The 40544-nt window shown below is 63.9% G+C and carries 42 protein-coding genes; 30 read left to right on the forward strand and 12 right to left on the reverse strand.

Annotated elements, in window-relative coordinates; all coding sequences use genetic code 11:
• The first annotated feature begins 197 nt into the window (after nucleotides 1–197).
• The 18 genes from ABN482_RS06725 (at nucleotide 198) to ABN482_RS06810 (ending at nucleotide 18208) form a co-directional block, all read left to right on the forward strand.
• The gene (locus ABN482_RS06725; RefSeq protein ID WP_349503264.1) at nucleotides 198–1013 is read left to right on the forward strand and encodes a substrate-binding periplasmic protein; all 816 of its coding nucleotides are present in this window, start codon (nucleotides 198–200) and stop codon (nucleotides 1011–1013) included.
• A gap of 31 nt (nucleotides 1014–1044) precedes the next feature.
• Entirely contained in the window at nucleotides 1045–2166 is a 1122-nt protein-coding gene (locus ABN482_RS06730; protein WP_349503265.1) for a cytochrome-c peroxidase, read from the forward strand.
• Between the two features lie 234 nt (nucleotides 2167–2400).
• Entirely contained in the window at nucleotides 2401–3207 is an 807-nt protein-coding gene (locus ABN482_RS06735; protein ID WP_109062737.1) for a MetQ/NlpA family ABC transporter substrate-binding protein, read from the forward strand.
• A gap of 62 nt (nucleotides 3208–3269) precedes the next feature.
• Complete coding sequence (locus ABN482_RS06740) at nucleotides 3270–4091, forward strand: MetQ/NlpA family ABC transporter substrate-binding protein (protein WP_109062736.1); 822 nt, start codon at nucleotides 3270–3272, stop codon at nucleotides 4089–4091.
• A gap of 22 nt (nucleotides 4092–4113) precedes the next feature.
• Nucleotides 4114–5283: a methionine ABC transporter ATP-binding protein gene (locus ABN482_RS06745; RefSeq protein WP_349503266.1), complete on the forward strand. Its 1170-nt coding sequence runs from the start codon at nucleotides 4114–4116 to the stop codon at nucleotides 5281–5283.
• On the forward strand, nucleotides 5267–5917 hold the full coding sequence (locus tag ABN482_RS06750; RefSeq protein WP_349503267.1) for a methionine ABC transporter permease: 651 nt from the start codon (nucleotides 5267–5269) through the stop codon (nucleotides 5915–5917). Before ABN482_RS06745 ends, ABN482_RS06750 begins: the two co-directional genes overlap by 17 nt.
• A gap of 42 nt (nucleotides 5918–5959) precedes the next feature.
• Nucleotides 5960–7219, forward strand: coding sequence for an SfnB family sulfur acquisition oxidoreductase (locus ABN482_RS06755; RefSeq protein WP_349503268.1), 1260 nt, complete (start codon nucleotides 5960–5962; stop codon nucleotides 7217–7219).
• Between the two features lie 5 nt (nucleotides 7220–7224).
• Nucleotides 7225–8472 carry an SfnB family sulfur acquisition oxidoreductase gene (locus ABN482_RS06760; protein ID WP_349503269.1) on the forward strand — a complete coding sequence of 416 codons (1248 nt, stop codon included), beginning with the start codon at nucleotides 7225–7227 and terminating at the stop codon, nucleotides 8470–8472.
• A 111-nt stretch (nucleotides 8473–8583) separates the two neighbouring features.
• Nucleotides 8584–9396 (forward strand): MetQ/NlpA family ABC transporter substrate-binding protein, encoded by an 813-nt coding sequence (locus ABN482_RS06765; RefSeq protein WP_349503300.1) that lies wholly within the window; start codon nucleotides 8584–8586, stop codon nucleotides 9394–9396.
• Nucleotide 9397: 1 nt separating this feature from the next.
• The gene (locus ABN482_RS06770) at nucleotides 9398–10768 is read left to right on the forward strand and encodes an LLM class flavin-dependent oxidoreductase (RefSeq protein WP_349503270.1); all 1371 of its coding nucleotides are present in this window, start codon (nucleotides 9398–9400) and stop codon (nucleotides 10766–10768) included.
• Entirely contained in the window at nucleotides 10765–11616 is an 852-nt protein-coding gene (locus ABN482_RS06775; protein WP_502877255.1) for a MetQ/NlpA family ABC transporter substrate-binding protein, read from the forward strand. Before ABN482_RS06770 ends, ABN482_RS06775 begins: the two co-directional genes overlap by 4 nt.
• 14 nt (nucleotides 11617–11630) lie before the next feature.
• The gene (gene msuE / locus ABN482_RS06780) at nucleotides 11631–12236 is read left to right on the forward strand and encodes an FMN reductase (protein WP_349503271.1); all 606 of its coding nucleotides are present in this window, start codon (nucleotides 11631–11633) and stop codon (nucleotides 12234–12236) included.
• Nucleotides 12237–12241: 5 nt separating this feature from the next.
• A complete protein-coding gene (locus tag ABN482_RS06785) occupies nucleotides 12242–13456 on the forward strand; it encodes an acyl-CoA dehydrogenase family protein (RefSeq protein ID WP_349503272.1) in 1215 nt (404 codons plus the stop codon).
• 6 nt (nucleotides 13457–13462) lie between these two features.
• Nucleotides 13463–14671 carry a sigma 54-interacting transcriptional regulator gene (locus ABN482_RS06790; RefSeq protein WP_349503273.1) on the forward strand — a complete coding sequence of 403 codons (1209 nt, stop codon included), beginning with the start codon at nucleotides 13463–13465 and terminating at the stop codon, nucleotides 14669–14671.
• A gap of 15 nt (nucleotides 14672–14686) precedes the next feature.
• Nucleotides 14687–15826 (forward strand): FMNH2-dependent alkanesulfonate monooxygenase, encoded by a 1140-nt coding sequence (gene ssuD, locus ABN482_RS06795; RefSeq protein WP_349503274.1) that lies wholly within the window; start codon nucleotides 14687–14689, stop codon nucleotides 15824–15826.
• A 7-nt stretch (nucleotides 15827–15833) separates the two neighbouring features.
• A complete protein-coding gene (locus tag ABN482_RS06800) occupies nucleotides 15834–16682 on the forward strand; it encodes an amidohydrolase family protein (RefSeq protein WP_349503275.1) in 849 nt (282 codons plus the stop codon).
• 63 nt (nucleotides 16683–16745) lie between these two features.
• Nucleotides 16746–17939 carry an L-2-hydroxyglutarate dehydrogenase gene (gene lhgD, locus ABN482_RS06805; RefSeq protein WP_349503276.1) on the forward strand — a complete coding sequence of 398 codons (1194 nt, stop codon included), beginning with the start codon at nucleotides 16746–16748 and terminating at the stop codon, nucleotides 17937–17939.
• Between the two features lie 41 nt (nucleotides 17940–17980).
• Nucleotides 17981–18208, forward strand: a complete 228-nt coding sequence (locus ABN482_RS06810; protein WP_349503277.1) for a hypothetical protein — start codon at nucleotides 17981–17983, stop codon at nucleotides 18206–18208.
• Between the two features lie 38 nt (nucleotides 18209–18246).
• Here ABN482_RS06810 and ABN482_RS06815 read toward each other — a convergent pair whose 3' ends face one another.
• Both ABN482_RS06815 and metK read right to left on the reverse strand, forming a co-directional pair.
• Entirely contained in the window at nucleotides 18247–18594 is a 348-nt protein-coding gene (locus tag ABN482_RS06815) for a DUF7716 domain-containing protein (protein ID WP_349503278.1), read from the reverse strand.
• A 98-nt stretch (nucleotides 18595–18692) separates the two neighbouring features.
• Nucleotides 18693–19850: a methionine adenosyltransferase gene (gene metK, locus ABN482_RS06820; protein WP_349503279.1), complete on the reverse strand. Its 1158-nt coding sequence runs from the start codon at nucleotides 19848–19850 to the stop codon at nucleotides 18693–18695.
• 303 nt (nucleotides 19851–20153) lie between these two features.
• Here metK and ABN482_RS06825 point away from each other — a divergent pair, with 303 nt between their 5' ends.
• The 5 genes from ABN482_RS06825 (at nucleotide 20154) to xerC (ending at nucleotide 24698) form a co-directional block, all read left to right on the forward strand.
• Nucleotides 20154–21086, forward strand: a complete 933-nt coding sequence (locus ABN482_RS06825) for a lysophospholipid acyltransferase family protein (protein WP_349503280.1) — start codon at nucleotides 20154–20156, stop codon at nucleotides 21084–21086.
• Complete coding sequence (locus ABN482_RS06830; protein WP_349503281.1) at nucleotides 21079–21987, forward strand: lysophospholipid acyltransferase family protein; 909 nt, start codon at nucleotides 21079–21081, stop codon at nucleotides 21985–21987. The genes ABN482_RS06825 and ABN482_RS06830 overlap by 8 nt, the downstream gene beginning before the upstream one ends.
• A 16-nt stretch (nucleotides 21988–22003) precedes the next feature.
• Entirely contained in the window at nucleotides 22004–22876 is an 873-nt protein-coding gene (gene dapF / locus ABN482_RS06835) for a diaminopimelate epimerase (protein ID WP_349503282.1), read from the forward strand.
• A 12-nt stretch (nucleotides 22877–22888) separates the two neighbouring features.
• Nucleotides 22889–23605 (forward strand): DUF484 family protein, encoded by a 717-nt coding sequence (locus ABN482_RS06840; RefSeq protein WP_349503283.1) that lies wholly within the window; start codon nucleotides 22889–22891, stop codon nucleotides 23603–23605.
• Nucleotides 23606–23678: 73 nt separating this feature from the next.
• On the forward strand, nucleotides 23679–24698 hold the full coding sequence (gene xerC / locus ABN482_RS06845) for a tyrosine recombinase XerC (protein ID WP_349503302.1): 1020 nt from the start codon (nucleotides 23679–23681) through the stop codon (nucleotides 24696–24698).
• Between the two features lie 69 nt (nucleotides 24699–24767).
• Here the strand turns inward: xerC and ABN482_RS06850 are convergent, their stop codons facing one another.
• On the reverse strand, nucleotides 24768–25385 hold the full coding sequence (locus ABN482_RS06850; RefSeq protein WP_349503284.1) for a DUF3885 domain-containing protein: 618 nt from the start codon (nucleotides 25383–25385) through the stop codon (nucleotides 24768–24770).
• Between the two features lie 115 nt (nucleotides 25386–25500).
• Here ABN482_RS06850 and ABN482_RS06855 point away from each other — a divergent pair, with 115 nt between their 5' ends.
• Genes ABN482_RS06855 through ABN482_RS06865 form a run of 3 tightly spaced genes read left to right on the forward strand, consistent with a single transcriptional unit; the run spans nucleotide 25501 to nucleotide 28326 of the window.
• Nucleotides 25501–26223, forward strand: a complete 723-nt coding sequence (locus ABN482_RS06855; protein ID WP_349503285.1) for a hypothetical protein — start codon at nucleotides 25501–25503, stop codon at nucleotides 26221–26223.
• Between the two features lie 40 nt (nucleotides 26224–26263).
• Entirely contained in the window at nucleotides 26264–26974 is a 711-nt protein-coding gene (locus ABN482_RS06860; RefSeq protein WP_349503286.1) for a response regulator transcription factor, read from the forward strand.
• A gap of 5 nt (nucleotides 26975–26979) precedes the next feature.
• Nucleotides 26980–28326 carry a sensor histidine kinase gene (locus tag ABN482_RS06865; RefSeq protein WP_349503287.1) on the forward strand — a complete coding sequence of 449 codons (1347 nt, stop codon included), beginning with the start codon at nucleotides 26980–26982 and terminating at the stop codon, nucleotides 28324–28326.
• Here ABN482_RS06865 and ABN482_RS06870 read toward each other — a convergent pair.
• The 8 genes from ABN482_RS06870 to ABN482_RS06905 form a co-directional block, all read right to left on the reverse strand.
• Nucleotides 28284–29072 carry a class I SAM-dependent methyltransferase gene (locus ABN482_RS06870; RefSeq protein WP_349503288.1) on the reverse strand — a complete coding sequence of 263 codons (789 nt, stop codon included), beginning with the start codon at nucleotides 29070–29072 and terminating at the stop codon, nucleotides 28284–28286. The genes ABN482_RS06865 and ABN482_RS06870 overlap by 43 nt on opposite strands.
• 9 nt (nucleotides 29073–29081) lie before the next feature.
• A complete protein-coding gene (locus ABN482_RS06875; RefSeq protein ID WP_502877256.1) occupies nucleotides 29082–31193 on the reverse strand; it encodes a TonB-dependent receptor domain-containing protein in 2112 nt (703 codons plus the stop codon).
• A gap of 78 nt (nucleotides 31194–31271) precedes the next feature.
• On the reverse strand, nucleotides 31272–32276 hold the full coding sequence (locus tag ABN482_RS06880; RefSeq protein WP_502877257.1) for a nickel/cobalt transporter: 1005 nt from the start codon (nucleotides 32274–32276) through the stop codon (nucleotides 31272–31274).
• A gap of 59 nt (nucleotides 32277–32335) precedes the next feature.
• On the reverse strand, nucleotides 32336–33076 hold the full coding sequence (locus ABN482_RS06885) for a DUF1007 family protein (RefSeq protein ID WP_349503291.1): 741 nt from the start codon (nucleotides 33074–33076) through the stop codon (nucleotides 32336–32338).
• Nucleotides 33037–34221, reverse strand: coding sequence for a metal ABC transporter substrate-binding protein (locus ABN482_RS06890; RefSeq protein ID WP_349503292.1), 1185 nt, complete (start codon nucleotides 34219–34221; stop codon nucleotides 33037–33039). The genes ABN482_RS06885 and ABN482_RS06890 overlap by 40 nt, the downstream gene beginning before the upstream one ends.
• Nucleotides 34222–34258: 37 nt before the next feature.
• Entirely contained in the window at nucleotides 34259–35155 is an 897-nt protein-coding gene (locus tag ABN482_RS06895; protein ID WP_349503293.1) for a metal ABC transporter permease, read from the reverse strand.
• Between the two features lie 2 nt (nucleotides 35156–35157).
• Complete coding sequence (locus ABN482_RS06900) at nucleotides 35158–35907, reverse strand: metal ABC transporter ATP-binding protein (RefSeq protein ID WP_349503294.1); 750 nt, start codon at nucleotides 35905–35907, stop codon at nucleotides 35158–35160.
• Nucleotides 35908–35911: 4 nt separating this feature from the next.
• Nucleotides 35912–36091 carry a hypothetical protein gene (locus ABN482_RS06905; protein WP_109062706.1) on the reverse strand — a complete coding sequence of 60 codons (180 nt, stop codon included), beginning with the start codon at nucleotides 36089–36091 and terminating at the stop codon, nucleotides 35912–35914.
• A 187-nt stretch (nucleotides 36092–36278) separates the two neighbouring features.
• Here ABN482_RS06905 and ABN482_RS06910 point away from each other — a divergent pair, with 187 nt between their 5' ends.
• The 3 genes from ABN482_RS06910 (at nucleotide 36279) to dksA (ending at nucleotide 38540) form a co-directional block, all read left to right on the forward strand.
• The gene (locus ABN482_RS06910; RefSeq protein WP_349503295.1) at nucleotides 36279–36788 is read left to right on the forward strand and encodes a Fur family transcriptional regulator; all 510 of its coding nucleotides are present in this window, start codon (nucleotides 36279–36281) and stop codon (nucleotides 36786–36788) included.
• A gap of 123 nt (nucleotides 36789–36911) precedes the next feature.
• Nucleotides 36912–38039, forward strand: coding sequence for a CobW family GTP-binding protein (locus tag ABN482_RS06915; protein WP_349503296.1), 1128 nt, complete (start codon nucleotides 36912–36914; stop codon nucleotides 38037–38039).
• A gap of 39 nt (nucleotides 38040–38078) precedes the next feature.
• The gene (gene dksA, locus ABN482_RS06920; RefSeq protein WP_349503297.1) at nucleotides 38079–38540 is read left to right on the forward strand and encodes an RNA polymerase-binding protein DksA; all 462 of its coding nucleotides are present in this window, start codon (nucleotides 38079–38081) and stop codon (nucleotides 38538–38540) included.
• A gap of 72 nt (nucleotides 38541–38612) precedes the next feature.
• On the opposite strand, the gene glyA is transcribed toward dksA, so the two are convergent.
• Nucleotides 38613–39860, reverse strand: coding sequence for a serine hydroxymethyltransferase (glyA, locus tag ABN482_RS06925; protein ID WP_349503298.1), 1248 nt, complete (start codon nucleotides 39858–39860; stop codon nucleotides 38613–38615).
• A 189-nt stretch (nucleotides 39861–40049) separates the two neighbouring features.
• On the opposite strand from glyA, the gene ABN482_RS06930 reads away from it, so the two are divergent.
• On the forward strand, nucleotides 40050–40544 hold a 495-nt coding region (locus tag ABN482_RS06930), incomplete at its 3' end, for a GntR family transcriptional regulator (RefSeq protein WP_349503299.1).

The following is a 40544-nucleotide window of genomic DNA, read 5'->3' on the forward strand; positions in this document are numbered from 1 at the left end:
GCATGGCCGCATAAAAATACAGAATATATATAGAACCCCTGACCCTGGATATATATTAATCACCCAGAATAATGCCCGACATAAAATACTCGCGCGCTGATCTCCGCCTGCCAGCGACGGACTCGAGCAGCCGACCTGCCGTATCGAAACAGTCCAGCCGCATTGGACGACGTATACGCCGGATTGCGTGCCTGCTTATGCTGGTGGTCGTTGTCTTGTGCCTGGCCACAGCCTGGCGCAGTGGCGCGTTGGCTGGCGTCGATGCACAGGCTGCCGTCGTCCTGCCATCCGGTGCCGATCGCGCCATGCGCCCGCTGCGAATCGGCCTGCTGCCTTCGGCCATGCCACTGGATGATGGCACCCGGCGTTATACGGAAGAAGGTTTCGAAGCCCTGCTGGCGCAGGCCCTGGCGAATACGCTGGCGCGCCCGCTTGAACTGGTGCCGCTGCCCATCGACACCCAGGCCACCGCCCTGCTGGGTACCCAGGTCGATGCCGTGCTGTCCCGACCGGAGGCCGACCATCGCGACACGCGCCTGTTGTGGCTCGACACCCGCTTCGAATCGGGCCTGAGCGTCGCCATGCGTTCGGATACCGATATCCGGACCTGGCAGGATCTGGCTGGCCGCACCCTCTGCCTATCGGCCGCCGACCCGCGCAGCCTGGCACTGGCACAATCACTGAATGCCCATATCCGCGTGCTGCGCGCGCCCGGACAGGCACTGGCGCTGGTCCGCTCCGGCGACTGCGACGCCTCGCTGCACGCCCAGGCGCAACTGGCGGCGCTCTTCGACCGCAAGGACTGGCAGAAATTTTCGGCCACACTGCCGCCCCAGGGCACGACGCGCCTGGCACTGGCCGTCTCGCCGGCAGCGCCCGCCATGGCAGCCGCGCTCCAGCAGGCCCTGGCGGCACTGGACCGCCCCGCAGCATGGCAGGATCGCACCCGCCAATGGGCGACCGATGTCGCTTTTGACGCCTACCTCGACCAGGTCGGCACAGACTGCCACTGACCCCGACAGCCACAATGGCACAGTCCCTGCCATGCGCCGCACCCTGTGCTGCCTGACAGCCCTCGCGGGGCTGCTGCTGATCGTCGGTCTATGCCAGAACACGCCTGCGCAACGACACACAGCATCCAGCCTGGCCGACGCAGACAGTGCCACCCTGCGAGCCCGCTACGAGAAGCCTGCCACGCATTGGCCGCCAGCCTGGCTGGATCCCGGTGTCCCCTTGCGTGAGCTGGCCATCCTGCCTGCCCGCGCAAGGCCCACCCCGCACCGACAGGCACAGGCCGCGCTGGGAGAACGCCTGTTCTCGGACACCGTGCTGGCTGCGCCTGGATACCCATCCTGCGCAGCCTGCCACCAGCCCGCGCAGGGCTGGAGCGCGCCCCCGCGACGCTTCGAGGCCCCGCTGGGCAGCACCGCCGGCCGCAAGCCGCCTTCCCTTTATCATGTCGCCCGACGTACGCACTGGGGCTGGGATGGCCGGCGTGACTCGCTGGTGGCACAGACGCTGGCACCGCTGACCGATCCGGATGAAATGGGCAACACCGACCTGGCCGTTGTCCTGCAGCGCCTAGCCCGCGATCCACGCCATGCGCAGGATTTCCAGTCCCTGTATGGCCCCGGCCCGGTCACGGCAGCCATGCTGGGGGATGCGCTGGTGGCCTATCTGGCAGGTATCGAGAAACCCAGCCGCCTCGATCGCTTCCTGGCAGGCGACCATGCCCAGTTGTCCGACCAGGCCATTCTGGGATTGCACCTGTTCCGCACCAAGGCCCGTTGCCTCAATTGCCACTCCGGTCCCTTGCTGACCGATGAAGGCTTCCACAACCTGCGCATCTCGGCCTTTGGCGAACCGGCCGAGGATCTGGGCCGCTACCGGGTCAGCGGCCAGCCTGAAGATGCCGGAGCCTTTCGTACCGCCAGCCTGCGCCATGTCGGCGAACATCCGCCCTATATGCACAATGGCTTGTTCCCGACCCTGGCGGGTGTCATCAACCTGTATGACCGGGGTGGCGGCGAGGTCTGGGCACGCAATGCCCAGGAGGCTGCCCATCCGCTCTATCGACATGCCGCACGCCGATCCACCCGGCTGCAGCCACTGCATCTGGATGAGGCCGAAAAAGCCGCCCTGCTCGCCTTTCTGGAAGCACTGTAGAAATATGCGCAGATTGCGCATATTTCAGCATGCACGCCATGCCAGCTTATTAAAAATAAAAATAAGAAAATAATATTGACAGAGACAAACTCCCTATTTCTCAAGCGACACAGCCGATTTCTGATTCCTAATAAACAAATAAAAAAACAATGCATTCGATCCCCCCTGATCAGGGATTAAATAGTCTGCCTGACCCTCTGGTCTGTTCACATTGGCCCAACCGGACTATTCACCATGATCAAATCGCTGCAAACCCTGGCTGCCGCCCTGGCACTGTCCATCCTGCCCCAGACCCATGCCGCCCCGATCAAGATCGGCGTCGTGCCCGGTGCCTATGCCGACTCGATCACCGTCGCCGCGCAGGAAGCCAAGGCCCAGGGCCTGGATATCGAAGTCGTCGAGTTCACCGACTGGACCACACCCAACGTCGCGCTCAACGCCGGCGACATCGACCTGAACTATTTCCAGCACGAACCGTTCCTGCAGGACGCCATCCAGAAGCAGGGCTTCAAGCTGACCGGCATCGACACCGGCATCCTGGCCAATATCGGTCTGTACTCGCTCAAGCACACCTCTGTCGATCAGGTGCCGGAAGGCGGCAAGGCCGCCATCGCCAACGATCCCGTCAACCAGGGCCGTGGCCTGCTGCTGCTCGAAAAGGTCGGCTTGATCAAGCTGCGCGATGGCGTCGGTTTTCTCGGCACGGTGGACGACATCATCGAGAACCCCAAAAAGCTGACGTTCGTCGAGGTCGAAGGCCCGCAACTGGCGCGCATCACCGGCGACGTCGACGTGGCGCAGGGCTATCCGCACTTCATCGTCGCCTCCAAGGCCTTTGATCCGTCCAGCGGGCTGGCCTACTCCGGCATCGAGGACGCCCGCTTCGCCATCCGCTTCGTCGCCAACGAAAACAGCCTCAACAATCCCGACATCAAGAAGTTCATCGAGATCTACCAGAACTCGGACGCCGTGAAAGCCGACATCCATCGCGCCTTCTCCAACGACAACCGCCTCTACACCCTGGCCTGGCTGCGCAAGTAAAGCCGGCGCTGCTGCGCCCCTCGCCTGATCATCGCCACGCACAGAAAGACACGGAGTTTTCCATGCCGAATCTCACTACCCTGGCCCGCTGGCTGGGCCTCCTGACACTGGCAACCGCCGCCACGGCGCATGCGGCCGATGTCGTCAAGGTCGGCTCCACGCCCGGTGCTACCGCTGATGCCGTCGCCGCCCTGGCTGAAGAGGTCAAGGCCAGCGGACAGGCCCTGGATATTCAACTGATCGAATTCACCGACTGGACATTGCCCAACGAGGCCGTGGACAACGGCGACATCGACCTGAACTTTTTCCAGCACCAGGCCTTCCTTGAAAACGCGGTCAAGGAACGCGGCTACAAGCTCGAACTGATCGGCCTGGGGCTGCTGCAGAACATCGGCCTGTACTCGGACCGCATCAAGCGCCTGGAAGACATCCCGGACGGTGCCCGCATTGCCGTCGCCAACGACCCGGTCAACCAGGGCCGTGGCCTGCTGCTGTTGCAGAAGGCCGGACTGATCAAGCTGCGCGAGGGCGACGCGGTCGGTGCCTCGGTACACGATGTCATCGACAACCCGAAGCAACTGAAATTCGTCGAAATCGAAGGCCCGCAATTGATCCGTTCACTGCAGGACGTGGATCTGGCCGTGGTCTGGCCCAGCTATTTCGTCAACGCCGGGCGCAAGGAGCAGGCCGGCCAGGCGCTGATCTACTCGGGCATCGACGACACTTTCTATGCCATGGGCTTTGCCGCCCGCAGCGACCGGGCCGACGAACCGAAGCTGCGCAAGTTCGTCGAGCTGTTCCAGTCCTCGCCCGCCGTGCGCCAGGTCATCAGCGACCGTTTCGACGGCAATCCCAACCTGTACACGCTGCCCTGGCAGCGCTGAGCACTGAGCAAGGAGCCTGCCCATGACTACCAGCCAGAGTGCTGCCATCGCCCTCGAGCACGGCCTTGAACGGCACGGCGATGCGACGTCGGCAAGCCGTGCATCCGCGCTCGATGCCGCCACCGTTGCCGGTTCGGTCGTTTTCGAACGCATCGGCAAGACCTACCACTCATCGGCCGGCCCGGTCCATGCGCTGCAGGATATCGACCTGTCGATCCCATCGGGCAGCATTTTCGGCATCATCGGTCGCAGCGGCGCCGGCAAGTCCAGCCTGCTGCGCACGATCAACCGGCTGGAATCGCCCACCTCGGGACGCGTGCTGGTCGATGGCATCGACATCAGCCAGCTCAGCGAACGCGAACTGGTCCAGCTACGCCGCCGCATCGGCATGATCTTCCAGCATTTCAACCTGCTGTCGGCCAAGACCGTCTACGAAAACATCGCGCTGCCGCTGCTGGTCGCCGGTGCCACAGCCGCCGAGATCGAGCCACGCGTGCTCGAATTGCTGAACCTGGTGGGCCTGCAGGACAAGCGCAACACCTATCCCACTCGCCTGTCAGGGGGCCAGAAGCAGCGCGTCGGCATTGCGCGGGCCCTGGCCACAGGCCCGGAGATCCTGCTGTGCGACGAGGCCACCTCGGCACTCGACCCCGAAACGACGCACTCCATTCTGCAATTGCTGCGCGACATCAACGGGCGGCTCGGCATCACCATCATCCTGATCACGCACGAGATGAGCGTCATCCGCGAGATCGCCGACCAGGTACTGGTACTCGAGCAGGGGCGCATCGCCGAGACCGGCCCGGTCTGGAAGATTTTCGGCGAACCCCGCCACGAAGCCACCCGGGCCCTGCTGGCACCGCTGCAGCACGACCTGCCCGACGATCTGCGCCGGGTGCTGCGCCAGACGCCCCCCGAAGGCGCGGCACAGTCCGGCTTCGAACGCATCCTGCAACTATCCTACACCGGGGCGGGCGGCCTGGAGCCCGACTTCATCCGCATCAGCCAGGCACTGGCCGCCCCCGTGCGGCTGGTCCATGGCGGCGTCGATCGCATCCAGGGCCATGCCAACGGCCGCCTGCTGGTCGCAGTGCCGGCCAGCCACGCCTTGCCCGAACTGGCCCCGCTGGCGCACGGCGCAGCCGCCATCGCCCATCACATCGAGGAAATCGGCTATGTCCCTGTCCTTTGAGCGCTACTGGAATGCCTTCCTGGATACCCTGATGATGGTCGGCGTCTCCGGCGGCATCGCTTTTCTGGCCGGCATTCCGCTGGCGGTCCTGCTGATCGTGACCGCCCCCGGCGGGTTTCTCGCCTCGCCCCGCATCAACCGCGCGGTGGGCAGCGTGGTCAACGGCTTTCGCGCCACGCCGTTCATCGTCCTGCTGGTGGCACTGATTCCGTTCACCCGCATCGTGGCCGGCACCACCATCGGTGTCTGGGCTGCCATCGTACCGCTGGCGATCAGTGCCACCCCCTTCTTTGCGCGCATCGCCGAAGTCAGCCTGCGCGAAGTCGATCCCGGACTGATCGAAGCCGCACAGGCCATGGGCTGCCGCAAGTGGCACATCGTGCGCCATGTGCTGCTGCCCGAGGCACTGCCCGGCATCATCGGCGGTTTCACCATCACCCTGGTCGCACTGATCAGTTCGTCCGCCATGGCGGGTGCCGTGGGCGCGGGTGGCCTGGGCGACCTGGCTATCCGCTATGGCTACCAGCGCTTCGATACCGAAGTCATGCTGATCGTGATCGCCATCCTGATCGCCCTGGTCACCGCGGTGCAACTGAGCGGCGACCGCTATGTCCACTGGCTCAGGAGCCGCTGAGCAGGCCTGCCGTCGATCCGTCCATATTTCACAGGAATCCTCATGTCTGCTGTTTCTCCTGCCGGCACCACGCCGGACACCCCTCAGGCCGAACGCCTGCCCCTGCCGCCGCGCACACCGGACCGCATCCGCGATGACGCGCACGCCATCACCGTGGCACAGGCACTGGCCGAAGAATTTCGCCAGGAAGCCGCCACACGCGACCGCGAGCGTCGCCTGCCCTGGAACGAGCTGGACCGCTATACCGCCAGTGGCCTGGGCACGATCACCATCCCCCGCGAATACGGCGGCACCGGCGTGTCCTACGAAACCCTGGCAACGGTCTTCGCCACGATCTGCGCAGCAGATCCGTCGTTGGGTCAGATCCCGCAGAACCATTTCGCCGTCCTGCAGAACCTGCGCGACACCGGTACCGAGGCACAGAAACGCCGCTGGTTCGGCGATGTCCTGGCCGGACATCGCCTGGGCAACGCCGGACCGGAGCGCAAGGCCCGCGCCGGCAAGATGACCGACGCCACCGCCCGGCTGACGCGTACCGCCGATGGCCTGCGCGTGAGCGGCACGCGCTTTTACTCGACCGGGGCACTCTATGCGCACTGGATTCCATTCCGCGCCGCCGATGAGGAAAACCGACCATTGCAGGTCTGGGTACGACGCGACGCCCCAGGCGTCAGGGTCATCGACGACTGGGATGCCTTCGGCCAGAAAACCACCGCCAGCGGCACGGTCCTGCTCGACAATGTGGCCGTGGGCGAGGAAGACTTCATTCCACTGTACCTGCATCTCGATACGCCGACCCTGTCCGGCCCGGTCTCGCAACTGATCCAGGCATCCATCGACGCAGGCATCGCGCAAGGCGCATTGCGCGATGCGCTCGACTATGTCCGCACCCGTACCCGTCCCTGGGTGGACTCGGGCGTGGAGCTGGCCGTGCAGGATCCCTACATCATCCAGGAAGCGGGCCAACTGCAGATCGAAGTCGATGCGGCCCATGAGGTGCTGCTGTCGGCAGCACGCACCCTCGATGCACTGTCACGCCAGCCCGTGACCGACGACACCAGCGCCCAGGCCTCCATTGCCGTGGCCGAGGCCAAGATCCTGACCACCGAGGCCGCGCTGGCTACCAGCGAAAAACTGTTCGAGCTGGCCGGCTCGTCAGCCACCCGTGCCGCACACAACCTCGACCGCCACTGGCGCAACGCCCGCGTGCACACCCTGCACGATCCGGTGCGCTGGAAGTATCACCTGTTGGGCAACTACCTGCTCAATGGCGTGCGCCCGCGCCGCCATCAATGGAACTGAACGCCATGAGTACCGATACCCTGATCGCCCCTCCCGACGCGGTGACTGCTGCCGCCGAACCTGCCACCCCGGCGGCCCGCCTGACCAGCACCGAGCAGGCCCTGGAGACTGCACGCGACTTTGCCGCCACGCTCGAAACGGATGCCGTCGCCCGTGATCGCGACCGCATCCTGCCCTGGCAGGAAATCGAACGCTACAGCGCCAGCGGCCTGTGGGGCATTACCGTCCCGCAGGAGTATGGCGGCCTCGGTGCTTCGAGCGGCACCCTGACCCAGGTCATCGCGACCATTGCCGCGGCTGACGGCAACTTCGGCCATATCCCGCAGAACCATTTCTATGCGCTGGAAGTCCTGCGTGTCGGTGCCAGCCATGCGCAGAAGACATTCTTCTACGACCGCGTGCTGCGCGGCGAACGCTTTGGCAACGCCCTCGCCGAAATAGGTCACAACGACTACAAGCGCCGTACCCACCTGAGCCGCGAGGCAGACGGCTGGTTCGTGCAGGGCCGCAAGTTCTACTGCACCGGCGCGATCTTCGCGCACTGGATCCCCACCCTGGCCACGGCCCTCGAGAACGGCCTTGAGGTCACCTATCTGATATTCATCCCCCGCAGCGCACCCGGCGTCAGCATCACCGACGACTGGGATGGTTTTGGACAGCGCGTCACCGGCAGCGGCTCGGTCGCGTTCGAGCGGGTCCGGGTCGAACCGGAATGGGTCGTGCCGTTCAAGGCATCATTCGACCGGCCCACGACCATCGGCCCCTTTGCGCAGATCATCCATGCTGCGCTGGACGCGGGCATCGGTCATGGTGCCCTCAAGGCAACCCTGCCCTACCTGCGCGAACACACCCGGCCCTGGGTCGATGCCGGCGTCGACCACGCCACCCAGGACCCCTTGCTGCTGCACCAGCTCGGCCATGTCCATCTGCGCCTGCGTGCCGCCGATGCGCTGATCGCCCGGGCGGCACGCTTTGTCGATGCAGCGCAGGCCGACCCCACCGACGCATCCGTGGCGGCAGCTTCGGTCGCCGTCGCCGAGGCCAAGGCGCTCAGCACCCAGGCCAGCCTGCTGGCGGGCACCAAACTGTTCGAACTGGCAGGCACGTCGGCCACCGTAGGCGGCCTGGGGCTGGACCGTTTCTGGCGCAATGCGCGTACCCACACACTGCACGATCCCGTGCGCTGGAAATACCACGCCATCGGCAATTACGTCCTCAATGGCCGTCATCCGCCCCGGCACGGCGCGCTGTAAGCCTCCCCGCAACACACCAGGAAACCGAGCATCATGAGCAGGACAAACGATTTGACCGCCCGCCCCTCCCCGGACCAGCCACGCACTGGCCGGACACAGCGCCGACGCACCATGACACGCCTGGGTGCCTGGCTGGTCACCTTTTTCGGTGCCACCGCACTGCTGGCCGGCAACGCGCTGGCCGCGCCCCTGAAGATCGGCGTCGTGCCAGGCATCTTTGCCGACTCGGTCGAGGTGGCTGCGCAGGAAGCCGGCAAGCAGGGGCTGGACGTCGAGGTCGTGGAATTCACCGACTGGGCCACGCCCAACGTGGCGCTGGATGCCGGCGACATCGACCTGAATTATTACCAGAACAGCAACTACCTGGCCAACGCCATCCGCGACAAGGGATTCAGCCTGACCAGCGTGCAGCCGGGCATCCTGTCCTACCTGGGCCTGTATTCGCTCCGGCACAAGAGCCTGGACGATCTGCCGCAGGGAGCCAAGGTGGCGATTGCCAGCGATCCCGTCAACATCGGCCGTGCGCTGCGCCTGTTGCAGCATGCCGGACTGGTCACGCTGCGACCGGGCACCGGGCTGCTGGCCGAACTCAAGGATATCCAGGACAACCCGAAGCAGTTGCAGTTCGTCGAGGTCGAAGGCCCGCAACTGGTCCGGGTCACACCCGACGTCGACCTGGCCCAGGGCTTTCCCTATTTCATCATCGCCTCCGGTGCCTTCGATGCCACCCAGGGCCTGTCCTACACCCGCTACGAAGATGACTCGTGGGCCATCCATTTCGTGGCCCGCACTGACCGCGCCGATGATCCTCGCATCCGGCAATTCCTGGATATCTACCAGAACTCCGATGCCGTACGCGACACCATCCACGCGTTCTACCTCAACGACCCAAGGCTCTACCGCCTGGCCTGGATCAAGGACTGACATGAGCCAGAAAAAGCAGATCCACGTCAACGCATTCAACATGAATTGCGTCGGCCATATCCACCACGGTCTCTGGACGCATCCGCGCGATCAATCGACACGCTACAACACGCTGGAATACTGGACGAACATTGCCCGCGTACTCGAGAAGGGCCTGTTCGACGGCATTTTCATTGCCGATGTCATCGGCTACTACGATGTCTACCAGGGCGGCACCGACCTGACCCTGCGCGAGTCCATCCAGTTGCCGGTCAACAACCCCTGGCTGCTGATCTCGGCCATGGCGGCCGTCACCGAGCACATCGGCTTCGGCGTGACGGCCACCGTGGGTGCCGAGCACCCCTATACCTTCGCCCGCAACGTGTCGACCCTGGACCAGGCCACCCGTGGCCGGCTGGGCTGGAACATCGTCACCGGCTATGTAGACAGCGGCGCACGCGGGCTGGGGCAGGACGGGCTGGCCGCGCACGATGCGCGCTACGACCGCGCCGATGACTTCCTGACCCTGTCCTACAAACTGTGGGAAGGCAGTTGGGAGGACGACGCCGTCATCGCCGACCGCATCAACCGGGTCTATGCCCGGCCCGACAAGGTACATCCGGTGCAGCACGAAGGACCCTACTACCGGGCCAACGCCATTCACATGAGCGAGCCCTCGCCGCAGCGCACGCCGGTCCTGTTCCAGGCCGGCACCTCCGAGCGCGGCATCCGCTTTGCCGGCCAGCATGCAGAAGGCATTTTCATCGGCGCGCCCAATCCCGCCGCCGCCCGCACCGCCTCGCGCCACCTGCGCCAGGCGGCTGCCGACGCCGGCCGCGATCCGTCCGACCTCAAGATCTATGTCGGGCTGGCCGTCATCCCAGGCCATACCGAAAAGGAGGCCCGCGACAAGTACGCCGAATATCTGCAGCATGCCAACCCGGAAGCCGGACTGGCGCACTTCTCGGCCAGTACCGGCATCGATTTCTCGCAATACGGGCTGAATGATCCGATCAGCTACGGCCCGTCCAATGCCATTCAGTCGGCAACACAGACTGCACGCCAGCAAGGCTGGACCCGTCGCCAATTGCTGGAGCAGCACAAGCTGGGCAGCCGCTATACCACCGTGGTAGGCGACCCGTCACAGGTCGCGGACCAACTGGAGGAGTGGATAGACGAAGGCGAAATCGACGGCTTCAATCTGACGCGCATCGTCGTCCCCGAAACTTACGCAGATTTCGCCGAGCTGATCGTGCCGGAATTGCAGAACCGGGGCCGCTACCGCACCGCCTATGCCGAAGGCACCCTGCGCCAGAAACTCTTTGGCCGGGGCGACCGACTGCCGGACAGCCACCCTGCCGCGCAATGGCGTCATGCAGGAGTGACCGCATGAAGGCGCGCCGCTCCGCTTGCAATCGCCTGTTGCGCCCATTGCAGATGATTCTGTGCGCCGGCAGCCTGCTGCTGTCCGGCACACTGGCGGCAGCGCCCTTGCGGGTCGGCGTCACCCCCGGCTCTCTGGCCGACTCGGTGGCCGTGGCCGCCGCCGAAGCCCGCCAGCAGGGGCTGGACGTCGAACTCATCGAATTCACCGACTGGACGGCTCCCAACACCGCACTGGATGCCGGCGACATCGACCTCAACTATTTCCAGCACCAGGCTTTTCTGGACAACGCCATCCGGGAACGCGGCTATCGCATCCAGAGCGTGGCGGTCGGCCTGCTGCCCAATATCGGCCTGTACTCGAAAAAGCATGCCCGCCTGGCCGACCTGCCCAAAGGTGCCACCATCGGTGTCGCCAACGACCCGGTCAACCAGGGCCGTGGGCTGCAACTGCTCGACCAGGCTGGCCTGATCACTCTGCGCGACGACGTCGGACCGCGCGGCACCGTCGATGACATCGTCGCCAACCCCGCCGGCTTCCGGCTGGTCGAGGTCGAAGGCCCGCAACTGGTCCGCGCCATCGACGACCTCGACCTGGCCCAGGGCTATCCGGCCCACTTCGTCAATGCCGGGCAGCCTGAACTGGCCAGCCGGGCGCTGCAGTACTCCAGCATCGACGACATCTACTACGCCATCCGTTTCGTCGTCCGCACCGAAGGGGCCGACGACCCACGCATTGCCCGCTTCATTGCCATCTACCAGGGATCGGATGCCGTGCGCCGCACCATCCATGAAGCCTTCGCCAGCGACCCGCAGCTCTACGCCCTGCCGTGGCTGAATGCCACGCCTTCCCGCTAAAGGACATTTTCGCCATGACCACTTACGCCCCGCCTGATTCCGACACACCGCTGCGTGCCGTCGTGCTCAACGGCAGCCCCAGCGCCTCCTCGCGTACCCGCGTCCTGCTGGATGCCTTGCAGGCCCGCCTGGCACAGGCCCTGCCGCTCGATACCCGCTTCATCGATCTGCCGGACCTGGTGCCGCACATCGGCACCGCGCTGTCCGCCCAGCACCTGCCCGCCCCGGCACAGGACACCTTGCGCCAGATCGGCAACGCCGACCTGCTGATCGTCGGCTCGCCGGTCTTCAAGGGCAGCCTGCCGGGCCTGTTCAAGCATCTGTTTGACCTGATCGACCAGGATGCGCTCATCGGCACGCCGGTTCTGCTGGCCGCCACAGGTGGCAGTCCACGTCATTCGCTGTTCATCGACCACCAGTTGCGTCCGCTGTTCAGCTTTTTCCAGGCCCTGACCCTGCCCATCGGGGTCTATGGCACGCCCGACGAAATCATCGGCGGCCGGATCGCCAGCCCCTTGCTGGAGGAACGCATCGAGCTGGCCGCGTCCCAGGCACTGCCGGTACTCAAGGCGCTGCAACGGGCGCGCCAGCCCCAGGCATCCGAACTGCTGGAGGCCTGAGCGCCATGGCACCGACCTCTGTACACCTGGCACCGGCATCGAGCGATTACGATGTGCCGGGCGGTACGCCGGAATTCATCAGCCAGGAACTGGCACGCCAGTTTGCCGCGACCGCAGCCGCACGCGACGAAGCCGGCGGCACCCCCCAGGCCGAGCGCGACGCACTGCGCCGCAGCGGTCTGCTGGCACTGAGCATTCCTCGCCAGTACGGTGGCCTGGGCGCAGACTGGGCGCAGGTCCTGGACAGCGTGCGGCAGATCGCCACCGCCGACAGTTCGGTCGCACACGTCTATGGTTTTCAGCATCTGCTGCTGGCCACGGTGCGGCTGTTCGGCCAGCCCGAACAATGGGAACCCTGGTGGGAACAGACTGCCCGCAACCACTGGTTCTGGGGCAATACGCTGAACCCGCTCGATACCCGGACAGTCGCCATCCGGCATGACGGCTGGTGGAGTTTTTCCGGCAAGAAAAGCTTCTGCTCCGGTGCCACCGATTCGCAGATGCTGGTCGCCTCGGCACTCGACAGCGAATCCGGCCGCCTGCTGATCGCCGCGCTGCCGACCGGACGTGCCGGCATCACCCTGAACCAGGACTGGCACAACATCGGCCAGCGCCAGACCGACAGCGGCAGCGCCCTGTTCGAAAAAGTCAGGGTCGAACAGGCCGAACTGCTGCTGAATCCCGGCCCGCTGTCCACGCCGTTCTCGTCGCTGCGACCACTGCTGGCGCAACTGGTATTCGTGCACATGTTCCTGGGCATCTCCGAAGGCGCACTGGCCCAGGCGCGCGAATACACCCTCAACGAGGCGCACCCCTGGTTCAAGTCGGGCGTCGAGCGCGCCAGCCAGGATCCGCATGTGCTGACCCGCTACGGCGAATTTTGGGCCGCCCGCGAAAGCGTGCGCGCACTGGCCGCCGAGGCGGCCCAGCGCTTTGACGAGGCCTGGCGGCAGGGCGAGACGCTGACGGCAGAAGCACGGGGACGGCTGGCTATCGCCGTCAGCACCGCCAAGGTCGTGGCCGTACGCGCCGGACTGGACATCACCAGCGGCCTGTTCGAGGTCACCGGTGCCCGGGCGACCCATGGCGCGCTGCGCCTGGACCGGTTCTGGCGCAACCTGCGTACCCAGTCGCTGCACGATCCGCTGCACTACAAGGTCCAGGAACTGGGCGAGTGGGCACTGAACGACAGCGCCCCCACCCCGTCGTTCTATTCCTGAGGCATCATGACTTCGACGCTGCCGACCTGGCCCATTCCGACACCCGAGCCCCCGCCCGAGGCACCCGGCTGGCTGTTCGAGGACCCGGCCTCACGGGCACTGCACGAGATCATCGAGCAGATCGCCCCCAGCGACGCAGGCGTCCTGATCGAGGGCGACAGCGGCACCGAGAAGGAACTGGTCGCCCGCCATATCCACACCACCAGCCTGCGCCGCGCCTATCCTTTCGTGGCCGTCAATTGCGGGGCCTTCTCGGAGTCGCTGGTCGATGCCGAGCTGTATGGTCACGAAAACGGGGCCTTTGCCGGAGCCTTCGGCAGCCAGCCCGGCTGGCTGGAGACAGCGCATCGGGGCACCCTGTTCCTGGATGAAATCGAAGCCCTGCCGCTGCAGGCCCAAGCCAAGCTGATCCGCACGCTGCAGGAGGGCACGGTATCCCGGCTGGGATCGCGCCAGCGGCTGCCGGCCGACGTGCGAATCCTGGCCGCCACCCATGACGACCTGGCGCAACGCGTGCAGCAGGGCCTGTTCCGCAAGGATCTCTATTACCACGTCAATGTCGTCAGCCTGGCCATGCTGCCGCTGCAATCTCGCCCCGGCGACATCCTGCCGCTGGCACGTCACTTCATCCGCCAGTACTGCAAGCGGCTGCACTATGCGCCTGTCGAGCTGAGTGCAGGGGCCGAGCGCCGGCTGCTGGCACACCCCTGGCCCGGCCATGTTCGCGAACTGGAAAACGTGATCTACCGCACCCTGCTGCTGAGCCGTGGCCTACGCATCCAGGCCGACGACCTGCGACTGCCTGCTGCGTCCGACACACCGGCCACACCTCCCGTCAGCCCGGTATCTTCTCCTGACATCAAGGCGACGTACCGCGCACAGGAAAAACCGGATGCTGAAATATCCCTTGCTCGGGACACAGCGACTTTCCCAGGCAATGACATTGATCCTGCCGGATCCCCAATCTCTCTTGAACAGGTCCTGGAACAACTCTGCCAGACCTGCCCGCACGACCTTGAACAGCGCGTGCTCGATACCCTGCTGCTCAAGGCCTGGCATCACAACCACTACAGCCAGGTCCAGACCGCACAGCAACTGGGCATCAGTCGCCATGTCGTCCGTGCCCGGCTGGTCCGCCTGCAACAACTGGCCCCTGGCCGCAACAGGCTGACCGACACCGGCCCGGATGCACCACCCCCTTCATCTTCCACCTGATAGGACCGTCACATCATGAGTCTCGACATTTTCTGGTTCCTGCCCACCTCCGGCGATACCCGCTACCTCGGTGCCTCCGAGTTTGGCCGACCGGCCACCAACGAATACCTGCGCCAGATCGCCGTCACCAGCGAATACCTGGGCTACGACGGTCTGCTGATTCCGACCGGCAGTTCATGCCTGGACCCCTGGGTCGTCGCCTCCAGCCTGGTGCCGGTAACCCAGCGCATCAAGCTGCTGGTGGCCTTGCGCACCTCGCTCGGCAACCCTGTCTCGACCGCACGTCAGGCCGCCACGCTCGACCAGGCGCTGCACGGACGACTGCTGCTCAACGTGGTGCCCGGCGGCGATGCCGTCGAACTGGCCGCCGATGGCATTTTCCTCGAACACGACGCGCGCTACGAGGCTGCCGACGAGTTCCTGACCATCTGGCGCAAGATACTGGCCGGCGAGACCGTGGACTTCGATGGCAAGCACTACAAGACCCGCCAGAGCCGCAATTTCTTCGAGCCCGTACAGAAACCCTATCCGCCGCTGTATTTCGGCGGCTCGTCCGACGCGGCGCACGAACTGGCCGCCAAACATGTCGATGCCTACCTGAGCTGGGGCGAGCCGCCGGCCCAGGTCGCGGAAAAGATCGCCGATGTCCGCGCCCGCGCCGCACGCCACGGCCGCACCGTGCGCTTCGGCGTACGCCTGCATGTGATCGTGCGCGAAACCAGCGAAGAGGCCTGGGCCGATGCCGACCGGCTGATCAGCAAGTTGAGTGACGACGACATCGCCCGCGCCCAGGCCAACTTCTCCCGCATGGACTCGGTCGGCCAGCAACGCATGGCACAGCTCCACGGTGGCCGTCGCGACAAGCTGGAAGTCAGCCCCAACCTGTGGGCCGGCGTCGGACTGGTGCGCGGAGGTGCCGGCACGGCCCTGGTCGGCGATGCCGAAACAGTCGCTGCACGCCTGCAGGAATATGCCGACCTCGGCGTGGACACGTTTGTCCTGTCGGGCTACCCCCACCTGGAAGAATCGATCCGTTTCGCGGAACTGGTCTTCCCCCTGCTCGGCAAGCAGGCCGTAACGTCAGGCCAGGCACAGACCGGTGGTGCCTTCGATATCCGTGCCGCCGCGCCCCAGGCCGTGCGCTCCGCATCGTGAGGCAGGCATGACCCGTATCATCGACATGCGTTGCAGGCCCGCCTACCTGCATGACTTCTTCGGTGCCACGCCGGGCTCTGCGGAGCACGCGACGGCGCTCTGGCTCAATGGCCGCGTGGGCACGCGCGGCAATCCTGCTCACTTCGAGCGCTCGCTGACGCAGGAGGGTTTCCTGGCCGAGATCCACGACGCCGGCCTGAGCCACGCCGTCGTGGTGGGCCGGCACACGCCCGGCCAACACCTGCCCAACGACACCATTCACGGTATCGTGCAGGGACATCCGGAACTGATCGGCATCGGTGCCGTCGATCCAGCCCTGCAGGGCGAGGCGGCCGCCGTCGCCGAAGCCGAACGCGCACTGCGCGAGCTGGGCCTGGCCGGCATCGACCTGGAGCCCGGCTTCGGCGCACCGGCTCGCCATCCGGACGATCCCATCTACTGGCCGATCTACGAGCTGTGCCTGCAGCACGACGTGCCGGTCTTCCTGATGAGCGGCCCGACCACGCCGGATCCGCGCTTCAACGATCCCGCGCCGCTGGCGAAGGTCGCCCAGGCATTCCCCAACCTGCAGATCGTGGTCTATCACGGCTATTGGCCCAACGTGCAGCAGGCCATCGGCCTGGCCTTCCGCTACGCCAATATCCATCTGGTGCCGGACATGTACCTGTTCCAGCCCGGCACCGAGGCCTACGTGCAGGCAGCCAACAGCTTCCTGGCCGACCAGTTCCTGTTTGGCTCGTCCTACCCGTTCCGGCCCATCGGCCAGACCATCGAGGACTTCCTGGCGCTGGGCCTGCGCGACAGCGTGGTCGAACGCCTGCTGTACGGGAATGCGGCACGCCTGCTGAAAGTCTAGCGACGAGCGCCCCCTGCGGGCGGAGTATCATGAAGCGAACACACCTCCCGCAAGGACCTCTCCATGGCGACCCCGACCTATGACTACCTGATCATCGGCGCAGGCATCATCGGTGCCGCTCTGGCGGCCGAAATATCGCACCGGCGGCCGGGTACCCGCCTGCTGGTCGTGGACAAGGAAAGCCGGGCCGCCTTTCACCAGACCGGGCGCAACAGCGGCGTTGTCCACTCCGGCGTGTACTACACACCGGGTAGTCTCAAGGCCCGCTTTTGCCGCGAGGGCCTGGTCAGGCTGCAGGCCTTCAGCCAGACCCACGGTATCGGCTACGACACGCGCGGCAAACTGCTCGTCGCCACCAATGAACAGGAAGTCACCCGACTCGACAACCTGGCGCAACGCGCTGCGGACAACGGCGTGGCTGCGCATCGCCTGGACCGATCCGCCCTGCAGACCTGCGAGCCGGCCGTGGCCGGCCTGGCGGCGCTGCAGATTCCGGAAACCGCCATCATCGATTACACCGGCGTCACCCGCGCCCTGCTGACCGAAGTGGAAAATGCCGGCGGTACACTCCGGTTCGGCCAGCCGGTCAACCATGTGGCGGCTACCCAGGCCGGCTATCGCATCCGGATCGGTGGCGAGCACGTGGAAGCCGGCCGCATCGTTGCCTGCGCCGGACTCGCCTCGGACCGGGTGGCCCGGCTGCTGGGCATAGACCCGGAAATCCGCATCATCCCCTTCCGGGGCGAATATTTCGTGCTGCCGGCCGCGCTCAACCAGGTCGTGCACCACCTCATCTATCCGGTGCCGGACCCGACGCTGCCTTTTCTCGGCGTACACCTGACCCCGATGATCGACGGCTCCATCACCGTCGGCCCCAATGCAGTGCTGGCGCTGGCCCGTGAAAAATACCAGCGCTTCAGCTTCGATACCCGCGATGCTGCCGATGCGCTGACATACCCCGGATTATGGAAAATACTGGCACGGCACCCACGCGCTACCTGGCAGGAACTCAAGGGCTCATTCTCGAAGCAGACCTATCTGCAGGCCGTGCGCAAATACTGCCCCCGGATCACCCTGGCAGACCTGCAGACCTATCGCAGCGCCAACCGTGCCCAGGCCGTGCGTGCCGACGGCAGCCTGGTCGATGACTTTCTCATCAAGACCCAGGGCGGCGCGACTGCCATCCTGAACGCACCGTCACCGGCCGCAACCTGCAGCCTGCCCATCGCTGCCCACATTGCCAATCTCATCCTGTAGCCCGGTGGCACTGCTTTTTTCTCAGACAACAGGCCGTCTTCATGAAACACGACTTCATCAATGCGGTGAAAATTCATATCTCTCAAGAGAATGACTTATTGGAAATACGCAAGGTATTGATTCATTTCCAAGAAAAAGGCATGCCCAAAAACTTCATGCTGGCAGGTCTCAACGAAATCAGAAAATCAGAACATGAAGATATTGTTCTGGAATTAATGGATTTTGCAGAAGGATTCTGCGACCCACGCCTGGCAATATACTCCAAATAGATCAACGCCACGCCGCATCAAGACGCCAATTCAAATCACTATATCACCATAAAATCATCATTATTCATATAATAATCGAGAGCCTCAACTATCAGACCACAACCTGGATCAATCGCCTGCATCAAAACATTATTTAAGACATCAACAAACTGCTCTCCATAATAAAGCAGCTCCAGCTCATTCTTCACCACAAAATCTGGAAAAACATCATTTCCTGCATCATCTCCGACTGGGTATTCCTCCACATAAATCCACATACCTTGGGAAAGAGGCACATCGGAGTCCTGACAGTACAGGCAGAAATCATCCTCTATCTGGCCAATATTTTCTCTGCAAAAGAGAATGAGCTCGGATAATTCAATCTTGTGTCTTCTTGCTATTTTCATTTATTCCGCCTTGCAATCGTACAAACCACTTCCATCTCCACAAACGACTTGCGGGCTGCATCGAGCAGCCCGCAAGTCAGTGTAAAGCGACAGGAAAATCAGCCCTTGAGCAGCGTGGCGCGGTCAGTGGCTTCCCAGGTGAACTCGGGTTCGGCACGGCCGAAGTGGCCATAGGCCGCCGTCTTGGAATAGATCGGGCGCAGCAGGTCGAGCATGTTGACGATACCGCGCGGACGCAGGTCGAAATGCTCGCGTACCAGCTTGGCGATCTCGGCATCGGGGATCACGCCGGTGCCTTCGGTGTAGACCGTGATGTTGATCGGTTCGGCCACGCCGATGGCATAGCTGACCTGCACCTGGCACTGGCGCGCCAACCCCGCTGCCACCACGTTCTTGGCGACGTAACGAGCAGCGTAGGCTGCCGAACGGTCCACCTTGGAGGGGTCCTTGCCCGAGAAGGCACCGCCACCATGCGGGCATGCGCCGCCATAGGTATCGACGATGATCTTGCGGCCGGTCAGGCCGCAATCGCCCTGCGGGCCGCCGATCACGAAGCGTCCGGTCGGGTTGACCAGGTAGCGGGTATTGGGGGTCAGCAAGCCTTCGGCAAAGCTGGGCTTGATGATGTCTTCGATCACGGCCTCGCGGATGGTTTCCTGCGAAACATCCGGCGAATGCTGGGTCGACAGCACCACGGTGTCGACCTCGGCAGGACGACCATCGATGTAGCGGAACGTGACCTGCGACTTGGCATCGGGACGCAGCCAGGGCAGGCGGCCATCCTTGCGCAGTTCGCTCTGGCGCTGCACCAGCCGGTGCGCATACCAGATCGGGGCCGGCATCAGGTCGGGGGTTTCGTCGCAGGCATAGCCAAACATCAGGCCCTGGTCACCGGCACCCTGGTTGAGGAAATCCTCGGAGGTGCGATCCACCCCCTGGGCGATATCGGGCGACTGCTTGTCGTAGGCGACCAGCACGGCGCAGCCCTTGTAGTCGATACCGAAATCGGTGTTGTCGTAGCCGATGCGGCGGATCGTATCGCGCGCCACCTGGATGTAGTCGACATTGGCGGTCGTGGTGATCTCGCCGGCCAGCACCACCAGACCGGTGTTGCACAGCGTTTCGGCGGCCACGCGCGCATTGGGATCCTGCTCGAAGATGGCATCGAGCACGGCATCGGAAATCTGGTCGGCGACCTTATCGGGATGGCCTTCCGATACGGACTCGGAAGTGAAGAGGAAATCTTGTGGGGCCACGACTGGCATCCTTGCAAAACCGGCGTTACAGTGAAACCGGACAGGTTGACGGGCGCGTTGCACGCCTGACGAAGACCTGGAAAGCAGGAGAGTACGGGCGCGACGCTTTAGCGGAAAAAAGCCGAAACGTGTGCAGACGATAGTACAGCCCGCCCTGCAGTTCCGCGGCCGCCCCGCAAGTTGTCGGTTAATTCGGCGGCCTTTCTCATTTTAGGCGAAAATGGCACCTTTTGGTGATCCGTCAGCCGACGAACAAACGGCCAAAGCGCCATCACTTCACGGCCTTCGTCAGACTCCCGCCCTATGTTGCTCCTGCTCCTGCGCCTGCTGGCCTGTCTTCCCCTCTCCGTCCTGCATGGTCTCGGCCGACTCGCCGGGGGCCTGATCTACGCCCTGCCGGGCAAGTACCGGACCCGCCTGCGTGCCAATGCCACCCAGGCCGGCTACCCCGAGGCGGCGTTCGCACGCCGCGCCGCCCGCGAGGCCGGCGCCATGATTCTCGAACTTGCCTATGTCTGGCTACGCACGCCCCAGGCCGTGGCCAGGGTCGAGGTGGACGACGCTGCCGACCTGCACGAGGCTCTGGCCGATCCGCGCGGTATCCTGTTTCTCACCCCGCACCTGGGCTGCTACGACATCACCGCCCGCTGGCTGGCCCAGCATCGCGCCATGACCGTGATGTACCGTCCGCCGCGCAAGGCATACCTGGCACCCATCCTGTCCACCATCCGCAATACCGAAGGACTGACGGCCGTACCGGCCACCATGCAGGGCGTGCGGGCCTTCGTGCGCACGCTCAAGCAGGGCCACAGCATCGGCATGCTGCCGGACCAGGTGCCCAACGCGGGCGACGGCGTCTGGGTACCGTTCTTTGACCGCCCGGCCTTTACCACCACGCTGCCTGGCCGGCTGGCCCGCCAGACCAAAGTGCCGGTGGTCATGGTGGCAGGCGAACGCCTGCCCGGCGGTCGCGGCTGGCGGCTGCATCACCTGCGCCTGCCCGACCCACTGCCGGAATCCCCCGAAGAACAGGCCCGCGTCATCAATGCTGCCATGGAGACCCTGATCCGGCGCTGTCCACAGCAATACCTGTGGAGCTACAACCGCTACAAGCAGCCGCACAAGGAAACCGCCCGCCACCCGGACGGCACCGCACCGACTGACGCCCACGACAGGCCGGCCACCTCCGAAGAATCCGCAACGCCCCGCACATCGGGCCATACGCCGCATGACTGACGCCGCTCCCGTCTCCACGTTCAAATCCCGCATGCTGTTCCGGCTGCTGGGCGTCTTCGCACGCCTGCGCCCGGCCAGCCGCCTGCGGCTGGGCCGCATCCTGGGCCGGCTGGCCTACCGGCTGGTGCGCCCCCGCGTGCGGGTGGCCCGGCGCAATCTCGAGATCTGTTTTCCCGAGCAGACGGCCGAACAACGTGAAATCCTGCTGCGCCAGCATTTTCATGCGCTGGCGCAATCCGTGATCGACCGCGGCGTACTGTGGCGCGGCAGCGAGGTCGACATCCTCGACATGGTGGAACTGCGCGGTTTCGAGCATATCCAGGCACTACAGGACACCGGCAGGCCTGTCATCATGCTGGCACCGCACTTCATCGGACTAGATGCCGCCGCTACCCGCCTGTCCATCGCGCTGACCGAAGCCGCCTCGATCTATTCCGTGCAAAGCGACCCCGGCATCGACGCGCTGGTACGCGCCGGGCGCGCCCGTTTCAACAAGATCCACCTGGTCAGCCGGCGCGACGGCGTGCGCGGCCTGATCCGGCACCTGCGCGCCGGCTTGCCGGTGTATTACCTGCCCGACATGGACTTTGGACGCCGGGGCGCGATTTTCACGCCGTTCTTCGGCACTCCTGCGGCCACCATTCCGGCCACGGCCCAGATCGCCCGCAACTGGCATGCCGCCGTCGTCCCCATCATCAGTACCTGGGACCCGGCCAGTGGCCGCTACCTGATCGAAGTCCTGCCCGCACTGGAGGACTTTCCTGGCGACGCCTCGCTCGAAGAGGCCACGGCACGACTGAACCACCTGCTGGAGGGCTGGATCATGGCCCGTCCCAGCCAGTATTATTGGGTACACCGACGCTTCAAGACCCGGCCCGAGGGCGAGCCCGGCCTGTACTGAACACGAGACACGCATCATGGCTTTCTACGAATTCACCAAAATGCACGGTGCCGGCAATGATTTCATTGTCCTCGACGGCGTGCGCCAGCAGATCAGCCTCAGCCCCGCCCAGTTGCGCGCCCTGGCCGATCGCCGTTTCGGCATCGGTGCCGACCAGATCCTGCTGGTCGAGCCAGCGCAGCATGGCGAAGCCGATTTCCGCTACCGCATTTTCAATGCCGATGGCAGCGAGGTCGAGCACTGCGGCAACGGCGCACGCTGCTTCGTGCGCTTCGTGCACGAGCAGGGCTTGTCCGACCGCAACCCGCTGCATGCCGAGATCGCCACCGGCACGCTGACACTGACGGAGCAAGCCGACGGCGAAGTCACCGTCGACATGGGCATCTGCCGCTTCGAGCCCGCGACCCTGCCGTTCGATCCCGATGGTCTGACCACCAGGACCACGGGAGAAGCCACCCAATGGGCATTGCCGCTGGAAGGCGAGGCAGAGCCGGTCTGGATCGTACCCGTCTCGATTTCCAACCCGCATGCCGTGCAGGTGGTGACCGATGTCGATACCGCACCTGTCGCCCGTACCGGCCCGCTGATCGAATCGCACCCCCGCTTTGCGCGCCGCGTCAATGCCGGCTTCATGCAGATCCTCGGTCGTCACGATATCCGCCTGCGTGTGTACGAGCGCGGTGCCGGCGAAACCCTGGCCTGCGGTACGGGTGCCTGCGCGGCTGCCGTCGCCGGCATACGCCTCGGCCTGCTCGACAGCCCGGTCAGGGTGCAAACGCGCGGCGGCGACCTGACGATCCGCTGGGATGGCACCCGGCTCGCCATGACAGGGCCGGCCACCACCGTCTTTACCGGTCGGTTCGATACCGATACGCTGGTGGGTGACTGATGCAGGCTGCGCGTGGCCACCGTACCGACCCACGCGCACGCATCGCCCACTTTCATTGCCTCCCTTTCGCACCACATCATTGCCATGACCGACGCCACCACCCACACCCCGGAAGACATCGCGCTCTTTCTGCGCCAGCATCCGGATTTCTTCATCAAGAATGCAGACATCTTCGCGGAGTTCAAGCTGCCGCACCCACACTCCGGCAAGGCCATTTCACTGGGAGAGCGCCAGATCCTGACGCTGCGCGAACGGCTCAAGCAGACCGAAAACACGCTGGCAGGGCTGATCCACAATGCCAAGTCCAATGATGCCATCAGCCTGCGCCTGTATCAGTGGGTCGAACACCTGGTGGCCCTGCCCGACAGCGACACGCTGGCCGACGCCATCCGCGCCACGCTGATCGAGGATTTCGGCCTGCAGGACGCCACCGTGCGCTGGTGGGGTGCCACGCCCCCCGAGGATGCCGCCCTGATCGACAGTCTGGCCAACCAGGCCGCCCCTGCCGTCGGCTCCAGCCTGGATCACCCGGCCGTAGCCTTGCTGGCACAGACTCCCGCGTCAGTCGCGATTATCGTGCTGCGCCATGACGTTATCGGCGACCAGCCGGCCGGCGTGCTGGTACTGGGCGCAGACAGCGCGGACCGTTTCACGCCGGACATGGGCACGCATTTCCTGGCCACCATCGGTGCCCTCGCCAGCGCCACGCTGGGGCGCACAGCCGCCTGACGCCATGCGTGGCCCTCCATCCACCGCTTCGCCTCCGATGCCCAGCCTCGCTGGAACCGAAGTGTCGCCGAATATGGGCCATGACAGCGACGGGCCAGCACCGAATGCCCTCCTGCCATCCCCGATGGCTGGCTGGCTGCAACACCTGCAGACCGAGCGACGCTACTCGCCCCATACCCTGTCGAACTACCGTCGCGACCTGTGCGCCCTGCTGCGGCAGGCCGAGCACCGCCCCCTGGACCAGATCAGCCAGGGACATATCCGCCAGTATCTGGCACGTCTGCACGGCCAGGGCCTGAGTCCTGCCAGCCTGGCTCGCACGCTGGCCGCCTGGCGCGGTTTCTTCCAGTGGTGGGGACCACAGGCCGGCCTGCCGGCCAACCCGGCCCTTGGCGTGCGCGCGCCCAAGGCCCCCAAGGCGCTGCCCAAGGCGCTGTCGGTAGACTACGCCATCCACCTGCTCGACAAGGTCGCCCCCGATGCCACGCAGGCAGCGGTCGCCCTGCAGCACGGCCAGGAAGCCCAGACCATCCTGCGCGACCAGGCCATGTTCGAGCTGCTGTACTCAAGCGGATTGCGCGTCTCCGAACTGGTCGCACTGGACTGCCGGCACCATCAGTCGCAGACCTACGCATCACGCAGTTGGCTGCAACTGGATGAACGCGAGGTCATCGTGCTGGGCAAGGGTGGCAAACGCCGCAACGTTCCTGTCGGCCAGGCCGCCGCACAGGCCCTTGAGCGCTGGCTGCAGGCCCGCCCAGCCTGGGTCCCGGCACAGGCAGACGAAGACACGCAGGCAGCGCTTTTCCTGGGTCTGCGCGGTGCCCGCATCACGCCCCGGGTGGTCCAGTTGCAACTTGCCAAACGGGCGCAGGCTGCCGGCTTGCCCACCCATGTGCATCCCCATGTGCTGCGCCACAGTTTCGCCAGCCATCTGCTGCAGTCTTCGCAGGATCTGCGCGCCGTGCAGGAGCTGTTGGGACATGTCAACATTTCCACCACCCAGATCTATACCCGACTCGACTACCAGCACCTGGCCAAGGTCTACGACCAGGCCCACCCGCGGGCCCAGCGGCAGGACAAGGACAAGTAAACGGATTGCCCCGTCCACAGTGTGATCGGGCCACATCCTGCCCGCATCACGCCGGGCGTCGCCGAGCCGTCAACACACAGGGTTGAAGGTCCGCTCCATGGCGTCCCTGTCGTAGTCAAGCAACCAGGCATGGTGCTTTTCATACAAGGGGTGCAATCGTGAGGAATCGTGACAGATCACATCCATCCCCCGATCATCATAAGGATGAAGCAGAATGCCGGATGCCGGCTGTATCAGATACACCAGGCACTGAGGGTTCGGGCGTACCGCCCCCAGGTCGGTCGCCAGGGCACACCAGAGCAGGTTCTGCAGTTTGGAGGCAGGGACCTCAAACACACAGTTGATCCAGCTACCGATATCGGACGCATCGGTGTCACCGCCCGCTTCGCGCCATATCGCCCGCACTTTCGGCACAGCAATACCTGCCAGTCGAAGCTCGCGCAGCGTCTCCCTCAGTTCGAAACCCGAAGCCCCCACAAAGCGCTGCATATGCACCAGCACGTGGTCTTGCGTACCGAACACGTCTCGGGCGATGACCGTTGCCCTGTGCAACGCAGTCAGCATCAGGTCGAGCGGGCTGTCGCCCTCGGACAGTTCAAAGCGCAGCCCACCGGGGAAAGTATAGAAAAGAGCATGCCGATAAGGCCCCGCCCCGGTCAATTCATGAGTGATGCGCTTGAAGTCCATGGCTGCTGGTCACATGAGAACGGCAAAACCGAAGCGTACCCCATCGCCTGCCATCGCGACTAAAATCCTGCCTTCCGCATCACCTCATGATGCCTATATAAAAACAAGGCCTGCCGTGAAAGACTGGTTCGAATCCGCCCCGCTCGTAGAAAATGCCGCCGTCGAGATCGCATTCCTGCTGCGCACCGACTTCTATTACGGCCCGGATGGTCATCAGGATATCACCGGGAAAAAGCTGATCGCCCCGCTGAGCCTTCCCGAGTTTCCCAGAGTCGTCGCCTCGCAGGCCACGACCCGGGAAGCCGAGCACCACACCGACGAACTGATCCGCTATTACGCCGACATCATCCGATATGCACAGCAATACAGCCGGAATATCGAGCAGGTGCGCCACTATTTCTGGCTCAGGCTGTATCTCAGCACGCCTTCCGGCCATTTCGATGTCGCGTTTCCCTATTACGACACCCTGGCAGAGATTGCCCCACTGCTCCTCACCCTGATCAATCCCCCCACCAGTGGCGAAGTGCTGTGGGATCGGGATCAGTGCTGGGAACTGGACATGATTGCCCACGACGGCATGTTGTATGTCCGCGAATGGGACCCGGATGGCGCGGATCACCCCTGGGACCCCGATGCCGGTGCCGTCAATGCCCTCGGCAAGCTTCCCCTGCAGGCACTGGAAGCATCGAGCAAGGCCGCACTGGAACGCGCCAGGCGCATCGTTGCTGCCCTGAGTGACGCCCTGGGGGTGGATCTCTGGAGTGCCCGCCCGCCGGAAGACATGGATTTCCAGCGGCTGATGCTGCCTGTCCAAGCCAGCGGGCGTGCTTCATCATAAAATAGGCAATGCTTCCTGTTTTCAGTCATAGAGGTTGGTCTTGCCGCCCCGCAATGCTCCTACCGTCCTGATCGTCGAAGACGACGCCGCACTGGCCGAGAACCTGTTCTCTTCGCTGGAAGCAGACGGCTTCGTGCCCGACATCGCCTACGACGGCTGCATGGCGATCGAAGCCATCGACCACCAGCGCTTCGACCTGATCGTGCTCGACATCGGCCTGCCCCGCGTCGATGGCTGGACCGTGCTGCGCCATCTGCGTACCGAGCTTGGACTGTCCACACCGGTGCTCATCCTGACGGCACGTCAGGAAATCGAAGACAAGCGCATCGGCTTCAACCTGGGGGCAGACGACTATCAGACGAAACCTTTTTCGCTCGAGGAAATCTCGTTGCGGCTACATGCACTGCTGCGACGCAGCAGTGCCAGCCAGGCTGATCCCATCCTGCGCTGCGGTCGCCTGACCTACGCCCTGGCCACGCAGCAGGTCTGCCTGGACGACACCGAACTCCGGCTCCCCCGCAAAAGCCTGCAGATCCTGGAGGCGCTGATGCGTCAGCCGGGACGCATCGTCTCCCGCACCGAACTGGAACAGATCCTGTGGCCCGATGAAACACCGGCCTCCGACGCCCTGCGCAGCCACATGCATGTGTTGCGCAAGACCCTGGCCGCCCACGGCTTCGAGGGTCTGGAAACCCTCAGCGGCAGCGGCTGGAAAATGACCGTGCCGCCCCTGCGCCAGCCCGAGGCCTGACACACATGCGCCCGTCACTGGCTACCCGCGTCATCCTGGCATTGACCGTGCTGATCATGTTCGCGGTCGGGCTGGTGTCCCTGACCGCGTTCTATACCCACCAGCGCATGGAAAGCCGCGTCATCGATTCGCTGCTGAAAACGGAGGCCGACCGGCTGGTATCGCGCATTGCCAGTGTCAGCCCGACCTGGGATGTCCCTTTCGTGCGGCAGTTCGGCCCACACCTGTATGCCTGGGGCGAAAGCGACCGGGTCCGCGCACCGGACATGCCGGATTTCCTGCGCACCCTGCCCAATGGCATGCACTATATCGATGGCGAGCACAGCACCCTGCACATCAAGATCGTCGACGCCCGCGATGGCCGCTTCTACGTCATGTACGACGCCGTGGAAACCGAGGCACTGACACGCGAGTTCGGACTGTCGCTGCTGCTGATCGCGCTGTTCTTCATCCTGGCCTCCTACGCCACGGCATGGAAACTGGCCCAGTGGGTGGTACAGCCGCTACAGGAAGTGACCGACCTGCTGGCGCGCTGGGCACCGGGGCGGCCACGCAAGCAGGACGCCCGCAGCGACGAGCGCGGCCGCCTGACTGAAGCCTTCAACCGCATGCAGGACCGGATCGAGCGTACCATCGCCGACCAGAAAGAGTTCGCCGCCAACTTCCAGCACGAAGTCCGCACCCCCCTGTCGATCATCCGCAGCGATGCCGAACTGCTGCGCCGGCTGCCGCTGGACAGCTCGGCACGCCAGCATCGGCTGGATCGCATCATCCGCTGCGTGGATGAGCTCAACGACGCACTCACCAGCACCTACAGCCTGTCGCAGTCAGACGATGGGCAACGCGAAACCATCAGCCTGCAGACCATCATCCATGATGCCCTGTCGAGCCTGTCAGAAGAGGCTGCCCGCCAGGGACTGGCCCTGCACATCGAGGTTGATCCGGCCTGTCATGCCACGGTCAACCCACACGCCCTGCTGACGGTGGTCCGCAATATCGTGCGCAATGCCATCCGCCATGCCGCACCGGCCACCCTGTCCATCCGGGCGCTGCAGGGCGGGCTGTCCTTTACCGATGACGGCCCCGGCATCCCGACCGCCGAACTGCCCCATATCTTCGATCGCTACTTCAGCCAGCGGCGCAAGGACGCCCCCGCCCAGTCCTCGTTCGGCGACAGCGGCATCGGCCTGGCGATTGCCAAGCAGACCTGTGCCCTGCAGGGATGGCAACTGGAAGCTCACTCCCCGATCAGGGATCAGCGCGGCACCGCCTTCACCCTGACATTCGACACGGCATCACCACGCGCCCATCAGCCTGCCGCTGCCGACACCGGCTCGGCCGCGATCACATAGTCATGGCCATGCCGCAGGCCCCCCTCGGCATCGGCCAGGGCGCGTGCCCGCTGGCGCAGCTCGGCCACATGCGTGGACAATGACACCGCCAGCGACCGGTCACGCAGCCGGGCCAGGCGCTGGTCGCACATATCCAGCTGGCTGTCGATAAAACGGGCACCGTAGCGGATGCCGTAGCGCTGCATATCCAGCACCCGGAAACCTGCCTGCTGTAAATGGCGCACGACCCAGTCCGCCGGATATTCTCGATAGGGCCGCTCCCCCGCCAGCAGCAGGCAGGCATCGCGCAACCGGCCGATCTCGCAGACCATGCGGCCAGCCGCACTCTCGGGAAAATAAGGCACATAGGGTTCCAGGCCGATCACGTACAGCCTTTGCCCCACCAGCGGACGCAGGCGACCGAATATCCGGTCCTGCCAGTAGGGCGCGAAACCATCGATGGCCCCCACCAGGTAATCTGCCAGCACCGTGTCGTAGCACTCGCCTTCCAGCAGCCCCTCGTCCATCCAGTTACCGGTCAGGATCCGGTCTTGTGGCCGCATGCGGCCCTCGACCAGCGGCCTGACACTGTCTGCCATACCGCTGGCCCCCGTCACCGCCGTCCAGGCCTCGGTATCCTGCTTCAGCAGCCAGGACAGCGACCCACGCCCGGTGCCTGCATCCAGGAAACGCCCCCAGGGCACGTCACCCTGCAGGATCGCCACGATGTCGAACAACGTATTGCCTTGCTTGAGAGGAATGCTCACCGTCTGCGCTCAGAAGTCGAACCGGACACCGGCGATCAGGCTACGGCCCTGTACCGGCGCGGCACGCGAAATGAAGGAGGCATGATTGTAGGCCAGCCGGTTCAGCAGGTTGGTGCCACGCAGGTAGACCTGCCAGTCGGTCGCTCCCGAGCGGCCCAGGTAAGCAACCCCGGCATTGACCATGTTGTAGCCCGGCGTCTCGCTTTCGAAGTCGGCGATCCGGTTCTGGCTGAAGACACGGTAGTACTCGGCATAGGCGCGCCATTGCTGCCAGCTGGTATCCGCCCGCAGGCCCAGCCGGGCGGCAGGAATGCGCGGCAGGTTGCCCGCCCCTTCGCGCAGCTTGCCGCGTACGTAGTCACCGAACAGCGTGGTCTTGAGCAGCGGCGAGAAACGGTACGAGACGTTGGCCTCGGCACCGGTGAACTCGGCATCGTGCTGGGTGTACTTGATCAGGCGGAAATCCTCATGCTGGTCGAGTGTATTGGCATAGATGTAGTTCTTCGTGCGACTGTGGAATACATTGATGCCGAACTGCAGGTCGCCCTCGTGCTTGCGTATTCCCAGATCCACGCCACGGGTGGTTTCCTTGCCCAGGTTGGCATCGCCCAGTTCGTAGGTGTTGGTCGCCAGATGCACGCCCCTGGCATACAGCTCCTGGGCATTGGGCAGGCGCTGCGACTGCGTGAACGACAGCGTCGCCGCATAGGCCGGTGCAAAATCCCATACGGCAGCAGCCGACCACGACACGGCACGCAGATCGGACGCCGACTGGCTGTTGTCAGGCGTCACGCGCTGCCATTCATGGCGCGCCCCCAGCTCGAAGCGCCAGTCACCCAGCGGGTATTCCTCGACCAGAAAAATCCCTGTATTGGTCGTCCGTGTGCGCGGCATGAAATTTTCCAGTCCGCTTGACTCAAACTCCGAGCGCGCCGTCTGCACGCCCAGCACCCCACGCCAGCCATACAGGGGCCGGTGCTGCAATTCCAGGCGGGTATCGTGGCCCCGGTTGGTGAAAACCGTCGTCTTTTCGTCGCCGTCGCGTTCATCGTGACGATAATCGGTATAGCCGGCACGCAGCCGGATCTTTTCAACACCCGCCATCGGATCACGCCATTCGCCACGGATATCGAAGCGTTCGCTGCGCAAATGCGCCGTCGCTGAATGACCACCGCCATGATCGTGGTCATGGTCGTGATCATGTCCGTGCCCATGATCATGACCGCCGCAGTGCAGGTGCTGGCCGTGCGGATGGCAATCCTCGTATTCATGGCTGTGGCCAGGCAGGCCATAGTCCTCTTCCCGGTAGGAATAGGCCGCGCCGAGATAACCGCTGTCGCCCAGGAAAGTCATGCCCAGGCTGCCGGTGGTGGTGTCGGCATTCGAATCCTTGACCCGTTTCTCGTCCCAATGCCCGACACGGTAGTCATCCGATTTGCTGCGTGCACCTTCGGCATGGAAAACCACGCGCCCCGTCCCGCCCGTCACCGAAAATGCGCCGGCCCGTTCACGAGCCGCCGTCGCTCCCTGCAGCTCCAGGGAGCCTTCAATGCCGCGTTCCGGCATGGCTGTGGGAATCTTGTTGTCCAGCACGTTGACCACGCCACCAATGGCCCCACCGCCATACAGCAGGGCAGAAGGCCCACGCAGGATCTCGATCCGCTCCGCCAGCAGGGTATCGACGGTCACCACATGATCGGGCGATACCGCCGAGGCATCCATGATTTCAGAACCATCGCTCAGCACCTTGACGCGCGGTGCGGTCTGCCCGCGGATCACCGGGCGGCTGGCACCGCCGCCGAACGTATCGACATGCACGCCGGGCTGGCCATCGAGCAGTTCGCCCAGCGTCCCACGACGGCGCTGCACCAGTGCATCGCCTTCCAGGATCGTCACCGGGACAACCGAATCCTCGGCACTGCGCGCCAGGGGACTGGCCGATACGGTAATGCCGGGCAATGCGGCGACACCCGCATCTGCCACCTGCTGGGCCTGTGCGGGGATGGACTGTGTCAGTGCTGCCAGCAGGGCCAGCGACAGCGGGGATCGTGAAAGCGTCATGCGAATGTCTCTCTGCTTGTCTGGAAAATTCCACAAAAAAGCAATGATATAACATTTCATAACCATCACGAAGAAGCGGCAACGAAAAACCGCAACGGCTCGGCCATGATCCTTCGCAACAACCGCCTGCCACACCATTCAGCGATACGCGGCCAGTGCCCCCGCCAGCAGGCCCAGTCCGAGCAGCAGCACCATAAGGGCCGCGCACACGGCAATCAGCCGGCGCAACCACTGCGTCTGCCGTGCCTGCAATGGCAAACGCAGTGTCAACCGCTCGACCGACAATGCTCCCGCCGCCAGCAGCGACATGGTCAGCCCGGTCCCCACGCCCATGGCCAGCGCAGCCACGACGCCAGCCAGAAAAAAATCCTGCGCCATGGCAAACGCCAGCACGATCAAGGCACCACTGCAGGGCCGCAGCCCCATCGAGAGCAGCGCTGCCCAGGCCTTGTGCCAGTCCAGCCGCCCCGAAACCAGAGAGGGTGCCGGAAGATGACCACGACCACAGTCACAGCCTGCGTCACCACGCACGCCGGCATAGCGCAAGCGCATGTAGCCCCCCTTGCCATCCCGACCGGCGGTGTCACTCCGCAAGGTCGCCGTACCAAACAGCCCGACAGGCTGCCGCCTGGCCGCGCGCCATTGCCCGACCTGTCGCCACAACATCCAGGCTCCCAATCCGGTCACCATTGCATAGGCCACGATTTCCATCTGGGTGGCGGCACGCGTCACCGCCGCCCCATGCCAGCCCAGCAGCCAGCCCAGTCCACCGATCAGCAATACGGCGACCAGCGCCTGCAAAAGCGCCGACAGCATGGCCAGCACTGCACCATTGCGTACCGTTTCCCGATTCGCCAGCACGTAGGAAGCCAACACCGCCTTGCCGTGCCCGGGTCCGAGTGCATGGAAAACGCCATAGGCGAAAGACAGCCCGACCAGCCACCAGCCCTGCCCGCCCCCCTGCCAACTGCGGACAGCACCGGTCAACTGGCGGTAGAAGAGACTCTGCCATTCCGACACCCACGCGGCAAACCGGCCCAGCCAGCCGTCCGGCGCAGGCGGCGGTGCTGGCACGCCGACCGCGAAAGGATGCCCCTGCGCCCAGGCCGATGACACCCCCAACAGCAGCAATACCATGACCATCCCCACCAACAGGCCAGGCCACCCTGATCCGCCCCAGCCTTGCCTGCCGTGGATTGCCCTCAGCCGCATGTCAACAGCAACCTGTGCTGCAATTGGCCTGCGGCTTCGAGCAGGTCGGCGGGCATGCTTTCAGGATCGGCATCCTCGGGGATCTCGGCCAGGCGGGCCATGGTCTGCCAGTCCAGTTCCCTGGGCGGCACATAGCGGACCCCACAACCCGCCGGCGCATTCACCAGCCGGAACGGTTTGAAGGAAGGCGGCGGCGGTGCGCCCGTCACAGGGTTTTCGCCGGTGAAATCGTATGCCACGAAAAACGTCGGATCCTGGATGGACACTTCCAGTGTCTGCCCCGGTGCCAGTGCCAGCGGCTGCACCAACGGCAGCGTGAAGGTCAGCCCGAGCTGGCTGCTGTCGGCAACCCAGCGGCCCGAATATTCGGTAGGTGCAACAGTCGGCAGCTCGCGGTCCATCAGACTGACACGCGTGAAATAGTGAGAAATGGGATCACCGAGCGCCTCCATCCAGGGACCGACCATCTCCTGCAATGTCTTGTCGGCATAGCCGCCCCCCTTCTGCTTGGTCACGCCCATCAGCGCATAGGACGAAAACATCTCGTCAAAATCCCAGTGTTCTTCGAGCGCGGCCAGACGGCCCTGCTCATCGAATCGGAAATCCACCGTGGCATTGATCCACATATGCGGATGGGCCTGGGCTCCGCAAATCGGGGCCAGTGTCAATGCCACGGCAGCAGCCAGGCGTTTCAGGGGTGCAATGCGTCGAGAATCTGACGGGTATTCCATTCGTACATGTCCAGGTAGGTCGCGGCAGGCTGACCCGGCTTGGACAAGGCATCGGAATAGAGGGTTCCACCGACTCGGGCACCGGTTTCACGCGATATCTGCTCGACCAAACGCGGGTTGCTGATATTTTCCATGAAAACGGCCTGCACGCCTGCCTCCCTGAGCTGGCGAATGATCGCCGCCACCGTGGCGGCAGAAGGTTCGGCATCCGTGGAGACGCCGGCAGGTGCCAGGATCTTCAACCCATAGGCATCGCCCAGGTAGCCAAACGATTCGTGGGAAGTCACCAGCGTGCGGCGTCCGGACGGAATCGCGGCAAACGCTTCCTTGAGACGGGCATCCAGCGCCTTCAGGCGCAGAATATAGCTGTCGGCATTGCGCCGGTATTCGTCTGCATGGGCGGGATCAACCTGCGCCAGACCCGTTGCGATATTGTTGACATAGACCTCGGCATTGCCCAGGTTTTGCCATGCGTGCGGGTCGGCTGCGCCGTGCTCGTGCGTATGAGCATGGGCATGCTCGTGTGCATGACCGTCCGACGCTGCGCCATGATCGTGATCATGCGCATGAGCCTCATGTTCGTGCTCGTGAGCCTCATGATCATGATCGTGCTCATGATGATCCTCGGCATGGGCATGCTCGTGATCATGGGCGGCCGCTGCTGCCGGCGCGTGCTCATGTCCATGCTGCGCATCATGACCATGGTCCGCATCGTGGGCCTGCCCGACCGCGTCATCCTCTGCACCGAAGGTGCGTGGATGGATGCCCTTGCTGGCTTCGATCACCGGCCCCGCATAACCGGACGACTTCACCAGGCGCGGCATCCAGGACTCGAAATTCAGGCCATTGACGAACAGGATCTGCGCCTGGCTCAGGCTCCTGACATTGGCGGGTGTCGGTTCGTAGACATGGGCATCGCCATCGGGGCCGACCAGCGTCGTCAGTTCGACATGATCCCCGCCCACTTCACGCACCAGATCGCCCAGGATGGAAAAACTGGCCACCACCTTCAAGGGCGCATCTGCCGCCCAGGCTGCTCCTGCCGGGCACAGCGCCACCACCACGGCTCCGGCCAGCGCCTTCAGTGAATACCTGCGCAACGTACGTTGCTCACGACTGCCTGCCCGCGACTCATCCTGACTCATTGCCTTCTCCTGTCTCATGATCGAATACCGATACACGCTATGGCACCTGCCGGCTATCCGCCGGCGCGTTCTGCCCCAGGGCATAACGCGTGCGTCGACAGACACCACCGTAGGTACCGAAAAAGATCGATGCCAGATAACCGCTGCCCGCGACCAGGATGATGGCCGGCGACGCCGGCACATCGAAGTGATAGGAAAGCAGCAGGCCGAACACGCTGGAGGCCACGCCCCACAGCCCGGCCACCACGATCTGCCGTCCGACGGTGCGCACCCAGAAGCGCGCCGTGGCTGCCGGCAACATCATCAGGCCGACCGCCATCAACGTGCCCAGCACCTGGAAACCGGCCACCAGGTTGGCCACCACCAGCACCAGGAACACCATGTGTACCGCCGGACCGTTGCCGCCAATGGCACGCAGGAAGCCCGGGTCCAGGCACTCGGCGATCAGCAACCGATAGATCACCGACAGCGTCAGCAGGGTCAGCGTGGCGCAGGCCGCCATCAGGATAAGCGCGCTGTCGTCAAGGCCCAGCACCGTGCCGAACAGCACATGCAGCAGATCCATGTTGGAGCCCCGCAACGACACCAGCAACACCCCCAGCCCCAGTGAAATCAGGTAGAACGCGGCAAAGCTGGCATCCTCGCGCAACGGCGTGACCCGCGACACCAGCCCGGCCAGCAGCGCCACGGCCAGGCCAGTCACCAGCCCGCCCAACATCATGGCCGTCAGCGACAGGCCGGCCACCAGGAAACCGGCCGCCACCCCCGGCAGGATCGCATGCGCCATGGCATCGCCCACCAGGCTCATGCGGCGCAGCACCAGGAAAACGCCCAGCGGTGCCGAACTCAGGGCCAGCGCACTGGCACCCGCCAGGGCCCGGCGCATGAAGCTGAACTCGATAAAGGGAGAAAAGAGGATATCCACCAGCGCCATGTTCAGCCCCAGAACGCGGCATCGCAGGATTTGCGCGCCAGCCTCAGATTGTCGTCACTCAGTACGGTGGCGGTATCGCCCCAGGCGATCGGCCGTCGCGCCAGCAGCAGCGTACGCGGGAAATGCTCGCGCACCAGATCCAGATCATGCAGCACGGCAATGATGGTGCGCCCCTGGCCGTGCCACTGCCGGATCAGGGTCATCAGCACATCGATGGTCTCGCTATCCACGGCAGCAAACGGTTCGTCCATCAGCAAAACCGGCGCATCCTGCAGCAGCATCCGTGCAAACAGCGCGCGCTGCATCTGCCCGCCCGACAGCGCCTCGATCAGCCAATGCGTACAGTGGGTCAGGCCCACCGCCTGCAAGGCCTCGTCCACCAAACGCAGGTGGCGGCCCCGCAAGGCCCCCCAGGGGCCGACCTGGCGCCAGGCTCCCATGGCCACCAGGTCATAGACCGTGATCGGAAACTGGCGATCGAGGTCGGCGGCCTGCGGCAGCCAGGCGATTTCTCCGCCCGGACCGGGACAGCGCACCACCCGACCATGGGCCGGCTTGAGCATGCCCATGATGCCCTTGAGCAACGTGGATTTGCCTGCGCCGTTGGGCCCCACGATGGCCGTCAGGGAACCTTGCTCGAAGGCTCCGGACACGTCCCGGGTCACAATGCCGGTCGGCCAGCCGAACGCTGCATCTTCGAGCGCGATGGCCGGCACGGCGGCTGCGGACGCCGCGTTGGAGGCAGAATTCATTGGCTCAGACCTGCATCGCCCAGTACAGCGCGCCCCAGATGACTACGCTGACCGCCAGGGCCCAGGGCAGGCGTCCTGCCGCCGAAGCCAGGAAGGCCGAGCGATAGGGGTCGGGCTTGCAGTGCGTATGCGCATGGTCGTGTGCATCGGCGTGGCAGGGAGGGCGTTCTGGAAGGGTCGGCATGGCGATAACTGGACAGGCATAAGTGCCAAGCACTTTGCCATGATGTGTCGTTGATCTTTTAATGTTATATCATATCACGATGATTTGCCGTGCCAGGCATTTTTCTGCTAATGTCCAAGTCTTTGCTTTTTCTGGCCTATTCATTATTCCGGCCTATCGATTGCCAGTCACCATAGGGGGTGCCACCATGACGACAGCACCGGCCGCCGCCAGCGGCACGCCCGACGACGCCACCATCCAGGCTCGCCTGCAGACCGCCGAAGCGCTCTGCCTGCGGCAGGGACTCAAGCTCACGCCGATCCGCCGCAAGGTACTCGAGTTGCTATTGCGTCATGGCCGCAGCCTCAAAGCCTATGAGCTGCTCGACACCATGCGCAGCGTACATCCGGGATCTGCGCCACCCACGGTCTATCGTGCGCTCGACTTCCTGGTCGAGGCCGGCCTCGTGCACAGGCTGGATGCCGTCAACGCCTGGATCGCCTGCCATGATGCCGACGGCGACCCGCATGACCTGCTGATCGTCTGTACCCATTGTGGTGCGGTGGCCGAGATCAGCGATCCAGCCATGAGTCGCCAACTGGCCGAGCGCGTGACCCAGGCGGGTTTTTCCCTGAGCGGCCATGAGATGGAAATCCGTGCACTCTGCCCGGCCTGCAGGCAGCAGGCCCAACCAGCCGCTTGCAAACACACACATTGATGTACTCATCGACATCGTTTTTTCAGCCTCTGCGTTCGCTTTTTTCACACGGTTGATCATGACAGCGGCCTGTGATGTAATCGCTCGTTATCTTTTTACTCGGTTTGATGGTCTGACCTCATTATGAATGCACATTCTTCCCCGGAAAAAATGATTCCCGTCACGGTACTGACCGGATTCCTGGGCGCGGGCAAGACCACCCTGCTCAAGCGCATTCTGACCGAACATCACGGCCAGCGCATCGCCGTGATCGAAAACGAATTCGGACCCGAGAGCATCGACAATGACCTGCTCGTGCAGCACAGCGACGAACAGATCATCGAGATGAGCAATGGCTGCATCTGCTGCACGATCCGGGGCGACCTTGTAGAGGCACTCAGCGACCTGCGCCGCCAGCGCGAGACCGGCAAGGTCAAGTTCGAGCGCGTCATCATCGAGACCACCGGCATGGCCAATCCCGGCCCGGTGTGCCAGACCTTCTTCATGGATGACGAGGTCGCCGAGTTCTACAAGCTCGACGCCGTCATCACCGTGGTCGATGCGCTGCATGGCATGCAGACGCTCGACGATCAGCCCGAGGCCCAGAAGCAGGTCGGCTTTGCCGATCGCATCCTGGTGTCAAAGAAGGATCTGGTCAACGACCTCGATTACCAGGCCCTGCGCGCCCGCCTGATGCGCATGAATCCACGCGCGGCCATCACGCCGGTGAACTTCGGGGAGATCGATCTCAAGCAAGTGCTCGATATCAGCGGCTTCAATCTCAATGACATCATCGAGATCGACCCCGCCTTCCTGGCCGAGCAGCATCCCGATGCGCATGACCACAGCCATGCGCATCACAATCACGACCACGGCCACGATCATCATCACGATCATGATGATGACGACGATCACCATGGCTGCGGCGCAGGCTGCCAGCACCAGCATCATCAGCATCCTGCGCACGACGACGAAATCAGCGCCTTCGTCTTCAAGTCCGACAAACCGTTCGATCCCGCCAAGCTGGAAGAATTCCTGGGTGGCATCGTGCAGGTCTACGGACCCGATCTGCTTCGCTACAAAGGCATCCTGTATCTGAAAGGCGTCAAGCGACGCATGATTTTCCAGGGTGTCCACATGATGACCGGAGCCGAGCCAGGACAGCCCTGGGGTCCCCGGGAACAACGCGGCACCAAGATGGTCTTCATCGGCCGCAAACTACCCCGCGACGTATTTACCAAGGGGTTGGAAATGTGTTTGGCCAGAGGCTGACAGCCTCGGCCCGACTCGACGTCTACAGGAGTGTTTCTCATGGTTACCAAGACAGCAAAAGATAAAGAAGCCGGCGCGGAAACGCAAGATATCTCCCTGCCTACCGAGCAGGAACTCCTGGCCATGCCTGAGTCCGCCTACATGAATGCGATTCAACTGGCCTTCTTCAAGAATCGCCTGCGCCAGCTTGAACAAGGCATTCTGAACAATGCCGATGCCACGACAGAAAACCTGCGTGACACCCAGTTCGTGCCCGATCCCGCCGATCGCGCTACGATCGAGGAAGAGCACGCACTGGAACTGCGTACCCGCGACCGCGAACGCAAGCTGCTGAAAAAGGTCCAGCAAGCCATCGCCAGCATCGATGCCGGCGATTACGGCTGGTGTGAGGAAACGGGCGAGCCCATCGGCGTCCCCCGTCTGCTGGCACGCCCCACCGCCACGCTGTCGCTCGAGGCGCAGGAACGCCGCGAAATGCGCCAGAAGATGTACGGCGACTGACTCTTTCATCCTGCTGCATATACAACGCCCCTTTTCAGGGGCGTTTTTTTACACGCCGGAATCCTGCAAGACTCAGCCGTATACCGGGAAGCGTCTGCACAACGCATCCACTTCGTCCCGGATACGCTCACGAACCTGCGCATCGGCGGGCGCAGCCAGCCGGTCGGCAATGGCATGCGCTACCCGCACCGCATCCTCGACACCAAAGCCCCGCGTCGTGATGGCCGGCGTTCCAAGCCGGATACCGCTGCTCACCGTCGCTTTCTGCGGATCACGCGGCACCGTATTCTTGTTGCAGGTCAGCCCGACGTCCTCCAGCAGCCGCTCGGCCTCCTGGCCCGTCAGCCCCTGGCCTCGCAGATCGATCAGCATCAGGTGGCTTTCCGTGCGCCCCGAAACGATGCGCAGGCCACGCTGGATAAGGGTGTCGGCCATGGCTCGGGCATTGTCCAGGACCTGCTGCTGGTAGACCCTGAATGCAGGTTCCAGCGCCAGGCCGAACGCCACGGCCTTGCCGGCAATCACATGCATCAGCGGGCCGCCCTGTATCCCCGGAAAGATCGCCGAGTTGATGGCCCGTTCGTGCTCTGCCTTCATCAGGATCGCGCCACCGCGCGGACCACGCAGCCCCTTGTGTGTGGTCGTCGTGACAAAGTCTGCATGTGGTACCGGATTGGGATACACGCCCCCGGCAATCAGGCCGGCATAATGCGCCATATCGACCATGAACCAGGCGCCCACCTCTTTTGCCACGCGGGCAAAGCGCTCGAAATCGATCCGCAGGGCATAGGCGGATGCGCCGGCGATGATCAGCTTCGGGCGTGTTTCCCGGGCCACGCGCTCCATTTCGTCATAGTCGATTTGTTCCTGCTCATCCAACCCATAGCTGACCACGTTGAACCATTTGCCGCTGATATTCAGCGGCATGCCATGCGTCAGGTGCCCGCCTTCATCCAGACGCATGCCGAGGATGGTATCGCCCGGCTTGAGCATTGCGAAGAACACAGCCTGGTTGGCCTGCGAACCGGCATGGGGCTGCACATTCGCGGCTTCGGCACCAAACAGGGTCTTGAGCCGTTCGATGGCCAGGTTTTCCGCCTCATCCACCACGGCACAGCCACCGTAATAACGCCGCCCCGGATAGCCTTCGGCATACTTGTTGGTCAGCACGGAACCGACCGCCGCCATGACGGCGGGATGGGCGTGATTTTCCGAGGCGATCAACTCGATATGGGCTTCCTGGCGCCGGGCTTCACGCTGGATGACATCCCAGATGACGGGATCGAGGCGGCTCAGTGGTTCGTGGTGTTCGTCGAACATGGTGTACTCCTTCTGCAGGCTCAGGACAAAAATCAATTAAACCGATTCAATCAACCTAATAACATTAATTGAGTCGATTTAATCGGTCAAGAAAATTTCCTGCCCTGATCCATTACACTAGGGCGTATCCATCCGGGGCGCTCGACATGTCCATGCCATGACGCTCCACCATCGAGGAGACATTTCGCCGTGTGGTCACCCGATCTGAGCCAGTACCAGGGCGCGATCTACGAGAAAATCGCAGCCGCCCTCGAACACGATATCCGTGGCGGCCTGCTGCAGCCCGGCATCCGGCTGCCCACGCTCAAGGAACTGGCAGGCGCGCTGAGCGTCACGCCAGGGACGGTCAATCGCGCCTACGAACTGGCGCAGCGTCGCGGCCTGGTGGAAGGAGAGGTGGGGCGCGGCACATTCGTGCAACCGCGACGTACGCAAAGCCATCAGGCCCCCGCATCTGCACAGCAACCAGCGCCGGCATCCCCGGCAGTGACCGCTGACGCGCCTTCGGCCGCCCCGGTCAGCGACACCATCGACCTGTCGATCGTCAAGCCCAACCTGCAACTCCAGGAACCCTATGTCCGGGCTGTCCTGAAAGAGCTGGCACACTCGGGCAGCCTGTCCGAAATGCTGGACTACACCCCTGACGGAGGCTTGTTGCTGCACCGCCAGGCCGGCGCTGCGTGG

It is taken from the genome of Corticimicrobacter sp. (assembly GCF_040137905.1).
GTDB lineage: Bacteria > Pseudomonadota > Gammaproteobacteria > Burkholderiales > Burkholderiaceae_B > Corticimicrobacter.

Coding starts and splice junctions, on each gene's coding strand:
- ABN482_RS06725 (WP_349503264.1), top strand. CDS start 198: ATGCTGGTGGTCGTTGTCTTGTGCCTGGCCACAGCCTGGCGCAGTGGC.
- ABN482_RS06755 (WP_349503268.1), top strand. CDS start 5,960: ATGTCTGCTGTTTCTCCTGCCGGCACCACGCCGGACACCCCTCAGGCC.
- ABN482_RS06740 (WP_109062736.1), top strand. CDS start 3,270: ATGCCGAATCTCACTACCCTGGCCCGCTGGCTGGGCCTCCTGACACTG.
- ABN482_RS06770 (WP_349503270.1), top strand. CDS start 9,398: ATGAGCCAGAAAAAGCAGATCCACGTCAACGCATTCAACATGAATTGC.
- ABN482_RS06760 (WP_349503269.1), top strand. CDS start 7,225: ATGAGTACCGATACCCTGATCGCCCCTCCCGACGCGGTGACTGCTGCC.
- ABN482_RS06785 (WP_349503272.1), top strand. CDS start 12,242: ATGGCACCGACCTCTGTACACCTGGCACCGGCATCGAGCGATTACGAT.
- xerC (WP_349503302.1), top strand. CDS start 23,679: ATGGGCCATGACAGCGACGGGCCAGCACCGAATGCCCTCCTGCCATCC.
- glyA (WP_349503298.1), bottom strand. CDS start 39,860: ATGTTCGACGAACACCACGAACCACTGAGCCGCCTCGATCCCGTCATC.
- dksA (WP_349503297.1), top strand. CDS start 38,079: ATGGTTACCAAGACAGCAAAAGATAAAGAAGCCGGCGCGGAAACGCAA.
- ABN482_RS06850 (WP_349503284.1), bottom strand. CDS start 25,385: ATGGACTTCAAGCGCATCACTCATGAATTGACCGGGGCGGGGCCTTAT.
- ABN482_RS06810 (WP_349503277.1), top strand. CDS start 17,981: ATGAAACACGACTTCATCAATGCGGTGAAAATTCATATCTCTCAAGAG.
- ssuD (WP_349503274.1), top strand. CDS start 14,687: ATGAGTCTCGACATTTTCTGGTTCCTGCCCACCTCCGGCGATACCCGC.
- dapF (WP_349503282.1), top strand. CDS start 22,004: ATGGCTTTCTACGAATTCACCAAAATGCACGGTGCCGGCAATGATTTC.
- ABN482_RS06750 (WP_349503267.1), top strand. CDS start 5,267: ATGTCCCTGTCCTTTGAGCGCTACTGGAATGCCTTCCTGGATACCCTG.
- ABN482_RS06890 (WP_349503292.1), bottom strand. CDS start 34,221: ATGAGTCAGGATGAGTCGCGGGCAGGCAGTCGTGAGCAACGTACGTTG.
- ABN482_RS06765 (WP_349503300.1), top strand. CDS start 8,584: ATGACACGCCTGGGTGCCTGGCTGGTCACCTTTTTCGGTGCCACCGCA.
- ABN482_RS06865 (WP_349503287.1), top strand. CDS start 26,980: ATGCGCCCGTCACTGGCTACCCGCGTCATCCTGGCATTGACCGTGCTG.
- ABN482_RS06900 (WP_349503294.1), bottom strand. CDS start 35,907: ATGAATTCTGCCTCCAACGCGGCGTCCGCAGCCGCCGTGCCGGCCATC.
- ABN482_RS06910 (WP_349503295.1), top strand. CDS start 36,279: ATGACGACAGCACCGGCCGCCGCCAGCGGCACGCCCGACGACGCCACC.
- ABN482_RS06905 (WP_109062706.1), bottom strand. CDS start 36,091: ATGCCGACCCTTCCAGAACGCCCTCCCTGCCACGCCGATGCACACGAC.
- msuE (WP_349503271.1), top strand. CDS start 11,631: ATGACCACTTACGCCCCGCCTGATTCCGACACACCGCTGCGTGCCGTC.
- ABN482_RS06730 (WP_349503265.1), top strand. CDS start 1,045: ATGCGCCGCACCCTGTGCTGCCTGACAGCCCTCGCGGGGCTGCTGCTG.
- ABN482_RS06880 (WP_502877257.1), bottom strand. CDS start 32,276: ATGGTCATGGTATTGCTGCTGTTGGGGGTGTCATCGGCCTGGGCGCAG.
- ABN482_RS06745 (WP_349503266.1), top strand. CDS start 4,114: ATGACTACCAGCCAGAGTGCTGCCATCGCCCTCGAGCACGGCCTTGAA.
- ABN482_RS06735 (WP_109062737.1), top strand. CDS start 2,401: ATGATCAAATCGCTGCAAACCCTGGCTGCCGCCCTGGCACTGTCCATC.
- lhgD (WP_349503276.1), top strand. CDS start 16,746: ATGGCGACCCCGACCTATGACTACCTGATCATCGGCGCAGGCATCATC.
- ABN482_RS06895 (WP_349503293.1), bottom strand. CDS start 35,155: ATGGCGCTGGTGGATATCCTCTTTTCTCCCTTTATCGAGTTCAGCTTC.
- ABN482_RS06815 (WP_349503278.1), bottom strand. CDS start 18,594: ATGAAAATAGCAAGAAGACACAAGATTGAATTATCCGAGCTCATTCTC.
- ABN482_RS06775 (WP_502877255.1), top strand. CDS start 10,765: ATGAAGGCGCGCCGCTCCGCTTGCAATCGCCTGTTGCGCCCATTGCAG.
- ABN482_RS06875 (WP_502877256.1), bottom strand. CDS start 31,193: ATGAAATGTTATATCATTGCTTTTTTGTGGAATTTTCCAGACAAGCAG.
- ABN482_RS06830 (WP_349503281.1), top strand. CDS start 21,079: ATGACTGACGCCGCTCCCGTCTCCACGTTCAAATCCCGCATGCTGTTC.
- ABN482_RS06800 (WP_349503275.1), top strand. CDS start 15,834: ATGACCCGTATCATCGACATGCGTTGCAGGCCCGCCTACCTGCATGAC.
- ABN482_RS06825 (WP_349503280.1), top strand. CDS start 20,154: ATGTTGCTCCTGCTCCTGCGCCTGCTGGCCTGTCTTCCCCTCTCCGTC.
- ABN482_RS06885 (WP_349503291.1), bottom strand. CDS start 33,076: ATGGAATACCCGTCAGATTCTCGACGCATTGCACCCCTGAAACGCCTG.
- ABN482_RS06790 (WP_349503273.1), top strand. CDS start 13,463: ATGACTTCGACGCTGCCGACCTGGCCCATTCCGACACCCGAGCCCCCG.
- ABN482_RS06915 (WP_349503296.1), top strand. CDS start 36,912: ATGAATGCACATTCTTCCCCGGAAAAAATGATTCCCGTCACGGTACTG.